Genomic DNA, 56,878 nt, shown 5'->3' on the forward strand with positions numbered 1-56,878 from the left:
CTTTTACGTTCTGCCGAAAATGAAGAAGCTGCTTCAGTTGATCCTTCTCGCGATGATTGCGCAATACGGCCTATTGGCGGCAGATGGAGACAATCCACCCAAGTCTTACGACGGTGGATCCAAGCATGTGATTGACCGGAATACTCCCCACCTTCATAGCACAGGCAAGCTTTGGGAATGGAGAATGTGGTATATCTCCAAAGGCACTAGGTCCGAAGGGCTTCATGGGGAGCTAGTGATCAACGGCAAGATCAGAACGGGAGCAAAGACCGGCGAAAAGTTTGAGTCGGACGGCAAAGCCTGGATTTGGCACGGCGCATGGGATGGCCGCAAGCAGCTTTTCTCCAAGTCTGGTTGGCTTCCAGAAGATCTCAGCACCGTCTACCCCAGTTGGAACCTAAAGGCAGAACAAGTCGGCGCAGCCAACCGCAATAACGCTGGCTCTTGTTCGCAAGACCACTAGACTTTCACAGTTGCCAGGCGCGGTTGTCTGGCCTTCGACGTTCGGCATAGAATGAAGAAACTAGCCATTCGCATCCTATCTGCACTGCTGGCGATTTCCTTGCTTAGTTGGATCACTTATACAATCGCGAGGGCTGGTGACCAGAATACTCCTAGTGGAATGTATTCGAGTTTCGAGTTTTTTGGACATGCACACGCGGATGTCATAGAGTTCGAAAACGGTAAAGTTATGTGGAGAAGCTGTTGCGGTGATGAATCGTATGGATCATACCACCAGGAGCCGGATGGAAGATGGATATGGATCTATCAGAAGGAGTTGCAGCCTGCAGATCAAAGCGAATGGCGTCTATCGGATCCCATCAGATTTGTGATTGCTCCGGAGAGATTCGCGATCACAATCGAAGCTGAAGACAAGAGTATCAGGCCGCTGAGAATGCCTCGACGAGTATTCGAGAAGATTCCTCTCTGAATAAAACCAATCCAGCCGAACAAGGCGCAGCACCCGACCGCCTGACCTCACTGATGTTGGATTTTGAATGACCACTAGAACCTTTAAACCAAAGTCTACGCGAGGCTGCCATCAGGCGGCTCGTGTGCTATGACGTTGTGCCAAGAAATGAGACGGACGACACAAGCAGAGATTGATGACATGCGAGCTCGCGGTTTCGACGCCGAAACGATCCGACAAGCGGAGTTCAGCGAGAAGCGCACTGCCGTAGCAGACAGCCTATGCGACAAAGTGGCGGAAGCCTTTGCCAACGTTAAACTTGGGGACGGAGTGGGTCTGTTTGAAGGGCAAGCGATCGATAACTACGAGACAGCCGAAGTTCGACAGCAGATGCGAAAGAAGGACGAGAAGGAAGTCTGGAGCCAGATCGAATCGAAGCACTTGAACGCTTGCCATAGCAGCTTGAGCTTCTTCGATTCCCTTGGCATGAGGTTTCACCTTCCCGCGTTCATAGTTGCCGACCTAAAAGGCGATTATGGGATGGGGATGGAGTTCACACTGACACATCTCGATGACTACAACCGCAAGAAATTCGGTCTTCTCAGCCCTCAGCAGCGTCAAGTAGTGAGAGAGTACCTTCAATTCCTTAGGCAAGATCCCGATTCGGAATTTTACTACGATGATATCGACCGAGCGTTAAACGAATATTGGAAGGAGCTAGAGTGAATAGGAATCAACAACGGGCACAACAAGTCGGCGCAGCCAACCGCGATAACGCTGGATGTTGTTCGCAAGATCACTAGACTTTCACAGTTGCCAGGCGCGATTGTCTGGCCTTTTACGTTGTGCAGAAAATGCCCCGGAAATTCCATTACCTAGCCGCAGTACTGGCGATATTTACGACTCAAGCACCGGCAGAAGAAATCACTCTTCATAAGTTCACATCGAAAGGTTGTGACATTGCTTGGGGAGCAGAAGATGACTTTGAGGAAACATCATCAATTGGCTTCTACAAGATTGGCGAGGAAATCACAAAGATCGATGACGAAGAACTACGGAGCTTAGAGAAACTGCACGCAAAAGCTATAATCCACGATGAATCGATGGATCCACTTTACGGTCCAGGGTTCAGTTACTTGGCGAAGGATTCTAAGGGCGATGTTTACCACATCTATTTGGAATACGTGGAGGGGCACCAGTCTTTGAATGGGTTTCGGTGTAGGATCTGCAGACTTCAACCGATCGGGAATGTTCCTGGTGTTTATGTCAATCCGGCATCGACCAATACCCCTTCAGGTGGGAGTTGTTTTGATAAGACACTTCTTAATCACCTGATAGCGACAATGAAATCGCGGGCACAACAAGACGGCGCTGGCAACCGCGATAGGGCTGGTGATTGTTCGCAGGATCTGTAGCCTATTCTCCAGTTGCCTGGCGCGGTTGCCAGGCCATTTACGTTAGCCATGAAAATACTCATTGGAATTTTCTGCGTATCCGCCCTTAGTTTGTTGATCTTGGCGTGTTCCGATCCCCCTCGCGCGAGAATTCTTGAAGTACGAACAGAATTAGACTCTGCTCTCAAACTAACTGCTCGACCTTCAGGAGCAGCTTTCGGAGGAACGATTGGTGACGATACTATCGAAACTGACCGGGAGTATGCAATGTGGACGATTCCCAGTGCGGAGAGCGACCCCGAAAGCCTATTCGAGCGACTCAAATCAGAGCTTCCTGATATTCTGAGCGAGGAAGGCGCCGAGGTCGTTTCATCAAGCCACGGTGTAGGTGGAGGCTTTATTCCTGAATCACAGGAAGAAGGTGCATACACAAGTACTCATTCAATCGTCTATTTTTACGGAGGAGGCACAGGCTTCATCGACTGCTTTTTCGTTCGTTGTCAGTCCACTAAGGAATCAGCAAGAATCGGTATGAATCACATTTTCATCCCCAAGCTGAGTCGTTAAAACATGAGGCTAACAAGTCAGCGCAGCCAACCGCGATGACGCTGGATCTTGTTCGCAAGATCACTAGACTTTCACAGTTGTCAGGCGCGGTTGTCTGGCCTTTTACGGTTCTGCAGAGAAATCATGACCGGTCCATACCACTTCGAACTCAACGCGAATGGTCGATGCGGCACGATTAAATGCACGAAGGGCAATCTGGTTCTGGAACTGGATTGGGAGATGTCTGGAGTTCCAGGCAAGGACATCCTCCTCACGCCAATGGATCTCACTCACTGGGTATCGGGAGAGGCCGTCGCGAAGGCGGAGCAAAGAATCCTTTTGGAACACCTTCGGACTTGGCTTGCTGCGAAGAAGACTCGCGCGGACATTGATCGCCCTACGATGGAGATTGAGCACTCAGCGAAGTGCGCCTGGAGTGATTGCGAGGAGCCGTCGCTGAAGGGCTTCGCGTATTGCGGCACCCACTACGACGACACGCTCCTAAGGAAATGAAGATGCAGAACAAGTCGGCGCAGCCAACCGCGATAACGCTGGATCTTGTTCGCAAGATCATTAGACTTTCACAGTTGCCGGGCGCGGTTGTCTGGCCTTTTACGTTCTACCAAAAATGAGGATCTCCATACCAATCATCTTGCTCTTGGTTGGAACCACCCCGCTCTATTCGGATGATATCTGCGATCCGTTCAAGGCGCACGATCCTCAAATGGTGTCCGACTGCCAAGCCTCCGATAAACTCACCTCGATCTTTACCTGCATATCCAGTGGGACGCTCCAAGGCAGCGAGATCAGTTCTCGATCCACCGCGATCATCAGCACGATTTCGAAGTTCCACGAAAAGAACCACCGCGTACCGCATACGCTTGCCGAACTACGATCATTCGCCAAGTTGCATGGGTTTGACCTACTCGATCTGCAGCGACTTAGTCAGGTCGTGTTCGATGACGGCATGTTCCACTATTCGGCGACCTACGCGCGCGGGACATTAACACTCTCACATCTTCCGGATCGCCTTTGGTCCTCGGCACCTTTGGATATTCCTGAGGTAGAACAAGTCGGCGCAGCCAACCGCGATAACGCTGGATGTTGTCCGCAAGATCTGTAGGCTTTCATCGTTGCCAGGCGCGGTTGTCTGGCCTTCGACGTTCGGCAATGATATGAAACTACCTGAAATCAACGCTACCCTCGAGAAACTGGTAGACCCGTTGAAACAATGCATAGAAATCGCGAGGACAGGATCAAAGGGTGAGGAAGTTGCTATATTCGCTAATCGCGAGGGATTGATTCAGATTGCCGCATATTGTCTGGACCTTGCTGAGCGCGAGTCAGAAGGAGCGCATTACCATTTCGACGAGACTTCTGTAGACGCAGCGGAAGTGCCGATGGTCATCACCTATAAGAAAAGGCCGAACAAGGCGGTGGACTGAACTGCTATGAGCGAGGAGCGGCGATCGCATGGGCCGTTGGAGCATTTATTGTGATAGTGTCGCACCTCACGGCCAATCAAAGGAATCCAAGTGGCCGAACAAGTCGGCGCAGCCAACCGCGATAACGCTGGTGATTGTTCGCAGGATCTGTAGCCTATCCACAGTTGCCAGGCGCGGTTGTCTGGCCTTTAACGTTCGCTAAAGAAATGAAGTCTCTCCTGCTGACATTATTCGTCGTCCAGATTAGTACGGCGGATTGCCATGCCGAAGACGCGCAGTTTCGATTTCACCGGGCAGTCGGAGTCACGGGGTTGGCATGTGAAGTTTCTGATGGTGCCGGCAACAGAACTACGATCAAGTTTGCAGACGAATCGAACCCCAAGGCTCAATTCCTACTGGATTCACTATTGAGCAATGAAGGCGTTTGGGGGGCGATCAGTCCTAAGGTCGACCCCAGAGGAATAATCTGGGATCAAGGCATAATCCTGAAAGGCGAATTCTCCTCTGAAGAGAAGATTACTCCATACATCGAGAACGGAGCCGCGCAGGAGCCCTACAGAGAGTTCAAGCTCTCAGGTATCAAAGTGCAGATGCCGTTCGCACAATGGATTCAGACTGATAAGGAAGATCCTATCTCATCGCCTTATGTTGTGATTTATCACCTGTCCCTTGAGTCGCTATTTCCGAAGGGGCTATCATACGAAGGAGTTCCATTGGATCTACGCGGCTACGAAACAAAATCGAAAAGCGAACAAGGCGCGGCTGGACAACCCGCTACTCGCCCCGAGTCGAAATGATCCTTTTTACTACAACCCTCAACCTTGTTCCGACGCAGCGCTGCCAGTAGCGGGTGCCAGCGCTCGGACGTTCTGCAATAAAAATGAGCCTTACCGAAGACATCGAGAAGCTAGTTACACTTCGAGATCGAGGTGACCTCACGGAAGAAGAGTTTCGTGAAGCGAAGGCACGGGTTCTATCAGACAAGTCGGCATCTGCCCCCGGGGATCCGCCGGAGAATCCAAGCTCTACCATTCCGACAATCACGTCGAATCAATGGTGGGTAGTCTTCGGGTCATTCGCGGGCAATGTTCTATATCACACCATTGTGAGAGGTGATGCGACTCGTGGTTTCCTGGTGGGCACAGTTGCAGCTGTCCTGATATTCTGTGCGTTTTGGGTGATCCAAGCTCTTAATAATACACAGCAGAACAAGTCGGAGATGGCGACGCCGAGAAAGCCGTCTGATTAAATTCGGGGCTTCCCACCGGCGCCGCCATTCCTATAACGTTGGGCAAGAAAATGAAACACGACTACCTTGCTATCATGGAGCTAATTCGCACAGCGGATTTCGAGGCGATGGCCGAACTCGCAGAGTGTTGGGACGATTTTCCGAGCGGCAAAGATGACTTGATCGGCAGGCATTGGATCACGAACGCCATCGACTGTGGCAGCTCGGAAGTCGTAGCGTGGATGCTTTCTCATGGGGCTTCTGTCCCGATTGAGGTCGATGATGGATACTCCGTGCTCCACAGCGTGATTGAGCGCAGCAATGAAGACAAATATGAGATGATGAGGATCTTGATTGATGCGGGCGCGGACGTGAACGAGATCGGAATTCATGGATATGCGCCAGCCCATCAGGCGGCAGTGAGGAACGACGTTGAAGCTCTCAAGATTCTTCACGAGATCGGCGCAGACTTCAGACTTCGGACGACCGTCGATGATTATGCGACGCCGCTAGAAGAAGCCCGCTCTATGAACCAACGAAATGCCTCTGAGGCTATCGACTTTCTCCAATCACTCGAAGAGGAACAAGAAGCCCAACAAGCCGTGGGTGGCAACGGCGGACAAGCTCACTAGTTCGCTTCGCTCTGGACGCTCGACGTCGCCGTGTCACCACTCAGACGTTGTGCCAAAATACCTCACCGCTAATACCTGATGACTACTTTGCAGATAGCGCTCATTACGGCTGGCTGTGCATTTGCGGCAATCGGCGCTCTTTGCATGATGATTCGTCAGAGCACATCCGATGATTCTTCGGCCGCTGCAGACATTGATTTCATAGCTTTCGGGGGCTTCTTCTCGATCATTACAGATATTTTACGAGCACTCCGAAATTGCTTCAGACGACCATCTCGAAAGAATGCGGCCGAACTATTGCTCTTTTTCGGAGTTGGATTGCTAGCTTTGGCATTTGTCGTTGCTTAGATCGCGGGCTTACTCGCGTCTGAGAATCGAGTTGCACAACAAGCCGGCGCAGCCAACCGCGATAACGCTGGATGTTGTTCGCAAGATCTGTAGGCTTTCATCGTTGCCAGTCGCGGTTGTCTGGCCTTTTACGTTCGCTACAGAAATGAAGATTCCCACGGAAGTTTTACTAGCGATGAGCGTTCTGGGAACGATCAAGACGAAAGATATTGTCGACTGGGCCGTTGAGTCAATGGTTGCCGGTCTTGATTCAGACTCTTTGCGGATCTTGGCAGGGTTCGACGAAGCCGACTCGATTTTTGAACTGGGAGAATACTTTTCGAAAGTGAAGTCCGAATTGGACCTTCGGGAGCCGCAGAAAGATGAGGCGATCCGTATTTTCTCGGTACACCTCGCCAAAGCGATCTTGGAGGAGGACAGCGACTACGTGCGGCTTGTCTCCCAAATTTCTGAACTCTGCTCCGCGAATGATTACCCCGAATGCCTAATGGAATGGTATTGGCTGGATGATGGCCTTTTGGACGTTCGCGCCGGAAGCTATCCCTTTGGGTTCCAAGAACTCTACGAGGCCGATGCAAGAGAGATCACTAATCGAGTCGCGAAGGTTTTCATCGAAAAGCAAAGCGAACAAGTCGGCGCAGCCAACCGCGATAACGCTGGTGATTGTTCGCAAGATCTGTAGGCTTTCATCGTTGCCAGGCGCGGTTGTCTGGCCTTTTACGTTCTCCTAAAATGAAACACTTCTCGCTACTCTTCCTGTTAAGCATCTTAAGTTCATTATTTCTTACTGCCGAAGTAATTAATCCTAGAGTCAGACAATACTTCGACACAATGAAGGATCACTGCATCAATAGAAGAATCAATCAATCAGTCAACCTAATGACCGATCCATTCAAGATTCATTTTACTAGACCTGATGGACAAGTAGAACAACTCGTGCAAAGTCGAAAGGATCACAAAAACTATTTACTACAATTCTTATCTGCAAGACCAGACTACAAGTACGAGCATGAGATATTAGAAGGTTATGTACGTGAAGATGGATCAGCATTCGGAAAAATCAAAGTGACTCAAAGCTACACAGAGAATGGGAAGTTTATAGTAACTGAAGCGATTGAAACCCTAGAACTGAAAGCTGTCGGCGACGACTTTCAAGCCACTAAGATGACAGTAGTTGTCAAAGTGTTACAAAATGAGCCAGTACAGGATGAAGTTAATCCATCAAATCCATAAATTGTCTCTGGTCGGCTTCAAGAGTGAAGCGCAACACTAGCGCTTTATTAACAATTCGTGAACTACTCAGACTCCGGGTATGCTGTGCAAATCTGCTTACGCTGAAGAACTATGGCAACTCGAACAGAGAGCGATCTACCGGCTGGTTGATGGCTAGGTTTTCGATCGTGCGCTCATGACCGCTGCCGGTGGCTTTTGTGCCGATTGTCACGGTGTCGAAGGTCTTGAAGTCAGTCATCTCGAACTGTTGTTTGCCGTCTGGTGCGTCGATGACGACGCGACGGATCCTATACTGAGTTGGATCGACGAACATCCGGAGTTTGCTCTCCCCTGTTTGTGCGACCACCACGTGACAGTGCGCTCCATTCACGTTTTGCAGGCCGGGCTCCAGCACGACTAAATCGAACTGATCATGCGAAATCAACCCTAGCGCGGCGAAGAAGGTTTGCCTTGCTTCCGCCAATTCGCGCGGGGTCGATCGATCTGAAATGAGGTTCCCCTGCTCTTGTTCCCAATGGCTCTCACTGTCGATGTATTTGCGGTAGCGATGGAGGGTTTCACCGGATGGCTGCTCGACTGATTCAAGCTCCAAATAGAACCGGTCCGGCATCACGTAGACGAACTTCTGGCGTGTTTCCTAGAACACGGGACTCCCAGGGGTGCTCTGCACCACCTTGATCGTGAAGGTCACGCTTTCTGCATTCTCGATCCGGTTCTCAGGATCGGTGGCGTGGGCGACACTCTCTAGCAGGGTCTCCGCCGTCATTGGCGGAGCTGCATCATCCGCGGCGTGGGCTTGGTTGCCTAGTGCAATGACACAGACTGAGGCAACGAAAGTCGATGTAGATAGGAACTGAAACACTCGACTCCGGGCACTTCTGCCGAATGTGCGGCATGTTGAGCCGACCGAAAAAATACCATCCGTGTTGATCATCACGCATAGTTTAGTTCGGATCGAATTCGACTAACAAGAAGACTCCCACAGCTCCAGCATCACAACGCTCCCCTTTCACCCACCGAGTGTGGAATCGGCACAAAAAAATGCGCCCATCCGGCTAGTGCTGGATGGGCGCATTGGAAAAAGCAGAGCGTCTTAGTTACCGACGGTTGCGACGACCTCGGTGGTCGCTGCTGGTGCGGCTTCTTTGCCGCCACCTTCGAACTCAGCCACAAACTTTTCGTTCGGCACGACGGTGAGGATACCGGCCATTGCGGCGTGACCTGATCCGCAGAGCTGGCCACAGACGATGTCGAAGTCACCCTCTTTGATCGGGGTGAACCACATTGGAACCTCCATGCCTGGGATGGCGTCCTGAGCGATACGCATCGATTTGATAGCGAAGTTGTGGATCACGTCCTTGGAGGTGACGTAGACGATCGCCGGGCGTCCTTTTGGAAGGGTCAGCTGACCGCGGATGATGTCATCGGCACCGTGGCCTTCACGGCTGAGGCCGATCTGGGCTTCAGGCGATGCTCCGGAGACTTTGTTGAAGTCGAACTCCCCGAACTTACCGTCCGGACCTGGGTAGTGAAGCGCCCAGCCGAACTGGTAACCAATGGCACGCACGCGGACGGTGTCATCACCGGTTGGGTAGTTGTCGACACGCTCGCCCCAGAGACGGAATGCGAATCCGAGAAGGAGGATGGCTTCGACGAGGACCACACCGATTTCCAAGTGCGACGACGCATGCGAGCGCACGCCGATGTAGCTGGCTTTCGGGTTGGCTTTGCGGTTGAAGCGGAACAAGCAGAAGACGAAGAACGTCGACCATCCGACGAGGAGGATGGCGATGAACCAGTTGAGGAGCTCCATCATCTGGTCGACAAGCTGACCGTGTTCGGAGGCAAGTTCCGGGAGACCAAGGGCTTCGTTAATCACAGTGATTCGAGGTGAATGGTTTGAGTAGAGAGATGCGCAAGCCCGCGATTAGAGGGCGTCGTGCTGGTCGCCGTACTTTTTGGCACGACGGACGAGGTTGAAGATCATTGCGAAGAGTCCCGCCATGACCACACCGACGATTCCGACCATGAACAAAATGGCATTGCCAGCGGCGATATTCAGCTGGTGGCCTGGGGCACCCATGCAGGTGAAGCAGGCGAGCAGATCCGGAAGCAGAGTAAGGTTCATCATAGGAATGTGGGTCTGGGTTTGGAGAATGAGGCGGGACGTTCGGCTTAGTCGGCAAAGCGGCGCATTTTGAGCGCGAATACGATGCCGTAGGCGACCAGCAGGCCACCGGCGATGGCACCGATCCAACCGCTTGCGGTCATCCACTCGGCAGCATCCGGGCCGTAGCCGCCGCTGAACACGAACGCCGCGTACAGGAAGGCGCAAAGGGCTACGAAAATGATAAAGCAGAGATGGAATTGACGAAGGGACATGGGATCGGTGGGTTCGATGTGGGTCTTACGGGTTCAGACTGGTCCAAGGGATGTCAAAGAAGTGCCAGTTGGTAAGCGCCATCACCGCGGCGAAGAAGACCGCCGAAATCACGAGGAAGAAATAAATCAGCTTCTTCTCATGATTGAGGTGCATGAAGATCGCCGCCACGCAGGTGGCCTTGACCGACGCAATCACCAGACCGACGAAGATGTTCATCGCGTGGCTACCAAAGTGGTACTTGGAAACCGCAACGGTCAGCACGGTGAGCACCATCAGAATGCCGCCCACGATCATGTAGGCTTTGACGTGCTTCTTAACTGCTTCTGGACTTTCTGCCATAGGAGTAGATGTGAAGATTAAAGATACGAGGGACGGGCCCAAATTGGATTACAGGAGGTAAAGAACTGGGAAGAGGAAGATCCACACCAAGTCCACGAAGTGCCAGAACAGACCGCCGACTTCGACTCGGTTGGCGAGGTGGTCCGGATCCCGCTCGTACATCTTCTTGCCGGTGAAGAGGAAGTAAGCGAGAACGATGGCGCCGCCGATCACGTGCAGAGCGTGGAGACCGGTAAGCAGGAAGTAGGTGGCGTAGTATGTGTTCAAGCGCGGGGTGAAGTAGGACGAGAAGATGACGTCCTTGCGCTCGAGCTCGACGACTGGGAGGCCGTGGTCATCGAACTGCTGGTCGCCGTGGGCTTCCGCGTGGTCGTGACCGAGCTTGAGGTAGTAGAGCTGCTTGGCGACGAGGTGTGCGCCATTGGCTTCCTTCTCAAGAGCAGCATCGTACTGCTTTTTCCACTGCTCATAGAGGAATGGCTGCTCCTGGGCAAATCCGGACGCTTCGATCTTGGCGAGCATTTCGTCGCGATCGTACTCGTTGGCAACTGGCGAGAGACCACGCAGGTCGACACCGTCCACGCTGAGGATCAGCTCACTTTCGTCGGCGACGAACTCACCTTCGACGGTGGTACCATCGCTGAAGACGAAGCCTTTCTCGGTCCAGCCGGTGTCGCGGTTACGCACGGTGGCGAGATCCACGGAGAGGTTCGGGTTGGCAGGGTCGAGCACGAGCGTGGTGCGCTCGGCGAAGAACAAACCGAGGACCTGAGCTTCGGCCTTTGCCTTCTCCAGAGCGTCGACCAGTTCGCGGTCGATGTTGGTCACGCCCTCTTCTTCGAGGCGGGTGATGGTTCCGGCCAATGCGCGGCGGTCATTCTCAGCGCGGAGGTGGCGTTCACGCACATCGCGCTGGGCGTCGAGCAACTGCTCCAACTGCTTCCAGTCGGTGAACTCGAGTTCGACTTCCTGGGCGTCCAGGGATTCGCCATTGAGCACATTGGCGACGAGAGGATCGGTCACCTTGTCACCCGCATTGGCAACGACCTTGCCGTCTTTGACCGTGATGCCGACATCGCCCACAGTTTTGACGGTGAGCTTGAGCTTCGAGCCTTCGCCGAGGCTGTCGGTGAGGTAGCTCACGTCGCCGCCGTCGAGAGGCAGCACAGCTTTGGTGCCCTTGTAAACGATATCGGTGTGATCTTCGTCCTTGGCATTCGGGTCGTGGAATGCGTGCCCCTCGTAGACCACGCCGGTGGTGGTCTCAGCCGAGATGTGACCGAACTTGGCCTTGTACTCGACAGTCTTGATGCAGCAGAACGCCAGCGCGCAGAGGATGGTGATCGCCATGTACAACTTGAAGCGACCGAACTGGCGGAGCTTCAGCGAGGCGTGCGCCATCACGACGGTGATCGACGAGAAGATCAGGACGAACGTGTTGGTAAGACCCAAGCCGATGTCGAGCATCTGGTCAGGCCACGGGTAATCCGCGCCGAGACGCAGGAAGATGTAACCGGAGAACAGACCACCGAAGAGCATGACCTCCGAGGCGAGGAACAACCAGATACCGATCTTCGAGTTGTAGAGACCGGTGTCAGGACGAGGTTTTACGTTGAACGGAATTTCCATGATGGAAGTGAGGGAGGAACCAGAACCTGGTCGGGTTGATAGGCGTTGTCGGCGGTTATCTGGCAATCATGCCGGTGATTGGCTGCGTCGAACGCGAAATGGAATTAGGGAGTTGGGACTTACTTCTTGTTCGATTTAGGCTCTTCCCACTGAGGTGAGTAGTCCTTGTCTTCTCCTGGCACGGAGTACTCGTATGGTCCGCGATAGACGACCGGCTCGAACTCGAAGTTGCCGTGGCCCGGAGGCGTTGGGGTGGCCCACTCGAGGGTGGTGGCGTTCCACGGGTTGTCGGACTTCACCTTTTTACCCACGAAGGCACTCGAGAAGAAGTTGATGATGAATGGGAGCTGGAAGATTGCCAGTGCCCAGACCGCCCATGAGATCACCTCGTTGAGCCAGAGGTAGTCAGCGGTGTGCTCGTAGGAGATACCACCGTTGTACCAGCGGCGGTGGAAACCTGCGATGCCCTGAATCATCATCGGCATGAACACGACGTTGATCGCGATAAGCGATGGCCAGAAGTGCAAGTGACCGAGGAATGTGTTCATGTGACGGCCAGTCGCCTTAGGGTACCAGTAGTAGATACCGGCGAAGAGACCGAAGATCACACCAGGAGCCACCACGTAGTGGAAGTGGCCGATCACGTAGTAGGTGTCGTGAAGGTAGAGGTCGGTCAGGTTGAATGCGAGTGGCAGACCGGTGAGACCACCGAATCCGAACATCGGAAGGAACGCGCACGCCCAGAGCATTGGGACGGTGAAGCGGATCGATCCACCCCACAGCGAGATGAGGAGCGAGGTCAAAAGGATGACCGACGGCACCGAGATCAGCACGGTAGTGGTTTGGAAGAAGGTCGAGATCGCGCTGCCCATACCGGTGAGGTACATGTGGTGCGCCCAAACGATGAACGAGAGGAACCCGAGGACGAGAGCACCGTAGACCATGCTCTTGTAGCCCCAGAGCGGCTTACGGGTGTTGTTCGGAATGATCTCCGCCACGATCGAGATCGCAGGAAGGAGGAGAACGTACACCTCAGGGTGACCGAGGAACCAGAAGAGGTGCTGGTAAAGCAATGGAGAACCACCGCCGGAGATGTTCATCACTTCGTTGTTCACCGAGAGGCCGGATGGCAGGAAGAACGACGAGCCGAAGACGCGGTCCGAGAGCTGCATCAGACCAGCCACTTCAAGTGGTGGGAAGGCGAGCAGGAGAAGGAATGCGGTGACGAGCATGCCCCACACGAAGAATGGGAGGCGGAACCAGGTCATGCCCTTGGCGCGCAGGTTGATGATGGTGGTGATCACGTTCACCGATCCGAGGAGCGACGAAGAGATGAGCAACACCATACCGAGGAGCCACCAGGTCTGACCAGTCATCCACTGGTTGGCGACGTGGTATTCCTGAACGGTGCCAAGCGGCGGGTAGAAGGTCCAACCGGTCGAGGCAGCGCCCGATGGAAGGAAGAACGATGCGAACATGAGCAGACCACCAGCGAGGTAGATCCAGTAGCTCATCATGTTGAGTTTCGGGAATGCCATGTCCGGCGCACCGATCTGGAGCGGTGTCACGTAGTTACCGAAGGCACCGAAGCCGAGAGGCACCACGGCGAGGAAGACCATGATCGTTCCGTGCATGGCACCGAACATATTGTAGAGCTGGCCGTCAACGACGCGTCCGCCGGTCGATTCACCGACAGGGATCCAGCGGTTGAGCCAGTCTTCACCGAATACGAAGGTGAGCCATTCTGGCAGTGCCTGGTCGGGATAAGCGATGCTCCAGCGCATCACCATCATGAGGAAGAATCCGACCAACATGAAGAGCATCGCGGTGATGCCATATTGGATCCCGATCCACTTGTGGTCGGTGGAGAAAATGTATTTTCGCACAAACCCGACGTGGTGGTCGTCATGGTGGTGATCCGCGGCGTCAGCCGTTTTGTGATGAGTCGAATCGGACATGGTAGTTTCTCGTCGTGACTAAGTAAATCTAGGAATCGAACTATGCAGAATATCAAGCGCGACGCAAGGTACGCTCTCGGGAAAGTTTACCCGTTTTGATGCGCAGGCAGCATGGCCTGTGATGCATCGAACTCGAAATCGAGCTCAGCGGAGCCCCCGGTGATGCGCAGGCTCTTGCGCAATGGCTCAGCAAACTGGCTGTGCCAAGCGATCACTTCGTAGTCGCCATCAGGCAACTCTCCGTGGATCGCAAAGGTTCCGTCCTCCTGGGAGACGGCGTAAAATCCGGAGTCGTGGACATAGACCCAGCTCCTCATCCAGCGGTGCAGGTCGCACTCGACGCGGTACACACCCGCGGCCGGAAATTTGTGCAGATTCGTCGAATCAGCGGGCTGGCCGTAATTCTTGATGCTCGCACCTTTATCGAAAGTTCCCATCTTGTGCGCATCGATGCGCACGTTGTGGAAGGTTTGGTCGGAGTTTTTAAAGACGACTCCCTCGCCAGCAGCGACGGCGACCACGTGTGGGTCGTAGCAGCAACCCGCCTGGTCCATGAAGGCAGGACGTGGGTCGACCGATCCGCCGGACTGCCCGACAATTGCGATCACCACGTCGGCGAGCGCCTTGTTCTCCCCTACCGACCAGTTCTGAGTCTTGATCGGCTGGTACTTGCTGCAATAGCGGTCATTGCGCACGTCCCACTCCGAGTCCGGAGTTGGAACCTCACCGGCGAGGGTTACGCGTCCGGTGAGAACCACAGGTGCCGTGGCGATGACGTCGGCGGAACGCAAATCGTTGCCGAGATCGACATCGGCGATGGCGACGGTCTCGCCACTCCCTCCCCCGCAGGATGCGGCGAGCATCACAGCGCAAAGCGCGCCCCCGAGACGGGAAACCCGACTCGAGAATGCGCGCTGAGTGATGGATGCGAGGGTTGTCATCGTGCCGGGGCGAACAATCGGAAATTTCATGCGGGGGTGAGTCATTCACCCCCGGAATTATTTCATGACTAAGCAGCCGGAGCTTCCTCGGCGGCTGGTGCCGCACCGAGAGGCTGACCGGTTTGTGGGTCAACCGCAGCGCCAGGAAGCATCTTGTCGTGGTTTGCGTTGAGCTCCTCGGCGGTCATCTGGGCACCGGCACGCTCTGCGGAGATGTCCATGGCAGCTTGTGCCATTTCTTCCGAGACCCAGTCATCGGTCTCATTACCGAAGCTCTTACGGACGTAGTTCATGACAGCAGCGAGGCGCTCGGCATCAGGCACGGCGCTGGCCTGGGAGGCCATGTTGTTGCCGGACCACACTTTGCCGTGCACTTCGATCGGGCCCTTCACACCGTTGAGGATGATCATGGCGAGACGTTCGGTGCTTCCGGTCACCCACTCCGAGTTGGCGAGTGGTGGAATGTTCTGACCCGCGTCCCCTTCACCACCGGATTTGTGGCAACCACCGCAGCTGACGTAGACCTTTTTACCAAGGTCCATCTGCTCGACGCTCCATGGCTTGACCACGGTCTTACCACCCAGACGTGGGTCCGGAGCAGGCACATAACCAACCGCAGTGTACTTAGTGAAGTCGAAGCCGCCGGTCATTTGACCGTAGTAGGCACCGCCGAAAAGCAGGATCAATGCGCACAGGAGGAAGAGCGCGAGCGAGACCGGATGGGTGCCGCTGATTGGCTCCTCTTTCTCACGAGCGGTGATCGAGTGCTGCTTCTGGATGTCTTGGCCCTCGCGGTAATCCGCTTCGGTCTGGCGATCTTTGTTGGATGAGTCTCCCATCATTGGATGTAGGTGATCGAGATTCTAGAAATAGGTGGGAATTGGCGCGGAGCCGGAATTACTTGGCTTCCTCTTCTTCGGCGGCAGGAGCCACTGGCGCGTCCTTGCGCAAGTTGACGAGGTAGCTCACGAGAGCTTCTGCGCGGTCGGTTGGGACCACTTCGTAGCCTTCCTCGACTTCAACAGGCAGCGCGTCGGCCGACTGCTGGCCCTGGATGCGACGCTTCTCGAACAAGTGCTTGTACGATGGCATGTTCGACCATTCGGCAACCGAGCGTGGGTTGTAAAGGTGAAGCATGAGCTGCTGCTTTGCATCTTCGCCGTTGTAACGGATGTAGAGGTTCGAGAGGTCTGGACCGATGCGCTGCACACCGAGAGCGGCGTACTTTTCACCGTGATAGTCCTGAGGCACGGTCTCGCGTTCTTCGCCTGGGATGACCCAGCCATCACGCCAACGGTCAGGACCGGCGTACGTTGGGCGGATCATTTGCGAGTGACACTGGACGCAGCCCTCCTGGGCGTAGACACGGGCACCAGCGGCCACCATGCCGGCACGGACTTCCGGATAAACGGATCCGTCAACGTCATCGACGAGTGTGGTGTCGAGTTTACCAATCTCACCGTATGGCAGCGCCACGAAGAATACCCATGGCAGTGCGAAAGCGGCGATCAATCCGAGATAGAATGTGCGGACGGACATAGTGGATCAGGTCTGGAAAGTAGAAGTTGAGGAGGAAAAGGGAATGAATCAGATCGGGCTTATGCCTGGCTGGAGCTCTCTTTGGCGCGGTCGTCGAACATAGGCTGGTCGAGCTCGTGCACTTCGTGGAGAAGGGTTGGCGAACCGGCGCGGCGTCCTTGACCGAACACCATGACCCAGAGGTTGAGAACGAACGAGAAGTTCGCCATCAGCAACATGGTCCAACCGATGAGCTGGCCGATGTAGAATGGCTCGGCAGCGTCGACGATCTTCTTCCAGGATCCGTAGAGCATGAACTCTGCATTGCCCTGCCAGAAGCCGCCCACTGCAAGTGTCACCACCAGGATCAGGATCGAGTAAACGGTGAACCAGAAGTGGAAGCGGATCGAGCGACCCGATGGCCATTCGCAACCGCAAAGACGTGGCACGATGAAGTAGATGGCACCGAAGCCGGCCATGGTGAACACGCCGAGCAGCACTGCCACGTGGGTGGAAAGCACCGCCTGGGTGAGACCAGCGTACTTCGAAAGGGTTGGGATTCCGCCAAGTGCGTTGAGCACGGCAGCAAGGAAGAGCGCCACGATCGAGGCGTAGGCGAAGCGCAGGGTGGCGCTGTAGTTCACCATGCGGAAGCGGGCACCGAGGGTGGCGTGCACGTTGACCAGAATCATCAACGCAGGGATGAGGATCACGATGCCAGCCGCACCGGAAACCGCAGGCATCCAGGCAGGAAGCGGAGCACCGAGCAGACGGTGGAGACCGGTCCAGCCACCGAGAAGGATCAGCGCCCAGAACGAGGCGAGCGCCAAGCTGTACGAGAAGATCGGGCGACCGCTCACCTTAGGGATGAGGTAGAATGCCGCAGCTGCTGCGATTGGCAGGAAGAAGAGGAACTGCACACCACCGATGTACCAGTAGTTCACTGCGGTCGAAACCACGGCAGCACTTGGTGCCATGTGGATGAACACATTGGCAGTGAGGAACAAGGCTGGGAATGCGAAGAGCGCAGCCACCAGGAACCAGAGCGACACGAAGGTCTGCGGTTGGTCACGCTGGGTGAATGGAACAAATGCCCACAGAGCGATCACAATGTACGCTACGAGCAACGCAGGGCCGACCTGTTTAGGGAACTCAAGCCATTCAACACCGCTGCCAATGCCGCCGAAAACGCAGAAGATGCCGATGGTCAGAGCGATGTTCCAGAGGTGACCTGCAATGTTCGGGACCAACGAGTGCTTCATTGGCATACGGCACAAGCGGTGCATCATCCAAAGGATCACACCGAAGGCCAGGTTGAACCCGAGACCGTAAACCATGGCCAGCGTGTGGGCCGACTGGAGACGTCCGTATTTGAATGCAGGGCAATCACCGAAGGCATCCGGAGACAGCAAGGTCCAGGTCGACATCAACCCGAGGATGATGGTCGCCAGGAACCAGAACCCGGCGCTGGTGAAGAACAACAGAACCGGCCAGCGCACCGAGCGGTCGATTTGGGCTCGGAGGTTGGTCAGATCTTGATCGGATGCGATGGACGAACTCATGGTGAATGGAGAATCGAATGAAAGTCGGGGAAGGAAAATGGGGCGGGCTTACTGGTCGGCAGCTGGGGCTTCTTCAGCGCTCTCAACAGCGGCTTCTTCGGTAGCGGCAGGCTCGTCGGTCTGATCCGCTGCAGGGGCGGCTGCTTCATCAGCAACTGCTTCTTCTTCGGCAGGCTGCTCGTCAGTGGCAGGCTCGGCATCGACAGGAGCCACTGGCTCGGCAACCGGAGCTTCTTCCACGGTTGCGGCTTCGCTGGCCGGGGTGTGAACCGATGGCTTGCTGGTGAGCAACTGCTGACCGAACACTGGGAGGTAATCCCCCATTGCCGGCTGGACCAACCCCTTGCCTTCGTCGAGCCACTTGGTGGTACCGATCACCTGGGCGGCATTGGCCTCGATGGCCTCGCGCTCGGCGATACGCACCGCCGACTGCTCGCTGAGGTAGTCGTCGACCGTGCTACCACGGAAGAAGAAGTACGCAACGATGGCGAGGGCGGCGAAGGACAGGAATCCGGCGATGCCCAAAACGAAGGCGGCGATCGGATGGATCGGCTTGCTGGCGGATGATTCGGTCATTGGATCGGGTGAGAAAGAATTGGAGTCGAAACGATGAAGGGACAGAGAGTCGAAGCTGGCTTAGTTGTGCAGGTTGATCGACTCGAGGAGGCGTGGGTCGCGGCATGGGAACAAGCTGTCCTTGCGCAACGAGAAGAGGAACGCGCCAACCACAAGGCAACCGACGGTCACCACAGCGAGCAGGTCGTAAAGCACCCCACCCTGGTAGAAGTAATTGTGAGCGACCAGTGGCCCACGCATTGGGATGATCATCAGGTAGACGTCGAGCAGGTGGACGAGGAGGATGTACACCGCCATCGACGAGAGCCATGCCGGCTTACGCTTGAGCCACGACTGGAGGAGGATCACGAATGGCACGATGAAGTGAAGCACCACGAGCGCGATCGAGAAGTAGTTCCAGAACTCCGTGTTACGGATGAGGAAGTACTTGGTTTCCTCGGTGATGTTTGCGTACCAGATCAGGAAGAACTGGGAGAAAGTGATGTAGGCCCAGAAGACCACGAACGCGAACATGAGCTTGCCCATCACATGGTAGTGCTCGCTGGAAACGACACCCTTCATGTAGCCTTTGCTACGGATGTAGGTGGTGGCCAGGATGATGGTTGCCATGCCCGACAATGCGGAGCCAGCGAACACATACACACCCCACATGGTGGAGAACCAGTGGTGGTCGATCGCCATCACCATGTCGAGAGCGACGAAGGTCATCGCGAGGGCGAAGATGATCATGAAACCACAGGCGGCGCGGCGCATACGGAAGGTCAGCTTGACGCCACCTTCGCTGTCCTGACGAACCGACCACTTGCGCATCTGGCGGATGACGTAGGTGAGCAGCACGAAGAACGCGACGTAGCGGATGTACCAGAAGGTCTGGTTGAGGTAGCCCTTCTTGCCGTAGAGGATTGGGTCCTCTTTTTTGATGAGCTTACCTTTGATCTTCGAGGCATCGAAATCACCGAGGTTCTCGATCTCTTTCTGTGCGAGCTCGGCTTCCGCGGTGTTGCCAGCGGCTTCAGCAGATGCCTTGATGGCGGCGAACTCGGCAACGTGCGCGTTGTGCTTGGCTTCGAATTCCGCGATCACCTCAGGCTGCTCGGCCTTGGCTCCCAAACGGTCTTCGATTTCAGTCCAGTGCCACAGGGTGTGCTTTACCGGGGTGATGGTGAACAATGGGATCATCAGGATACCCACGACCGGGATCACGAGACCGACCTTTTCGAACACGCGGCGGACAGCAATCCCCCACCCCGAGTTGGTGGCGTGGTGGAGCAGCGTCCAGAAAACACCTCCCACCGCGATGGTGAAGAAGAAGAACGTGCCGAGCAACCACGAGAAGGAGAATGCCTTCTGCGTGCCTTCGTTGAACAAGAAGAACAAGCTGGCGACCAAACCGATGCCGCCAACTGCCAGCAATCCGGTCGCCAAACGCGAAACCTTGCTGAAGTCGAAGCGCTCACCGTTGAGCGGAAGTTCTTTCAGATTGATGTGACCTGCCATTGGAGTGGAGAGATTGAGAGACGTTGGAGAGTGAGGACTTACTCGGCTGCGGCAGCCGAGGTGGCGAGGTCGGCTTCGACGGCCGACTTGAGGCCCGGTGTGTCGATCGAGACACCGGCGTTGACGTTCTGGAGGGCGCGGACGTAAGCGACGACGGCCCAGCGCTCACGGATGGTGAGCTTGTCGGCGTAGGACTTCATGAGGCCCTTGCCATTGGTGATGGTTTCGTAAACGCGACCATCGGCATATTCGTCAGCGGAGAATGCAACCTGGTGCAGGTTGGCAATCGCGGCCCAGCCACGCTTGGCAATCATGCCCTGGCCGTCGCCGGTTGGGCTGTGGCAGATGGCGCAGTAGATACCGTACTGCTCTTCACCGAGGCGAAGGAAGGCGTCCACGTTCTCAGCGGTGAGCCCGAGTTCCTCTGGCATGCCGGTTCCGTAGTCAGTACCGATCTTACCGGTGGTGTAGTAGTTCTTCTCGGTGGTCGAGAACGCGCGCTGCTGGATGGCACCGTCTGCGGCGAGTTCGTCCGGAAGGTGGTAGCCCATTGGCACTGTGGCGTCGACTGGAAGACGGGCACCGCGGCCGTCAGCGAAGAACTTGTTGTCCTTCTGGGCCTTCACTTTGGCCTGCTGGTCCATGTCGTTGAACACCTGGATCGGCGAGTACTCCATGATCTGACCGCGGAATCCGAGGACACCGACAGCCGACAGAGCGACGAGGATGAATGCTAGAAAAATGTAGCGCATGAATCGTTGCGTGAGTTGTGGAAAATCGTGTGAAAGGAGGCGTCTGCGCCGGGTGGATTAGGAAAGCTGCTCTTCGACGAGCTCGATATCGGAGCCACCGATCTCAGAGAGGAACTCGCGGGTTTGCTCGCGGTTGAATCGCGGGTCACGCGCTTCGATAGCGATGAAGAAGCCGTCGTCGGTCACGCGCTTGAACTGCTCCGACTCAAAGAGTGGGTGGTTCATTCGTGGCAGCTGGCTGAGTGCCAACATTCCGAACAACGTGGTGAAAGCGGAGAATAGAACGGTCAACTCGAAGGTCACCGGGAAATACGCCGGAATCGTGAACAAGTTGGTCGGCTTGGCCTGCACGATGGTCGGGTAAAGCGCCACCTGGGTGCCGAACTGGAGTGCCAGAGCGGTAAGCGTTCCGGTCATACCACCGAAGAACACGAAGAATGGCAGCTTCGAGCGGCCGAGTCCCATCGCGGCATCCATGCCGTGGATTGGGAAGGACGAGTAGGCGTCCCACTTTTTGAAGCCCTTGTCGCGCACTTTGGCAGCCGCCTTGTAGAGGTCGGTCGGAGTTTCGAAGCGGGCGAGGTAGCCGTAGACTTTTTTGATTCCTGTCTTCACGAGATCTGTGTGTTTGAATCGAGATTGATGGGTTCCGTGTCCGCTTGGGATTAGCAGTTACCTCCAGTGCGCTTGCCGGTGATGACTTCGCCATCGGCCTCGTAGCACTTGGCGCCTGCGGCTTTCTTGGCTTCTTCCATTTCGTCGTGGTGGACGTTCGACGAGAGGAGTGTCCACTTCACTTCCGCGATGTTCACACATGGGAGGAAGCGGAGGAAAAGCATGAACAAGGCGAGGAACATACCGATGGTTCCGACGAAGGTCATGACGTCGACCGGCGATGCCGAGTAGTACTGCCAGTCACCTGGGAACCACATGCGGGCCAGGGTGGTCACGATGATCACGAAACGCTCGAACCACATGCCGATGTTGACGAGCATTGCCACGCCCATGACGACCCAGAGGTTCTTACGGCACTTCTCGAACCAGAAGAACTGAGGCGAGACCACGTTGCAGAACATCATCACGAAGTAGGACCATGCGTATGGGCTGTCTTCGTCGGCACCGATACGCTTGGCGAATGCGGCCCACTCGAACTTGTTCTGACCGTACCAGGCGATGAAGAGCTCCATCAGGTAGGCGTAACCAACCAAGCATCCGGTGAAGGCGATGATCTTGGCCATGTTGTCGATGTGCTTCATCGTGATCAGGTCCTCAAGACCGAAGATCTTACGAGCTGGCACCATCATGGTAAGCACCATGGCGAATCCACCGAAGATCGCACCCGCCACGAAGTATGGTGGGAAGATGGTGGTGTGCCAGCCCGGCACAACCGACGTTGCGAAGTCGAAGGAAACGATGGTGTGCACCGAAAGCACGAGTGGGGTCGAGAGAGCTGCGAGGAGCAGGTAGCACATCTCGTAGTGGCGCCACTGGCGGTTGCCACCGCGCCATCCCAGAGCGAGCACGCCGTAGGCGAACTTGCGGAACTTGTTCTTCGCACGGTCACGGATCGACGCCAGGTCAGGCACCATGCCGATGTACCAGAAGATCAAGGATACGGTGAAGTAAGTCGAAACCGCGAACACGTCCCAAAGAAGCGGCGACTTGAAGTTCTGCCAGATGGCGTTCGCGTTTGGAATCGGAGCCAGGAACCAAGCCATCCAGACACGGCCCACGTGGAATGCCGGGAAGATACCCGCGCAGCACACCGCGAAAATGGTCATCGCTTCCGCAGCACGGTTAATCGAGGTTCGCCAGTTCTGACGCGTTAGGAAAAGAATCGCTGAAATCAGCGTTCCCGCGTGACCGATACCAATCCAGAACACGAAGTTCACGATCGGCCATCCCCACATCAGCGAGTTGTTGTTGCCCCAGACACCGACACCGGTGGAAACGAGGTAGGTCAGACCACCGCCCACGCCGAGAAGCGCGATGATTGCGGATGGAATGAAGATGATCCACCACAGCAGTGGCATGCGGTTTTCAACGATGCCGCAGATGCGGTCGGTGATCCATGCGTAGCTGCGGTTGTTGAGGATCAGTTCCTCGCGTTCGAGCACCTCGAGCTGAGGTTGCCCGGCGCTTGCGGTAGCTGAAGATTTGGCGGTGGTTGCGTCTGCCATGATCTGACTGGCTGTAAGGGATGGGATGATTGGCCGGTGCTTTGGGACACCGGCCGGTCAAGGGTGGGAATCTGACGGATTAGTGAATGCTGACCGTTGCGTTGCCGATGAACTTGGCGTCAGGCATGAGCTTGTTCGGGTTGCGGACACGCGCCAGGTAGTTGGTGCGTGGACGGGTGCCGATGTAGCGCAGCAGGTCGTACGAACGTGGGTGCTTGAGGATGATCTCACCACCTGGCTCGTCGTTCTCGAGCTGCTTGAACTGGTGCAAGCGGGACTTTGGATCAAGCAGGTTGCCGAAGACGATTGCCTCCGATGGGCAGGCCTGCTGACACGCGGTCTTGAGTTTGTTCGAGTCGACGCGCAGGTCGTCGGCGCTGACACTGAGTGTGTCCGACGGCTTGCCGGTGACCAGTGCCTTGTCGCGGCGGATCGAGGTCTTCTCGATCTTGGCGAGCTGGGTGCGCTGGATGCAGTAGGTGCACTTCTCAATCACACCACGCATGCGGACCGACACGTTCGGGTTCTTACCAAGCTTCTCGGACTCTGGCTTGCCGGTGCGATCCTTGTCGGAAAGCGGGCCGCTGTAGAGCTGGTCGAGTGGGCGCTTGTTGTAGTCGAAGTAGTTGAAGCGACGTGCCTTGTATGGGCAGTTGTTCGCGCAGTAACGGGTACCGATGCAGCGGTTGTACGCCATCAGGTTCATCCCCTCTTCCGAGTGGACGGTCGCGTTCACCGGGCAAACGGTCTCACATGGAGCGGACTCACAGTGGACACATGCAACCGGCTGGACAAGCATCGCCGGGTTGTCTTCGTCCGCCATCTCACCGTGGTTGGTGGCGCGGTCAACGAAGTAACGGTCCATGCGGATCCAGTGCATCTCACGGCCGCGGCGGACTTGCTCCTTACCGACGATCGGGATGTTGTTTTCCGACTGGCATGCAACCAAGCACGCGGTACATCCGGTGCAGCTGTTGAGGTCGATGACCATGCCCCACTGGTGGAGCTCATCGTTCAAGAGCGGCTTGCCGCTGGCGTCGTTCGGCTTGTAAAGAGAGATGTTCTCAGGGATGTGACCGTCCATCCCGTGGTTGTAAGCAAAGCCAACCTTGTTGGTTGGGTGCTTCTCAAATTCTTTCTGGTTGTCGAGCGTGCCCTCACGGACCAAGGCACGACCAGACATGGTGCTGTGCTCCTGGGTGAGAGCGACGGTGTAGGTGTCTTCCAGCTTGGTGAGATTGGCACCACCGAGGATGAACGACTCACCGGAACGGAGTGGGTTGACGTTGAAGCCAGTCCCCTCACCCACGCGCATTGGAAGCGCCGGGGTCTCACCCTTGGCTGCCTCTGGGCACTGGCCGTAGCCGAGCTTGAGCGTGACAACGTTTTCAGCGTGACCCGATGCGATCAAAAGGGCGGTCGTGATCTTGGCACCGCTTGGAGTGGTGATTTCCACCATTGGCACCTGCTGCTTTGAATCATCGTAGTCATCGGCGATTCCGAGAGCAGCTGCGGTCTTAGGAGCGATCAACGCAGCGTTGTCCCACGTAAGCTTGCTCACTGGATCCGGAGCTTCCTGAAGCCATCCGTTGTTGATGAAACGGCCGTCCCACACGCTGTAGTCAGCGGTGAATGCCAACTCGAGGGACTCAGGTGACGCCGCTGGCAGCATTGCAGCCTTGAGCTCGTCATCCTTCACGTTGCCCATCGCCGTACCGGTTGCTGCCGGGAACTTCGAGCCCTTGAGGAAACCATCGCGGAGGATCTTCGCCCAGGTGTTGTCTAGATCCGCGGCTGGGACACCCATTTCAACGAGCGTCTTGCGGACGGCATCGAGCGCAGGATCTGCGTCCGGGTTCTCTGCGGAGAACTCACCAGCGAGTTCCAAAAGTAGGTTCAGCTCGCTGACCGCCGCATCGTAAAGCGGAAGGATCATCGGCTGGACGACCGAGTAAACACCGCGGTTGTCGTAAACATCACCCCAGTTCTCCAAGTAATGGGTGCCAGGGATGTGGAAGTTCGCGCTGACAGCCGTCGCGTTAACGCGGGTGCCATTGTGAACGAAGAGCGAAAGCTTGTTGCGGAGGCCAGCCCAGTCGAAGTCACCAGCAGTGTCGTAAGCAGGGTCTGCAGGGGTGGTTGCGAGAAGTGTGGTCACTTCACCGCCTTCCACAGCGGCCTTGAGGTCGGCAAGTGTGCCGTACTCGTTGGCAGGAGTCTGAACGAGCTGGACCACTGCATTCTCGTCGGAACCAACCGACCCGAGGAAGCGATTGATAGCGTCGGCGAGGACGTGCACCACCTTTGGTTGGCGCTCACCCACGAGAACGACCGACTTGGAGCCGTTTTTCTTGAGGTCAGCTGCGGCTTCCTTGATCCAGCGTGGATCGAACTCACCGGCAGGAACGTCGACCGTGATGTTAAGTCCGAGCTCCTTGGCGACCGCAGCAGCGAACGCAGGGATGCGGCCGGCAGCCACACGCACACGGTGATCAGCCATTCCGCCGGTCACGCTGTAAGCAGGCTCGGCGAGGTAGAGACGAAGCGTGTCGTCCTTGGTCTTGGCTGTGTTGTCATCGCCTTGCTCCGGCTTGCGGGCTGCGGCGAAATCGCTTTCGGTGCGGTTGTCCGGGCAATCGACTCCGAGGAAATCGCTATCGAGGGAAAGAACGCGCTTGGCGTTGCGCAGGTTCACCACCTGACGGACCCCAGCACCGCTGAGCTCATCGGCGGCTTCGCGGTTGGTACGAGCGAGTGCTTCGTATTCGAAAACTTGAAGTCCACCGAACTTCGACTGGAGCGCCTCGATCGCACGAGCGCGGGTCGGCGAGGAATTCTGACCGACCAAGAGAGCAACACCCTTACCGGCATTTGCTTCGAGAGCCGCGGTCAATGCGGCCTTGGCCTGATCGGCTGCGTCCTTACCAGCAGGCTGACCATCGACGAGCACTGCGGACGAACGGTCCGGATCGTACATGTCGAGGATCGACGCCTGATCGAACGAGTTGGTCGCACCAACGGAGTTCGGGTGAAGTGGGTTACCTTCCACTTTGGTCGGACGACCTTCGTGGGTGGTGATCACCATTGGTACCGCACCATTGCCCACTGGGCGTGCGGTCGAATAAAGCAACGGACGGCCAGGAACCACCCACTCCACACTGTCGGTGTAAGGAACGAGGAAGCTCTTCGGCTTGCGGCACGATGCCATACCGAATCCAGCCAGAGCGGTCGATGCGCCCATGAACTTGAGGAACCCACGACGCGAAAGCTCGGCGTCTTCCTGGGAGTCCATCTCCGCCGCACCTGCAGGGAACTCGCGTTCCAGCCACTCACGAAACTCAGGGGTGTCCTTGAGTTGCCCCTGGCTGCGCCACGCACGTGCCGTGCCTTCAGGGTTCTGATCGACGGGATGTTCAAACTTGCGCTTCATTCTGGTGGATAATGAGGAAATTGGGAAGCCCCCGGATCGCTAGAAGCGGGAGCTGGCGGCGGGACGTGCCCGCCAGTGAGTTAAAAGTATGTGAGTCGTTCGTTTGTGGTGCCCGATCAGCCTCGGGCAACGAGCTTATCGGTGACAGCCGCCGCAGGTCTCAGGTGGGTCAATGCGCCACTGGTCCTTCAGCATAAGGCCAAGCTCTTCCTGGGTGAGCTGCTTGAGCTCACCGTCAACCATGACCGGCGGGTGATCCGCAGCGGTCCAGGCAAGATTGGTAACCTGCTCGATCGGACGCAGGTGCTTCTCTGGCTCGCGGTGACACTCCAAGCACCAGCCCATGCTGTGGTTCTCGGCGTGGAACACCTTCTCCATCTGGTCGATGCGACCGTGGCAGGAAACACAGCCAATACCGCTGTTCACGTGAGCGGAGTGATCAAAGAACACATAGTCAGCAGTCTCGTGGATCTGCACCCACTCAAGCGACTTGCCGGTTTCAGCTGCATCGCGGACCACGGCGAGCGCATCGCTCTGGGTCTTCACACCAGCTTCGTGGCAGTTCATGCAGGTCGACACTGGCGGAATGTTCGAGTGGTTCGACTCGGTCACATTGCTGTGGCAGTAGCGGCAGTCGAGGCCGAGCTCACCCGCGTGCAACTTGTGCGAGAAAGGCACAGGCTGATCAGGAGCATAACCTACACGCGTATACTTGGGCGTTCCGTAGTAGGTAAAACCCAGTGCCAGCGTAATTCCGACTACGCCTACGAAGAGGCCAATTTTAATCGGCAGAAAGTTGGAGGATCGAGGAAAGAGGTTGGCCATCGCAGCGGCTTATTTAAGAGCTTGTGAAATCTTTCACAAGCGGATTTTTGCTCAAGTTTTTGATCAATGTTCCGAGAATCGGGACAAATCACCCGCTCCGGTCAAAATTCACGAGACAAGCCCATGAACCCACTTCGAAAACGGGACGTGCAAGGAAGCGTGGATCGCCACTGCTTCAAGCGCTTATTTCGGATTTCTGAACATCAACGAACCGAGAACCTACAAGCAACTAAGAATCAATCAACTACGAGACTGCAAACATTGTTCCAAAGTGGCGAAAAATCACCATTCCGAGCCCCTCACGAACCAAATTCCGTCGCAACGCAGCTAGAAAATCAGACAAATCCTGGAATACGACTCAATTCCAAGCGGGAGAACAAAATACAGCAAAGCGATGACCACCCCACCCCGGCGCAATCCTAAATAAAGGCGCATTGCTAACAGCTGACCCCCAACCACAAACCAACACCCCCAAGGCAAAAGAAAATCCGCCACCTCCAGATGGAAGTGGCGGATCGCAAATTGAACTCACACGGCCGGCACCGAAGCCCGCCGCGAGTTGGCTGTCTTATTTCGGCATGTGCTCCTCGTAAGTTGGAGCCTCGTAAACCTCGCGCAGACGGTTGTACTCGTCCTTCAGAGCATTCTGCACCTTGGCATAAGCAGGCTCACCGTAGACGCTGCGCAGCTCGTTCGGATCCTTCTCCAGGTCGAACATCTGCCACTCGTCGGTGCCCGGCAAGTAGAACAACTTGTAGCGCGATGTACGCACGCCGTAGTGCTGCGGCACCGCGTGCTCACCGATTTCGTAGTAGGCGTAGTAGAGCGACTTGCGCCAGTCCACATCGCCACCCTTCAGAATCGGGACGATCGACTCCCCCTGAATGCCCTCAGGCGCGGCAAGCCCGGCCATTTCAAGGAAGGTCGGAGCATAGTCGATGTTCTGTATCATCTCCTGCGGACGCGAGCCCGGCTTGATGACGCCCGGCCAGCGGATGACAAACGGCATCTTGAACGACTCCTCGAACATCCAACGCTTGTCGTACCAGCCGTGCTCACCAAGGAAAAACCCCTGGTCCGACGAGTAAATGACGATGGTGTTTTCATCGAGACCATTCTTCTCCAGATACTCGAGCATGCGCCCCACCCCCTCATCCACCGCCTTGACGGTGCCGAGGTAGTTTTTCATGTAGCGCTGGTACTGCCAACGGATGACGTCTTCACGAGTCATCTCGCCCGCCTTGAAGGAATCGAGCATCTTGCGGTTGAGCGGCTTGTAATGCGCATCCCACTGCTTCTTCTGCTCTGCGGTCATGCGATGGTACTCAGGCGCATGGTTGTCGCGATAGCCCGGCAGCTTGATGTCACCTCGCTCATCGGCACGGACCTTGGCGTCGTAGGACCAGCGGAAGTGGTTGGCGATCGACATTTCGTTCTTCTTCAAGACCTCGCTGCGGTTGGCGTAGTCATCGAACAACGTCTCCGGCTCAGGGATCTCCACACCATCGAATGCGGCCAAGTGACGCAATGGCGGGCAGAACGTGCGGTGCGGCGCCTTGTGCTGGCACATCAGGAAGAACGGCTTGTCCTTGTCACGCTGGTCGAGCCACGCAATCGCCTTGTCTGTGGTGAGATCGGTCGCGTAGCCCTCGAAGCGCTTGCGCGATCCATCCATCTGAATGAAGTCCGGGTTGTAGTAGTTCCCCTGCCCCGGCAGGATCTCCCAGTGATCGAAGCCAGTCGGCGTGCTGTGCAGGTGCCACTTGCCGATCACCGCGGTGGAGTAGCCATTCTTCTGGAGCTCTTTGGCAACCGTCCACTGACTGCCATCGAACCCACGCCCCGTGTTGCGCATGAAACCATTCTTATGGCTGTGCTTTCCAGTGAGGATGCAGGCGCGGGATGGCCCACAAATCGAGTTCGCGCAGAACGAATTGACGAACAACGCCCCCTCGTTGGCGATGCGGTCGATCTGAGGTGTCGGCGCCACATCCTTGAGTGGCCCGCCGTACGACGAGATCGCATTCAGTGCGTGGTCATCCGAGAAGATGAATAGAATGTTCGGGCGGTCTGCAGCGAATGCAGAGCTCACCGCCAGAACGGATGCAGAAAGCAATGAGATTCCTAGTTTCATATTTTTGTTGTTTTCGACGAAGGAAACGAAGTGCGCGGCCTACGTCAAGCTGCCGCCCACTCTTTCGTGTTGACGCAAACTCTACACCGCTTTAGCGGGCGAAGTCCGGCGCCTTGCGGGCAAACTGACGGTACATCGCCGAATAGTCCAATTCGGCATCCCCTTCTTCGCAACGCTCAGTCATGACCCGGTTGGCCACCGTAATTCCCGGCAACTCCAGCCCGACCTGGGCCGCCAACTCAAGCGCGAACGCACTATCCTTGCGCATGTTGTCGACGCTGAAGTGCGTGTCGTAGTCGCCGGCAGCCATTGCCGGCATCTTCATCTTGGCCAACACAGAACCGCAGGCATTCGATGCCACCGCATCAATCAGCACTTGAGAATCCACACCGCTGGCCTCGGTCAGCGCCATCGCCTCGCTGAGCGCCTGCACCACTTGAGCAGAGATCAGATTGGTCGCGATCTTGATCACCGTCGCACTCCCCACCCCGCCAATCACCTTCAACTCTTTCGATGTCGCGTCGAGCACTGGCTTCATCCGCTCGATCAACGCGGGATCGCCCCCAACGTAGTAAACAAGCTGCCCCGCAGCCGACGCGTCCTTGCTGCCAGTGAATGGACAATCCAGGAACCCACAGCCGATCTCGGCACATGCCACCGCAATCGCATGGGTCGTCTCAAGATCGACGGTCGAGTGGTTCATCACCACATGTTCTGGAGTGAGCTGATCGCGGATCAGATCGAAGGTATCGCGCAGTGCCACCCCATCTTTGAGGTAGAACGCGAGCACCTTCGCCTTGGCGGCAGCTTCCTTAGGTGTTGCCACGTCTGTCTCGCCCCCTTTTGGAGTTCTGTTCCACGTCACCACCTCATAACCAGCCTTGGCCAGATTCGCCGCGCAGCGCGACCCGATAATGCCCAGTCCGAAGACTGCAACCGCTTGATTTGTCATGCACACAACCGACCAGATCCTCCAGCAAGGATCAAGCGGGAATCCACGCGCACACAAGGATCGCGCCGCATTTCCAGCACCCGCAACCCATCCAAAAAATCACATTTCACCCCAAATTCTTCATTGACGATGACCCAGAAGTGAATATATGTGCAGTCCCGACGCTGGTAGGCGCTTCAAGCAACCACCGGACGTCAAAAATGGCAGGGTAGCTCAGTGGTAGAGCAGAGGACTCATAAGCCTTTGGTCGGGTGTTCAAATCACCTCCCTGCTACCATTTTCAATATAAAAGCCCGCATCCTTACTTTGAGGATGCGGGCTTTTTTGTGCCTGCCGAGAATCAGGTGATCCGCAGCACAGCGTAGGTCCGCTCTTCAGCGAGCACATAGTTGGCAGTTCCTACCACAGGCAGGGCCATACACAGGGTGACGAACACGCTCATCGCCACGCCGGATTGCCCCCGCCCCAATCGCCAGCCCAACCAACCGGCGACCGCAAGCACAATCCCACACAGCACCAATCCGACCAAGAGAAGAGCCCCGACGAGCGGATCATGCCGCAAAGCCATCACAACGAGAAAGAGCCAGGCCGCCAACACGGCAATCGCCAGCACCAACAGGCCGGTAACCGCCGCTCTTGCGACGCCCCAACAAAACTGAAGCCGCCGCAGCCATGAGGACCGGGCTCCCAACTCAAAAGACAGCGCCTCTCCGCCCTCAAGGTCGACTCGATCAACCAATGAGACGCCGCCACGCAACGTACTCACCGATTCATCCAGCACGACCACATCGTCGCCGCGCTCGCGGCACGCATCCGCGTAGCGCAAGGCGGCATCGAGGGAAAAGAAGCGCGCGATCACAGCGGCAACTCTACTTGATCAACCGAATGGTGAACGGGTAGCGATACGCCGTGCCGTTGTTGGCAGCCACGGCCGCGAGAATGATGAACACGATCGAGCCCACCGTGACGATCGGAAGCAAAATAAAGCCGATCCCAACGATACAAAGGAATCCAGAGACAATCGAATAGATCCAGACGCTGATCTGGAAGTTGAGCGCCTCCTTCCCCTGGTCGTCCACGAATGGCATCGTGTCCTTCTTGAGCAACCAGAGAACCAACGTTCCAATCGGAGCGAAGGCAAATGCCAGCAAGTGACACAGCATCCCCATCGTTCGATCGTCCTGAGTCAGCGCAGCCAACGAACCAGCGGCCGGCGGCGGACTCTGAGGTGCGTGGTACGGCGACGATGGATCGTGCTGCTGCCCACCTGGATTTTGTGGCGGGTTTTCATCGGATGGAAATTGAGGAGGCTCATTGTTCATAACAAGCCTGCTCATACCACCTGACCACTCCCGGCCGCGAGGTTAAAATGCGGTGTATCGCGAATCGAGCCAAACGCCGCGGACCTGACCGCGCAGAGTTTCACCGACAAATGGCGAGTTCAGCCCCAGCGAACGGAAGCCGTCGCGAGTGACGTGCTGATCCGCATTCGGATCAAACCACACCAAGTTGGCACGCTGACCCACCTCGATCGCCGGCACCTCCAACCCGAGGATCTCGCGCGGCTTTTGCACGTATGCGCGCAAAATCACGTCCCACCCCATCGCTCCGGATTCCACCAAGCGGTCGTTCACCACCGGCAGCACCCAATCGAGCGCACTCACTCCGAATGGAGCCGAGCTGAAGTCCACTGTCTTTTCGAAGTCTGTGTGCGGCGCATGGTCCGACACAATCACATCGATTGTCCCGTCGACCACGGCAGCCACCAGCGCGGCGCGATCTGACTCCGAGCGCAATGGCGGGTCCACTTTGTAGCAAGTGCCATAGCCGATCACCGCCTCATCAGTGAAAATCATGTGGTGCAACGATGCCTCACACGTGACATCCAACCCTTCGCTCTTGGCGCGGCGGATCAACTGCACACTGCGCGCGGTCGACACGTGCTGGATATGCAACTTACAGCCAGTCATGCGCGCCAACTCGATATCGCGAAATACGCAGAGCTCTTCGGCCAGCGCCGGCATACCAGGCAGACCCAGCGAGTACGCCACGGGTCCTTCGTTCATCGCTCCGTCTTTGACCAATGCAGGAGTCGAGCAATGCGATGTCACCCGCACCCCGAACTCACGCGCATATTCCATGCAGCGACGCAGCAACTGTGCATCCTCGAGCGGCGATGGATCGTCCGTGAGCATCCGCACGCCCTCGGCAGCCATTGCGGCAATCGCGGACATTTCCTTGCCCTCGCGCCCTTTGGTCAACGTTCCAGCTGTCAGCAAATCAACCGACGACTTGCGTGCGGCGAGGTCTTTGACCGATTGCACCATTCCCCCAGTGTCGATTGGCGGGTCTGTGTTCGGCATTGCCAGCATCCCGGTGACGCCACCATGCAATGCGGCCGCAGATCCTGTCGTGATGCTCTCCTTGTCCTCGCGCCCCGGCTCGCGCAGGTGCACGTTCATATCGAACAAACCAGGCATCAACAATCCACCTTCAGCGTCCACCACTGTCGCACCCTCGGCGACCGGCAGCGATCCACCGACAGCGGTGATCACACCGTCGCGAATCTCCACATCCGCAACCTCACCGGTTGCCACCAACTTGGCGTTTTTAATCAACGTCGTGTCCATGAGGTTATGCGCTTGGGAATTCGTCGGTTTGAGGTTTGAGCCAATAAAGTGCGGCCATCCGGGTGGCGATACCATTTTCCACCTGCTGGTTGATGAGCGATCGCTCGTAATCCATCACGCCGTCGACCAGCTCCACTCCGCGGTTCACCGGCCCCGGGTGCATGATATAGATCCCTTCGTTGCGCACGCGTTCGAAGCGCTGCGCAGTGATGCCGAAGAACTTGTGGTACTCCTGAACCGACGGGAAAAACTGGTCGTTCTGCCGCTCACGCTGAACGCGCAGCAGGTAAATCGCATCCGGCTTCCATTCAAACCCCTCGTCCCAGCTGCTGACCGACTCAAGCCAATCCGGACGGTTGCCGGGCACCAATGTTCCGGGACCGAACACGCGCACGTCCGCGCCGAGCATCTTCAGAATCCGACTGGTCGAGCGCGCCACGCGGCTGTGCAGGATATCCCCCACGATCAGGATCCGCTTACCCGCAAACCCACCAAAGGTCTCGCGCACCGTGAAGGCATCGAGCAACGCCTGAGTCGGGTGCGCATGGTAGCCGTCGCCCGCATTGAGAACCGATGCCCCCGTGTGCTTGGCAATCATTTCCGGGACGCCGGACATCTGATGGCGCACGATCACGTAATCAGTGCGCATCGCCTGCAAGGTGTCGATCGTGTCCAAAACCGACTCCCCTTTCACGACCGATGAGGTCGAAACCGCGAAGTTGGTCACGTCCGCCGACAACCGCTTGGCGGCAATCTCAAACGAAGAACGCGTCCGCGTCGATGGCTCGTAGAACAAAGTCAGAACCTGTTTTCCCTTGAGCGTCGGCACCTTCTTCACCGAACGCTTGAACAGATCTTTAAACGGAATCGCGGCATCCAGAATCTCAGTCACCTCCTCGGCACTGAGCGAGTGGATATCCAACAGGTCTTTGCGGCGCGGAATATCAGTCATGGTCGGTTGAAAAGATCAATCTAGCTTCGCTTCAATAGGAACACCCCTTCTTCACCGTCACTCTCCTCCAGATGGACGGCGACATAATCTTCGCGCTGGGTGGCAAACGATTCGCCCACGTAGTCCGCCTGGATTGGCAGCTCGCGGTTGCCGCGGTCTACCAGCACGGCGAGTTCGATCCGGCGCGGACGCCCGAAATCAGTGATCCCATCGATGGCCGCCTTCACTGTACGGCCGGTAAAGAGCACATCATCGACCAGCACCACGTCCAGCCCTTCGACATGCTGTGGCAGGTCGGAGCCCTTCAGCGACGGCATTGTCCCGAGGTTATCCAGGTCGTCGCGGTAGAGAGAAATATCCAGCGTGCCAAAGCCCACCTCACAGCCACGCTCGTGCAGCAGTGCCTTCAGGCGCTTGGCGACATCCACGCCGCGCGTGTGCACGCCCACCAAAAGTGGCGCATCGCCACCGGCATAACGGGCGGCCAGTTCGTCCGCAATGCCCACCAGAGCACGGGAAATATCAGCATCTGTCATCAGCGAGGTGCGGCCAAGATCAGCCGTCAAAGCCCCGCGACGCGGCATGGAAGAGGAAGAGTCACCGGAATGAGCCATAAGCAAGTGACGTTACCTTGCCCCGTGGATCCACGATGCGCAAGCCCGCTCAGCGCCTCAGATTCCAATTGTCACAATCATAACGCTGCGTGCGCAATTCCGCCCAGCTCTCGCCAAAGCCATCAGGCAGCCAATCATCGCCAAGCACGCGCACGTCACGGGCGAGCGCTGCAGCCAACGCCCGGCCTAACGCATCGCGATCGACTCCCGCCCCAACGACGACACTCCCCTGGTGGATCAAGCCATCACGGGTGCGCCGCTGACCGGCACCCGCCACTTTATCACCACTCTCTTGGACCAAGTCCGCTTCCACCGGCGACTGAAAGCATGGCACGCCGACCTGCTGGCCACCAGAGGCCGCCAATCCGACACCAGCCACCCCGACCACAGCCAACGCGGCTCCGAGCGCGGAATGGATCACTTCGTAAGATTCCGTGCGCGCGCGCAGGAACCCATCGGTCGCCTCGCCCTTGGGAACGATCAATGTGTACGGAAAATCGTCCCCGTGCAGCACGGAGCCGCCACCGGTAAAACGCCGCACCACCGGCACGTCGTAGGCGTCGAGCTTCTGCCGCGCCTCCGCTACCGACTCAAAATACCCGAGCGTGATCGCAGGCCCGGACCACTGGTAAACGCGCAACAACGGCACGTCGCGCTGCATCTGCAGCAGCACTTCATCCACCGCCATCTGCCCAGCCGCATCGCGGTCTCCGCGATCAAACCACAAATCGAGCCTCTCAAACATCTTCAGACCAATCAATCACTGCCCCGACAACGCACCACGCACACCGCGCCCGAATGAGCGGAAGCTGTTACCGATATCGCGACCGACACTACGCGTGGTCTCACCGACCTTGTTCCAATCGATGCGGTTCAGCGGGTTCTTATAAGCGGCCTGGGCGCCTTTTGGGTTCCAATTGGCGGCGAGCACACGGCCCGAGGCACCATCGACCACCAGGTTACCGACCACCCGTCCCTGGGAGTCACGCAACTCGACCGCGTAAATCGGCGCCTGGCCCACACCGCGGCCATTGATCTCATAGCTAATGGAATCGAAGCCCACCTTGGCATTGCGGGCCGCCACGTCGGCGATGGTGAACACATCCGTCGAGTTCTTGCGCAAGTTGTCGAGCGAGAAGCTCACCCCTCGACGCGCCGCACTCTGCTTCTCACTCAGCACGGTCGCCGCGGCGATCCGACCATTGGTCACTTTGAAATACGCCACCCTGCGGGCATCCTTCAAATCATAAGCCATCACGTGCCAATGCTGGGGCTGGGTTGCTCCCTTCTGACCGACGACAGCGACCAATCGATTGCGGTAAGCCGCACCGTACTCCTTCAGCACCACTGAGATGGCTTGCTTAGCAGGGACATTCTGAGGTGCTTGAGCCTGTGCCCGCGCAGCGATTCCTCCAATAAAAAAGAACGCGAAAACGAATGTAAAAACCACATTCAACGAGCGGCGACGCTCTCGGGCAAAAACACGGGATTGAGGGATGATTTGCTCTGACATGACGTTATGATGCGTTGGCGCAGCGCCACCATGCGCAGTCCAAGCGTCGGATGCAAGCGGCATCCACCTCGTGTCCCGCCTCGAAAATTCCCGAGTCCCGCCCAAAAGCCTGCACCTCACCATGCACGACCCCGCATCTTCCTCTCACTCGCCCGCTTATCCAGCCCAGTGGAAAAACGCCGCACTCCTGGTCATCGGCCACGGATCGACCGAAAACCCGGACTCATCCGCGCCGACCCACGCAATGGTCGACGCCCTGCGCGAGCGCAACCTCTTCGCCGAAGTTCACGCCGCCTTCTGGAAAGAAGAAGCCAGCATGCGTGAAGCCCTCGCTATGATCAATGCCGACACGGTCTACGTTGTGCCAGGCTTCATCAGCGAAGGCTACTTCACCAAGGAAATCATTCCGCGTGAGCTCGGCATCCCACAAGGTGAGTCGGAAGCCACCGTTCAAGGCAAGCGCCTCATCTACTCGCGCCCGGTTGGCGTCCATCCATCGATGACCCCGCTCCTGCTCAAGCGCGCACGCGAGGTCGCCGGCGACATCTCACCAGCCGATTGCACATTGCTCATCGTCGGCCACGGCACCGGACTCAACACGGAGTCCCGCCTCATCGTGGAACAACGCGCAGAGGAAATCCGTTCGAGCGAGGCCTCGTTCGCCGAGGTCGTCGACACCTACATGGAGGAAAAGCCGCTGATCAGCGATTGGGCCGAAATCGCCACCAAGGACCATGTCGTCATCGTCCCCTTCTTCATCGCCGACGGCCTCCACAGCTATCAGGACATCCCTGTGATGCTCGGGATCGAAACCGAACCAACCGCCGCCGCCTCCCAGCGCGACGTCTTCCGCAACAACCCCTACTCGCTGCGCGGGAAAACACTCTACTACAGCTCGGCAATCGGCACCGACCCATCAATGGCCGATGTGATCCTCGACCTGGTGCGCGACGCCACCAACACCGACGAGTCCATCCCCGCTCCGAAATCTCCGCGAGCCAATCAGAAGTTCCTGGAAGCGAAGCTCGGCAGCGGCGAACTGACCATCGGACAGGTACTCGTCCGCAAGACTGCTGATGGCGAATTCTCCCTCACTCACGTGGACGATCGTGAAAGCGACAGCTTGCGCGCCATCAACGCCCACGACGAGCTGCGCCGCATGACTCTCTTCGACGCCACCGATGAATACCGACCACTGCGCTCGGCAAACAATCTGCAATCCGGCTGGGTCGTCACCGTTCCGTCCATCGATGCTGTGCTGGAAGCCCTCGACTTCCTTTACCCCGCCGCCGTCGGAGTGGCGCGCTCGCAAGAACAAGGCACCCTTCCGGTCTGTGAGATAAGCGATAAGTTCAACCGCCAAACCGGCATGTACCATATCACCGGACTGGCCAATGAGGAACAAACGGAAGAAGTCGTCGCAGCACGCTGCGCCGCCCATTGCCTCAAAACCCCACTGTGGGAGCAAAAGAGCAAACCATCCTCACCGGCCGCCGGCACCAATACGATCCCACTCCTTTGTCCAGAGGCCTGCAACATGCTCGTGGCAGACGCCCGCCGCGTGGTGAAACGCGACCGGTCCTAATACGACTCTCGCAAAAAGCGCGTGGACCGGATCATCGGTGCACGCGCTTTTTTGGGTCGACGACTAGCCTGCGGATAGCACAGCCAGCATGCGGCCGGTCTGCCCCAGATCGCGCCGGTAGGAATAGTAACGCTCAGGGTTCGACGCGGTACACAAGCCACAATCGTGAACCTGCTCCTCCGGCAAACCGGCGGCCTGCAGTTGCGCCACGATCTCGGTCGCGATATCGACTTCGTAATGAGGCTGTCTGATACACGGTGATAGCTGCGCCACCACATCCTCGGGCACGGTACCAAAATTGGTCGCCATCATCCGAAGTGCCTCACCCACGATATTGCCCTCGGTTCCCTTTTTCCCCGAGTGGCAAAGCCCGATCGCCCGCGTCCTTGTGTCCACCAGATAGACCGCACAGCAGTCGGCCACCACAATCCCCAAAACCGCCGCCTGATTGCGCGTGACGAGGGCATCCACCCCTGGCACTTGCCGATCCACTGGAAGCGGGTGCCCGTTGACCAATGCCACCGCGTTGCCATGCACCTGCTCCGCCGTGTAGAGCAATCTGTCGGGAACCTGCCGCTCCAATGCCGCGTTCCAGCCCGGCCACAACCTAGGCATCACCTCTTCCTTCGGCCCGCGCACATCCACCTCTGGCTGTCGGCAATAAAAGCCGTGCTCAATCCATGGCAGCTTATCCAATGCTGCGAATCGCTCGATTCTCATGAGTCGATCATACCAAACCCACTCCCAAGCGGAAGCGCGAACCGCAAGAGCCCCATCCCCACCTCAAAACCAACGCGGGCGGACGCCCAAAAAGACGCCCGCCCGCAAAAGTAAAATCGATCGCGCGATTAGCCGCGACCTCCGCCTTCACCAAATGGCAACGAGTCACGACCTTGCTCGTCCATTCCAGCCATCATCTCGGACAACCCGCGGACCAACCCTTCACGCAACCGCTGAATCAACTGACTCCCCTTCGGAGTGATCCGCACCAAAATCTTTCGCCGGTCATCCTCGGCATGCACGCGCTCCACGTACTTGAGCTTCTGCAAGCGGTCTACAAGCCCCGTTGCCGCAGCTGTCGAGTGGCCCATCTTACGAGCAATGTCCGTCATCGTCAGACTTTCCTGTTCGTCCAAATATCCGAGGAGGAAGAACTGAGCGTAAGAAACCTTGCCCTCGTTCAAGTCACTAGAGAGGTCGAGCAAACAAGAGCGCTGCGCCAGCATCATGAAGTCGGCAAGCTTGTCGATCTCGCCCCGGCTCACCGAGCTTGCTGGGGATTGCGCACGATCGTGCGCCACCGTCTTGTCTTGGGTCTCTGAGGATGTGGGCTTCATGGCTGGTGTCGTTGGAATCAATGAAGTGAGTACAAGGAGGAGTAGATACCCGTCGCCCCCATCGGACTCAGAAGCACACTCCCCCGGCCTAAGCCCACCAGACAGCACTTCCAACCCACCGACACAGTCGACGATCAATGCCCGATCTTGAACCGGCGTAAAAGTTATGGCAAGGCAAAAGTTTAAAACTTCTGAACAGTTTGAAGAATTTGATAAAAACTTTTTGAAGCCTGTGAAGGGTCAGCTTCTCAAGAGACAAAAAAATGCCGCACCGGAAGGCGACCGAAGTCCACCTCCCTATGCGGCAAAAAGCAACGTTCAGTTGTGCGCGAATCGCTATTCGGCAGGCACCTCAAGTCCTAGCACCGGATCCACATCCTCTTCACTGACCTCTTCGGCAACACCAGGCGTCTCGATACGGAATACACCGGAGCCCTTGGACGGGCTGCCGTAGACCTTGTCTGCGGTGACCAGTTGACCATCGCGCTGCGGAGCAACCTTCACCACTGCGGTTTCCGCACCGGCAAACATCACGCTCAACTTCTCACCGACCGTCACATCGCTGCCAGAGGCCAGTCGAATCACAACAAAATCTCCATTCGGCCCAACACCGGCAATCGCCCCCACTTGCTCGTATTCCGGCTCTACGATTTCTTCTGGAGTCTCAATTGGTGTCTGCTCCTCAGGCAACTCCACGGGCACATCCACCACCTGGCAACTCGTGCAAAGAGCCAGCATCGCAGCCGCACCAATGACAGCGGCGCGCCAATTTCCCGTCAACAAATCTCCGATCGACTTCATGGGCTGAACTTATGCACCGCCCACCTATCAGCTCAAGTCTCATTGTCCCAAAATTACGCATTCCTTTATCATTCGCATTCCCGACAATCCCCTCGCGCCCAAGCAGATGCCCTCACGCACGCTCCCTCAGCAGCCGAAAATCGCGACAAATTGTGAACGAATTACCGGAAAATCCATTGACCCAAGCCCATATCTGACTATTCATATGCCTCGCACCACGCGACACGGAGAGTTGGCTGAGTGGTCGAAAGCACATCTTTGCTAAAGATGCGTACTCCAAAAGGGTACCGAGGGTTCGAATCCCTCACTCTCCGCCACTTTTTCAAACGCGCTCATCAGCGCGTTTTTTTGTGCCCCGACCCCAAGACCTCCGGACACCTTCCTGAGGGATGAGAACCCTTTCTGCCACATCGGTTCGATTCGGAGTGTAGCGAGCCCGCGAGCGAAACGCAGAAGTCGTGAGCGCAGCGAACGACAATCCCTCACTCTCCGCCACTTTTTTCAAACGCGCACCTCAGCGCGTTTTTTTGTGCCCCGACCTCAAGACCTCCGGACACCTTCGTGAGGGATGAGAACCCTCTCTGCCACATCGGTTCGATTCGGAGTGTAGCGAGCCCGCGAGCGAAACGCAGAAGTCGTGAGCGCAGCGAACGACAATCCCTCACTCTCCGCCACTTTTCAAACGCGCACCTCAGCGCGTTTTCTTGTGCCCCGACCTCATGACCTCAAGACACCTTCGTGAGGGATGAGAACCCTTTCTGCCACATCGGTTCGATTCGGAGTGCAACGAGCCCGCGAGCGAAACCCACTTTGGGTGCCGGAGGCACCTTGCATACCAGCCTGAGCCCCCGTCCCAGGTAACCCACCTCCATAACTCCCCACGACGTCCCATCATCCCGCCCGCCGCCAAAAAAATCGGGCCAGATCCGACACTCGCCGGATCTGGCCCTAAAAACGTACGTCTTTGTCCTCTTGATTAACGAAGACGGAAAACAATGCGTGCTTTCGAGGTGTCGTATGGAGACATCTCCATCTTCACACGGTCGCCAGCCACAAGACGAATGAAGCGCTTGCGCATCTTTCCAGAGATGTGAGCCAGAACTTCATGACCGTTCTCCAAGTTCACCTTGAACATGGTGCCTGCGAGAACCTGGGCAATGGTGCCTTCAACCTCGATGTACTTTCCATCGTCGGACATCTTCGGCCCCTGTGGCTCCGATGGGCGGCCACGACCGCCCCCTGGACGACGACGTCCTCCTTGACCAGGACGTCCTCCTGGCCGGCGGTTTCCGCCTCGTCCACCTCCGCCTCCGCCACCCGGGCGTTTCCTTGCTACTTTCTTCTTAGCGATAACAGTCTCCTTGTTGGTTTATTTTCGACACGACCTGAAGCCCTTACAGAGCACGGCGCGTGCGTGTGCGGTGAGTGTCGATCGAATTGGAAAAATCGCAACTAATTAATTCGCAGAGCCTCGCGTTGCTTGGGTCTTGCGAACCACTAGCCTTCCGGTCAATGGTGGTCACATCCAAGACACACCGATTTCCTTCATGCGCATTCAAAAAATCCTTACGCTCGACGCCGCCCCTGCGGAGACAATTACTCTGAATGGTTGGATCCGAACCCGCCGCGATTCGAAGACATTCTCGTTCGTCGAACTCAATGACGGCAGCGGCATCACCGGCATCCAAGTCATTGTCGACCAATCCACACCGGGCTACGACCAAGTCGCCACGGCCACCACCGGCGCCAGCGCCACCATCACCGGCAAAGTCGTGGAGTCCCCGGGCAAAGGCCAGCGCTGGGAAATCCATGCCACCGAGTTCCAGCTCGTCGGCACCTGCCCAAGCGATTACCCATTGCAGAAAAAGGGCCACTCCCCCGAGTTCCTGCGCAGCATCTCCCACCTGCGCCCACGCACCAATCTCTTCGGTGCCGCCTTCCGCCTCCGCTCGAAGATCTCCTACGCAGTCAACCGCTTCTTCAACGAGCGCGACTTCGTTCAGGTCCACACCCCAATCATCACCGCCAGCGACTGCGAGGGCGCGGGTGAGCTCTTCCGCGTCACGACACTGGAAGGCGATATCGACAAACAACCAGCCAGCGAAGACTTCTTCGGCAAGAAGACCTACCTCACCGTGTCCGGTCAGCTCGAGGCGGAAACCTTCGCCTGCGCGCTGGGCAAGGTCTACACCTTCGGCCCGACCTTCCGCGCGGAAAACTCGAACACCACCCGCCATGCCGCGGAGTTCTGGATGATCGAGCCGGAAATGGCATTCACCGACCTCAAAGGCGACATGGATCTCGCCGAAGAATTTGTCCAGGCCATGGTGCGGGCCGCGCTCGACGAATGTGGCGATGACCTCGCGTTCTTCAACCGCTTCGTCGAGAAGGGCCTGATCGAACGACTCGAGAAAGTCGCCAGCACCCCATTCGAACGCCTCAGCTACGAGGAAGCGGTCAACCTGCTCATCAACTCCGGCCGTAAGTTCGACTACCCCGTCCACTTTGGTGCCAACCTTCAGGCCGAACACGAGCGCTTCCTCACCGAGGAGCTGCTCAAACGTCCGGTCACGGTCTACAACTACCCGAAGGAGATCAAGCCGTTCTACATGCGTCTCAACGACGACAACCGCACCGTCACCGCGATGGACCTCCTGGTACCTGGCATCGGTGAGTTGATCGGAGGTAGCCAGCGTGAGGAGCGACTCGACCAACTGATCGCCAACCTCAAACACCACAACCTCTCACCAGATGAGTATTCGTGGTACACCGACCTGCGCAAATACGGCAGCGTGCCGCATGCCGGCTTCGGGCTCGGTTTCGAACGACTCCTCATGTTCCTCAGCGGCATCCAGAACATCCGCGACGTGATCCCATTCGCCCGCACACCGGGCAATGCCGGATTCTAACAGCGGACACCGCTCCAAATTCCGGGCACCTGGTCGCGATCGACCTGGTGCCCTTTTTTTGTTTGGATCGCCGGGATTTGAGCCCGATCCCCCATCGGAGCCCTTGATCATTTGTTCTCGTCCGCCGTTGCGCTATGTTACTCGAATCCCCCGCCGGCCTCGCGTTTCGAGCGCACGGAGAACCCGGCAACTATCACCAGCTTCCATTGTGACAACTCAAACCCACGTCATTTGCCCCAACGGAAAGGATCCGTATCAGGAGTTCGTCACCCGCAAGGAGCTCAACGAGCCCACGCTCCACGCTCCCATTAATTTCCACGCCTACGCGGCCGCCACCAAGGGCTGCTTTGCCACTCACATCGGCGACCTAACCGGCAAGCAGGGCATCTTCATCGTCCTGCTGAGAGGGCGCCTCGTCAGCGCCCTGCGCACAATCAAGAAGCTCAAAAAGGAAGGCGCTACAGTCTGGGTGACGTGGAAAGAGACCGGCCGCCATCAGATCGCCAGATCCCTCACCCGCTTCGGAGCCGAGTCCCGTGCCCGCCGCTGTCTCGGGTTGGCCGACGCCGCTGTCACGCCCTCCGCTGCCGCGCGTGAGTTCTTCGCGCCGCTTTGTGAAAAGCTGGGCAAACCGATGATCTCACTCCCCACGCCCTACCCAATGGACGTGATCGCATGGCGCAGCAATCTGCCGCTCGACCAACGCAACGGCATCTTCATCGGCACGCGCGAGTTCAACGTACCAAGCCGCAACCACACAAAGGCACTGCAAATTGCCGCCAAAGCAGCTTCACGTAACCAGTGCCGTCTTTCAGTGATCAACCCGGACGGCCCGAAAGGCGCCGAGCGCATCCGCGCCACGGTGGCCGGACTCCCGGACGAGCACCTCCATATCATCGAAGGAAAACGCCCGTACCGCGACTACCTGCGCCTGATCGCCGCTCACCGGCTTGTGTTCCAACTCGACACCAGCGAAGTACCCGGCCAGGTCGCTGGAGACTGCCTCTTGACCAAAACCATGTGCATCGGCGGCAATGGCGAAGTGGAGACCATCGCCTTCCCCGAGACCTGTATCGACGGCATGAACGTCGGCGCCCGCGATTGGGACGCACTTCTCGACATCGCACTCACCAACGACGCGTTTGTAAACCGTCACGTCGCCATGTCACAGCAGCTGGGTGCCGCCGTGCTCTCGTTTACCGCCTACCGCAAAGAAATCGACCGCTTGACCAGCGAGCTGCCAGCCTAGCGGTCGTAATAAACTTTCTGTCGCCTGAGCCTACGCGCTGACGACTTGCTCTTTGCTGATACCGCGCAGTTCGAAGATCCGGACAATCGTATCCTCGATCAAATTGCTCGGGCAGGACGCACCAGCGGTGATTCCAATGGTCACCGGTTCATCAGACACAAACTTCGCCGAATAGCCCGTCGCGACCTGCTCCTCCTTGGCTTCCAAGTCGAAGTGGATCACCTCTTCCAGACTGCGCAAACACTCCGCCTTGCGGATGAAGAACGATGGCACCACTTCCTGCCCGATTTCCACAAGGTGAGTGGTGTTTGAGCTGTTGTAACCGCCCACAACCAAAAGCAGGTCGAGCGGACGCTTGAGCAGATCGAAAAGCGAATCCTGACGCTCCTGCGTGGCTCCGCAAATGGTATCGAACACCTGGAAGTTCGTGGCGTCGCCGCCATCGCGATCGACAATCGCAGCGCGCAGGCGGTTCTGCACTTCCTCGGTTTCGGACTTAAGCATGGTGGTCTGGTTAGCCACACCGATCTGCTTCAAGTGTTCATCGGGATCGAAGCCATCGGAATACGAGCCCTCGAAGTACTTCATGAACTCATCGCGTTGTCCATTGCCGCGGATATAATCGCAGACCTTTTCGGTATCGGCCAATGTCAGCACCACGAGGTAATGACCGGTCTTGTCCGGCCCGAGTGCGCGGGATGCGGTGGCACGGGTTTCTTCATGTCCCGCTTTCCCGTGGATGATAGAGGTTACTCCGGCCTTGGCGTAGCCGCGGACCCGACGCCAGACGCTCATCACGTCGCCACAGGTTGTGTCCACCACGATGACCCCCAACTCGTCAAGCTTCTCCATGAACGTCATCGGCGCACCGAACGCCGGCACAATCACCACGTCGTCTTCGGTCAAATCATCGTACTCCGCGGTGAGCTCGCGCCACTCGAGCGAGGTAATCCCCATCTCACGCAGCTGGCGGTTCACTTCCGGGTTATGAATGATCTCACCGATCAAAAAGATCCGGTTTTCCGGGAACACACGGCGCGAAGCATACGCCAGGTCGATCGCGCGCTCGACGCCATAACAAAAGCCAAACTGCTGAGCCAGATAGACCGTCGTGTTGTCGATGCTGATCTGACCGCCCCGCGAGCGCACTTTCTCGACAATCGAGCTGCGGTAATGCTCAGCAACCTCTGCCTGCACCATCTCCATCACATCGGGGCGACGGACATTGACGCGCTTGCGTTTCTTGGGCTTCGGCTGGGGTTTTGGAGTGCTGGCTGATTCGTCCATGGCAAACATTTACACCCTGTCTGGCGCTCGGCAAACAATTCTCACGACTGCGGAATCCGCGGTGCCGGACCGGATTCAAAAATCCGCCCCTTGTACAGGTGGAAGATCGCATTCGTGTTCAAAATATGCGGCGGATATTCGGGATCATCGTAATCCTGCGGCCGCTTCAAGTTGCGCCCAATCGTTCGATCCTCCGGAAAGCTGTTGCGCACGATCACCGGTGTTCCCACCCGCACCAACTCGAAGAACTTAGGTGCCACATTCTGATGCAACCTCACACAGCCTGCAGAGCGCGGCACGGGGTGGACCCAGCCCGCGTGAATGCCGTACGCCGGACTGTAAAACGAACACCAATAACCCATCGGATAGCCAGCTCCTGGGTTGCTGCGGCGGCGGCGGTATTTCTCTTTGCCTAAAATACGATGATTGCCCAGCGGCGTCGGTGTCTCGGGTTTGCCGATGGCCGCGGCGGTCACGAGCAATGCCTTGTCCCCTTCCACCACGTAGAGTGCTTGGTTTCTGATACTGATCTTAACCACCACATTCTGCGGATTGGTCGGACGGTAGGCCTTGGATTGGTAGGGAGCCCGCCCGCCGGTGGAGGCACATGATGCCAAACCGGCGAGCATTGCCGCCCCAATGATCAGTCGCAGAATCAGTTTCATCGGCGTCATTGATAACACAGCGGCAATTGGACAAAAGCCACAAAAGCATCAATCCCCACACTCAGGCATCGCTGGCGTCTTCGAAGAACGCTGCGGATCGCTCGGCAAACCCACGCATCGCCCGTGACCTCTCGGCCAATCGCTTACGCACCCGCGGGTACGGTGACAACCCACCCGCCGGCGCCGCGCACAACTCGGTGAGCAGCTTGACCAGGCCATGCACATCGGCAAACGACACCGCTTCCGGACCAATCTCATCGTCGCCGGCACAGTTGTGATAGTTCTCTAACGCGAGCGAGATCCCACCCGACTCGACGCCGAATGCCTGCATCGCCGTGGCTTCACACGCCCCGCCATCGAGCAGCGCGCGTTGCACGTCAATCTTATGCTCACCCGCCACCACCTCGAGCGCTGCCGTGATCTCATGGCTGAATACCGACAAGCGATCTCCCACACGCAGTACCGGACCTTTGCCTAACTCCACCCCGCCCCGCGGCGTACTTGTTTCCAAACTTACAAAACGCACCGACTTCGGCAGCGGCCACCGTTTGACCAACTCCACCGCGCCGAGAAACCCGACCTCTTCCGCACGCGTGAACACACCAAAAACATCCGCCTCCACTTCACGCTTCGCCAACTCCTTGAACGTCGCCAATATCGCCACACACCCGATCAAATCATCACAGGCCCGCGCCACCACCCGGTCACCGTCGAGCTCAAAATCCGTCACATCCCACACAGCAAACTCACCGTGCTCGATCTTGCGCGCGGCATTGCGGGTCACCGTTGATTCCGGCACCCCGCCGAGAAACTGCCACTCTCCCTTCTCGTTACGCACGAACGCAGGATGGTCCATATGCGCGCCAAAGGCATAGCGGGCCCGCTTGTTGCCTCGCCGGTAACGCGCAATCACATTACCAAACGCATCAATCGTCCAACTGACGTCGGGAATCGCCCGCAATTCCTTCAAAATCGCATCACGTACGTGGTACTCGTGGAAGGGTGCGGTAGGCTGGGAAAGGATCCGCTTGAGCAGCGACTGCAATTGACGTTTGTTCATGGGCACTGGTGCGATTGAAATTTGCTGCCAGTGCATATCACGGATTTTCCCACCGTACCATCTCCGCGTCCCCATGAGCCAACCATCCAACGCAGCCCCCCTCCCACCACAACCGTCGATGTGGAAACGCCTGCGCTACGTGATCGAGTGGCTCGCTGTGAAAACCGGCCAGGAAACCGTGGCAATGCTCGACCACCGCAGCATCCCAACGGTCGCCAATGCACTGGGGAGCATCGCCGCCCTCGTCGACCGCCGCGGACGCCACACCGCGCTGGAAAACCTGCGAGTCGTTTTCGGCGATCGCTTTTCAACAAAGGAACGAAACGCCATCGTCCGCGAAAGCTACAGTCAGTTCGCCCGCGCGTTCATCGACCTCTTCTGGTCGCACAACCTGAATTCCGACAACTTCCGCTGTTTCGCCACCTTCGAGCTCGAAGATGAAGAAGCCACGCTGGCCGCAGGCAAACAAGGCGCTGTCTGGCTCACCCCGCACTACAGCAATTTCGAATGGATGGCGCTGTGCTGGGCCTTCGTCGACGGGGATGAATTCACCATCATCGCCGAGGACTTCAAAAACGATCGGCTGACAGGGTTGTTCCGCAAGTTCCGCGAAGCCTCCGGCCACCGCGTGATCCCGCAGGAGCGCGCCATGATCCGCCTGCTCAAGGTGCTCAAGTCCGGGGGCAACACCGCATTCCTGCCCGACCTCAACGTACCCGCCGGCAACGCAGCCATCCCCGTCTCCTGCTTCGGCCTGAAAGTCTCCGCCACGCCACTGCACGCCCTGCTCGCCGCACGCACCGGCGCCCCCGTGGTGCCCGGCATCTGCCTTCCAAACGCCGACGGCAGCTATCAGATGAAGGTTTTCAAACCCATCACCTTCGCCAAAGACACACCGCTCGAAGAAATCGCCCAACAATGCTGGGATATCTTCGAACCATGGATCAAGGAACGCCCCGCTCCATGGCTCTGGATGTACAAGCATTGGCGCTACCGCTCACGCACCAACCCGGACAACTACCCCGCCTACGCAAACTTCTCCAAGAAGTTCGACAAAATGGAAGCGCTGTAGCCCTCCTGCGCGACGCTACAGCCCACAGCGGGGCTCAGCCATCACTTCTGGATTCCGTAGCGCACGCGCAGGAAGTCCGCGGCCGGACGGTATTGCGGGTTAATCTGCAACGCACGCTCGGCGGCACTGATCGCTTCGTTGGTCTTTTGCAGACGATAGTAAATCGTCGCCAACGCAAACGGATAATCCGGACTGTCCGGAGCCAGACGCTCGGCTTCTTTAAGGTGAGTCGCCGCCGTTTCGAGGTCGTTGGCTCCCGCGGCATGGAGGCCGTAGTTGTAATGATAGCGCGGGTTATCCGGCTCCAGCTCGACCGCCTTGAGGAAAGCTGCACCGGCTTTGTTTGCCTCCAGGGCTTCCGAATAACCGAGCCCGAGAAGGAATCTGAGATAGCCATTGTCCGGCTCCACATCGGTGGCTTTCTCCAGCAGCTTGAGCGCCTCGGCGCCGCGTCCCAGTCGGCTCAGATAAACAGCCTTTGCCTGATAACCCGCCACGGATGACGGGTCCCACGCAATCACTTTGTCGTACCACTCCTCCGCTGCGGAGAACTCACCGCGCGACACCAGGATCTCCGCACGCCTCAGCGCACCGGTCGGCTGATCCGCAACGTGATTCAGGTAGCTCATCAATTCTTTCATCAACGGGGAATCGTCCGGCAACGATTGAGTGAACGCCCAACCTGCTTCCATCCGCACGGAGCGCATCGGATCCTCGACCAGCTTGCGCACCACATCCAAAGCTCCCGCCGTGCGTGCCAATCGGGCACACGCCACCCTCACCAGGTAATCCTCGTCGTCCATCGCCGCCCGAACCCGCTCAAGCACGCGCTCGTCCCTCGCCCACGGTTCCATCAGTTCCAACAAGCTCGCGCGCCACAGCGGAATCTCCTCGCCATCATAGGCCACTAGCAGCTTTTCAATCGCCACAGGATCGCCATCATACGCAAGCTGCACCGCCCGCGTACGCTCACGCTCCGGTCGCTCCATCTTGTCGCCATACCATTTGTCCACCCACTCAATCGCCCAATCCACGGACTGATCATCGTGGCACTTGTTGCACGCATTCGGAATCCCGAGCTCTTTGGTCAACAACGGATCCGGTGAGTGAAACCCGTGATCGCGACGCGGGTCATTGCCCATGTACACCGTCGAGGGCATGTGACACTCCACACACATGTTCCCCGTGCTCCCGTCTTTATGGAACGAATGCGCAGTCGGATTAATCACCGTCGCCCCATCCACGCCACCACCATGGCATTGCAAACAAAGCGCGTTGTTCTCGATTGGATACTTGATCGCCGCGGTGTGAGGGTCGTGGCAGTCCAGGCACCCCACCCCGGCGTGCCCCATTTTACTCATCTTCAAGGACGCCCATACGTAGTCCTCGTTCAAAATCTGGCCGTCCGCATAATACAGTGTCGGATGGGTTGGCAAGGTCAGGTGGTAGTGATCTCCATACTTCTTGCCCGCTTTGAACTCATCATCAAATTCACCGCGACGCGAGTGACACGATGCACAGGCATCCATCACCACATCCTCCTCACCCAGCATCGGGTCCATTCCTGGGCGGATCAAACATCCCGTGTCCGCCACAGGCGTCGTAGTATAACCGCCGTGACATTGGGTGCAGCCGATGGACATCTCATCCCAGGTCGAATGGTAGGTATCCGTCGCTACATCATAGCCCTTGTGGAAATTGGTCATATGGCAGTAGGCGCAGTTGGCATTCCAATTCATGCCCCGCCCGAGCCAATGCCCCCACTCCCCCTCGCTACGGTCGTCCTGCGGCGTGGTATCGATCCAGGTCTTCGTCTCCGGAGCCCAGGCAGTGCGGGTGGTTTGCCACCGCCCTTTGTCCGACTGCGTGAGGTATTGGATCAGCGGAGTCTCGCCGATCGCCATGTCAAAGTGCCACGTTTTGCCATCCGGTCTCAGCGGTGAACTCACATCCGCCGACGGCCGCTCCCCGGCCTTCCACTGAAATTGCCACTTCTCTCCACCCGGCACCTTGATCCCAGCCGCGGCAAATGCCTCGGCATCACGCTCCTTGCTCACCAATCGGTTCGCCAATGCATGATGCGAGTGCTTCCACTTCTCCGCATAGTCCTGATGGCACGCCAGACATTGATGGGAGATCGCACGCACCGGCTGACGCGACGCCCCAGCTTCCTTGGTATAAACCTGCTCGACCGCCAGTGGATGGCCCACCGGCTTGACTTCCTGCCTCGCAGCCTTGCTTGCCTCCTGTGCCTCGCGCGTCCCGCAATATGCCAACACCAAAACCGAGGCCCCAATCGCCAACGGCTTCCACTTCAATTGCTGAATCCAACGCGCACTCATTTTCAAAAATCTCGGTCCAGGGCAGGTCGCTTTTCGCTGGCAGGTCCATATGGCGTCCAGAACCCATCCGGCACCACCTCCTCAAAACGCTCGTAGGAGGCATCCGGCACACCGGGCAGACTGCCAACCTCAAATAACCCGTACGCGTTACCCAGCGGATCGCGTCCCTCTTTCAGCATGCGCTTGAACTTTTTCCTGATCAGCGGACGCAAATCATCAAACTCCACCTCTTTACCAACCTGCCAGTTCTTCTCGTCTGCGCCCTCCAACAACGCCCGCTCGATCTCCTCCAACTCGGTCCGCGTCTGCTGCGCCTTTTTCATCATCGGCGCCCGCATTGCTCCCGTCACCAACACCACTCCAAATCCAAACACCAACCCCAGCAGCATCAACCACTCCAGAACCGTCACCCCCTGGCGACGACTCAGAACATTCCGCTTCGGAACCATCGCTAACGAACTTGTGGACTGCTTCATCATCTCCGCACTTTTCTGGTCATCGCCGGCACCTACGCCCGGCGCGACATCAAACTAGCACTAGATGACAATTCACCGCCACAAGCAACCGCTGATCGAGTCGAATCTCGCGGCCCCTGCAATCCCGCATCACCGCTGACGGCGGCGCATGATCCACGTAAACCCACCCAGTGCGAGCAATGCCTGCAACCCAGGCTCGGGAACTTGAGTCGCGGAGCCCGCGGCATTCAAACTCAAGAACGCCATCTGATCGGCGCTCAAAACCTCATCGAAAATCGCCACATCGTCGATGTCCGCAGTGATCGCCCGCACGCCATCGCCCCAACGTGATCCGAGCTGGAACGATGTCATCGTCCCAGTCGAAAAGTTGTTAGTAGAACCCACGAACGCGCCATTCACATAGTAACTCAGCGTCGCACCATCGCCCACCACTCCCAGATGATGCCATCCGCTGCTCACATCTGTGGGCGACTGTACATTCACTCCGTCCGCTCCACCCACTCCCCACAACGCCGTGGTATTGCCTCCTGTATGCTCCAGAAATGCGATCCCATCGGCATTTCCAAACGAGAGATAATCGCGCCATGCGTCCGCATCCCCCTGCACATGCATGGAGATCGTGAAACTCGTCATCGTCACTCCCAACACATCGAAATCCGCATCCCAGAATTGAGATGCCCCTGCAAAAAAGCCTCCCCCACCGCCAAACCGCCCCGGCACTGCGGCCACGTCGGACGACTGATTCCAATCCATCACACCGGTTCCGGTGTTCTCGCCCATATCAAGTTCGTTATCGAATGTGAAGTAGGCCACCATCGCGGCGGACGCATGACTCATGGCAAACATAGCCACTACACTGGAGCTGAGAAGGATTCGCATCATCACTGTGTCGTTGGGTTGTTTTGTGAAACGCACTCCTATCTTTTCGCGTCACCTCAGGTTCCGGATGCAACAATCCCAATCAACAAACAAAAAAAGGCCGCCGGAGAACGGGTGATTCCACCCATCTCCGACGACCTCAACCAAACGGTCTTTACAATTTCAGAGTCGCTGAAGACTACTTGCGGCGACGCAAAATCAGCGCCAATCCACCAAGCCCCAGCAACGCGGCCGAACTAGGTTCAGGCACAGCAACAGCGGAGGCCGCTGCGTTTGTGCTCAAGAACAGCATTTCGCCATCCGTTAGTGTGTTATCGAAGATCGCGACATCATCGATCTCGGTCGTGATCGCTCTATCGCCATCACCAAAGCGTGACGCCAGCTGGAAAGCACTCATGGCACCCGTTCCCGAGTACGCAGCGCTCCCTCGATTCTGACCATCGATGTACAAGGTCAAGGTTCCACCACCAACGGTCAGGCCAAGATGGTGCCACGCTCCATCATCCACATCAAACGTACCAGCACCGGGAGAATAAGCGACCTGCCCTTCATTCACCCCACCAACGCTGCCAATGTTGTAGTTAGCAACCCCCTCTGCTCCGGTGCGTTCCAGAACAAACACAACGTTGTTGCCGGTCCCAATCGATACAAAGTCCTTCCAGGAATTCGCCTGACTCGACTTCACATGCATAGAGAGAGAGAAGCTCTCCATATTGGCTACCGAGAAGTCGCCATCCCAGGCACTTGAGCTCCCCGCGACAAAACTACCCGCGCCGGCTCCGAAGCGGCCCGCCGTTTGAGTAACTTCGCTAAAGTTGTTCCAAGCTGTCGCCACGGTGCCCGTATTGGCACCGAGATCTCCAGCGTCGTCGAACGTGAAGTTCGCGACCATCGCCGCCGAAGCCGACGACACCGACAAGGCAAGAGCAGCAAACGCTCCTGCAGTTGTGCACAATTTGCGTGTAATCATTTTTTGTTTTCTTGTTAGTTTGCACGGAGACAACAGCTGGCGCCATCGACCCGCGCCCCCTCTATTTCGGCATCCCGTTCAGCGTTAACAGATTTCGCAAAAAAAGCCGCGTATCGGCATTCTCTCCCGATACGCGGCATTAGAATTAAGCTTCAGCCCGTCATTTCTTGCGGCGCATCACGAGCGCAGCGCCACCAAGAGCAAGCAATGCCGCCGCTCCTGGCTCAGGCACGGGATTAACCTGGAAACTGACACTATCCGTCTCCCCCCAGCCCCCGCCAACCGATCCAGGAAGCGACTGATCCTCGTGCTCGTAACGGAAAACCACAAACTTCCCGACATCCGCCGCCGTCGCGGTGTACGCGGTCTGAACCAAATCAGCAGCAGTTGCAATCTGCGCGTCTCCTGCCACCCAAGTGCGGGTGCCCGCATCCGCACCATCCCACAAAATCACCTGCAACGAATAGGCGTAGGTATTGCCTGCGACTCCTGGTGCCCCGGCATACTTGATCACCGCAGCATCCATCAAAATCTCATCGCCCTCTGCCAGCGCCACTCCGTGGTGGTACTCCGCCGATCCCGTCTGCGCCCAGACTAGACTGCCGCCTCCGTTCAAGTTCAGACCATTGTTCACCGTCCAGCCCCCATCCGAGACCAGATCACCGCCGTAGTCAAAGTCATCACTGAACACAACCGCGGCATCAACGTTGCATGCAGCCGCGATCGAAAAAGCGGTCAAGATAAGAGGAGTTCGAAGCTTCATAGAGGTTTGTATTTTGTTGGATCAAATGGCGAACTTCGCTTCAAACACGCGTTCGAAAAACGACCTCACCGCCCGCTTATGTCCGCACCTCGGTTGAGCGTTAACAACAAATACTCACTCAGTCTGCATTCGCGGGTCATTCTTCTCCATCAGCACACGAATCCCTTCCTCATCTAGAGCTCCATAGAAAAGGTAGACCTCGTCAATATCCCCGCGAAATACGATCGGCGGAGTGCCCGGCTGGTGAATACTCGATCCGATCGTCACAGGGGTAGAGTCAACGTCATGCGTTACGGTGTAGGTGTGCATCACCGACCCCTTCTTCTCTGCAGGAATGAACTCGCCCTGCTTTTCCCCATCGATATAAACGGTCACCAACATGCCTCCGGGGAAGTCCTGATTATCGATCGGCCGCGCCACACAGGCCACATGGTGCCACTCACCATCCGCCAAGTTCCTCCTGACAGGATAATACGATCCTCCACTGGTTACCAAATTGCCACCGTGTCCCATCGTCATTACCCACAATGAGTTCGAGCTGGAGGGGTCACCATCGTTCTGACACAAGCCCCAGCCAATCAAACCACCAATATCCTTCCCGGTAGGCGTAGACGGTGCGATATCCGTACGAATCCAGCACGCCGTGGTGCGCGCCCGAGCCCCCTCAATACCGTTCAACCGGGTTCGCAACTGCTGTCCCTTGGTGCCATCGAAGCGCACCGCATTGCCAAAACGTCCATCGACCAACTGCAGGCCTGTTCCCAGCCTCTCGGATCGCGCGTGAGCAAAATCCCCCCCCATGTGTACCCCTTCCGCGAGAAAACGCCCGTCCTCCACGCGATCAAAGCTCCAATGCACATACGGCAATGTATCCGGCAGCAGGCTCATGAATTGCCCCTCTTCGAACTCCGTAAGCACCCAGCCATCATCCCCTGAAACCACTGCCGCCTGCCCTTCCTCAAGCAAAACCTCGGAACTACCCAAACTATCAGTCTCGCCCCGCACCACTCCATCCATCACGTGAATCTCAGTCGGCCTCCCGGGCACAACCGCCACGCCAAAGGTAGTTCCCAAATCGACCGCACGGCAATCCGGAGCCTCAACCGAAAAACCTTCCGCCCCAACCGGCACATCGAACCACCCCAGCCCCTCCTGCAAGCGCACCTCACTCTCGGACACAGCCTCAACCACCGCAGGACCTACCACCACGGAACGAACGCCACTAGGGAAGCTCAATTCCACCACCCCTTGATCCACTACCAGACTGGATCCGACTGTCAGCATTGGCCCCTCTCCAACATGCCCTGCTCCACCACTGTGCTCGAGATGGAAAACGGTCGAAGGAGCCACCTCCAGACCAATCGCCAACTGACGGCTCCGCTCACTTCGCATCATGTGAAGCGCCACTCCTCCCAACAACAGCACCACTGCAGCAGCCACAGCAGAAATCTTCAACGCACGCGCATGCTGATGGCGTAGCACCTCTTTCATCGAGACCACGCCCCCTCCCTGCCCCGCACCTGGTGCCGCATTCAATCCAATCAAACTATGGACATCGATGAAGTCGAGATAGGCCTCACGCCACTCCGTCGACTCCCTCAACTTGTCCTCCAATTGAGCAAACTCCTCAGGCGACAACTCCCCTTCCACCATGCGGGAAAACCATTCATCGCGTTCCATATCCATCATCCTGCTTGCCCCTCCATTTGTAACCTGTCTGACACACACTTGCGCAACATGGCACGCACCCGGTGCAGGGTCACGCGCAATACAGGCGCCGAACGCCCCGTCTCCGCCGCCAGCGACTCGATCGATTGAGCGCCACCATACCGGGTCATCAACAAATCACGGTTCCCAGGACTGACCTTCTCCAGGCATTGCGCCAACGCACCGCGCTTCGCCTCAAAGAGCGCAGACTGCCTTTCACCTGATCCATCCGCCAGCAACTCCACCACATCATCGCTGAAAACCAACCACCCCTCGCGCTTCATCCGCTTGCGATAATTCATCACCTTGTAGCGGGCGACCGTCGCCGCCCACGCTCCGAAGTTACTCCCGATTTCAAAGCTCTCCCGCTTCTCCCAAAGCACCACATTCACCTCCTGCAGCACATCGCGGACATCGGACACATTCGGCACCAACGCCAGAATCAACGAACGCAAAGCCTCCTGATGCCCCGTCAACAAGCGGACAAATTCCCTAGAGTGTTCAGTCGATGATTCCATGTGTTGCCGCCCCTATTTCGACGCCTCTCAAACCGTTAACAAGAAAAACAAAAAAAACATCCCGCCACCGGATCATACCGATGACGGGACAACCTTCGACATAGGCTGAAGGTTACTCAAACACCAGGTATCCGATCTGCTCCGCACCATGACGACGCTCACCATCACGGATCTGATCCTCATCCACCGCCATGGTAAGCGTAGACGAATTGATCGCACCGGCACCATAAAGCACCGCCCAGCCTCCATTATTACCATCCATACCCGCCACACTCACGGCAGCTGCACTCGCGCTGGCCAATCCACTCAGGTTGTAGCTGTATCCTGGAGAGTCCCCAACCCCTTTGACGGAGTCAGCCCCCACCCCAGCCACCAGAGCCACGCCATCCAGGGAGCCGCTCCCACTCTCAACCACAATATAGCCAAGCACCTCATCAGCACGACCTGTGTTCACATCGTCTTCAGCTATCTGCTTACCTACATTCAGCACAGTGGCTGACGGATGACTCAAACGATCGCCCCCCATACAGAAGAATGTGGAGAAGTTTGAATCGTTCGCACTCATCACCTGCCCGACCACGACAGGCGAACTATAGCTATTGAGATAGGACCGCGACTCAGCAATCCAGCCAGGAGTGCGCCCTGCAGTAACCGTAGAGGTGAACTTGACCGCCTCCATGGTCACGCCATCGGAGGCCTGCGTATAGACCCCTTCCTCAACCGCGATCACCGACACGTCGACAGTCACTTCCCCAATCAGGCCATCGGCGCGGTCGATCTTCAGATCGAAGGTGCTACCACTGACATTCTGGATGCGGGTGACCACTGGTGGAGTCGCGGTGTCCGGATAAATCGGAGTCGCCACAATCACCGCCGAGTTATAGTTCTGGCCGAGGTCGACAGTCGTCCAACTCGTGCTACTGACCGCACTGACAGTGGTACGCACCAACTTCGGCGAGTTGCTCGCTTCGGTGGTGAACGATCCACTGCTGCCCCACACCGTACCCGCACTATTGCTGGCCTGCACGGTGAAGTAGTAGGTGGTGCCCGCGGTCAGACCACTAAGCGATGCGGTGTAGCCACCGGTCGCCTGGTTACCGTGGGCGGCACTGTTGGCCCAGTTACCAGCCACTTGGC

General features: G+C 57.2%; 58 protein-coding genes and 2 tRNA genes (1 of these 60 running past the window's edge). 18 read left to right on the forward strand and 42 right to left on the reverse strand.

Going from position 1 to position 56,878, the window contains the following annotated elements:
- Window positions 1–19 precede the first annotated feature (19 nt).
- The 12 genes from G3M56_RS12045 to G3M56_RS12095 all read left to right on the forward strand — a co-directional run bounded on the left by G3M56_RS12045 (window position 20) and on the right by G3M56_RS12095 (window position 7,736).
- Window positions 20–463: a hypothetical protein gene (locus G3M56_RS12045; protein ID WP_164365742.1), complete on the forward strand. Its 444-nt coding sequence runs from the start codon at window positions 20–22 to the stop codon at window positions 461–463.
- Window positions 464–1,078: 615 nt separating this feature from the next.
- Window positions 1,079–1,636: a DUF6714 family protein gene (locus G3M56_RS12050; protein ID WP_164365743.1), complete on the forward strand. Its 558-nt coding sequence runs from the start codon at window positions 1,079–1,081 to the stop codon at window positions 1,634–1,636.
- 128 nt (window positions 1,637–1,764) lie between these two features.
- The gene (locus G3M56_RS12055) at window positions 1,765–2,325 is read left to right on the forward strand and encodes a hypothetical protein (RefSeq protein WP_164365744.1); all 561 of its coding nucleotides are present in this window, start codon (window positions 1,765–1,767) and stop codon (window positions 2,323–2,325) included.
- A 48-nt stretch (window positions 2,326–2,373) separates the two neighbouring features.
- Window positions 2,374–2,871 (forward strand): hypothetical protein, encoded by a 498-nt coding sequence (locus tag G3M56_RS12060; protein ID WP_164365745.1) that lies wholly within the window; start codon window positions 2,374–2,376, stop codon window positions 2,869–2,871.
- A 123-nt stretch (window positions 2,872–2,994) separates the two neighbouring features.
- Entirely contained in the window at window positions 2,995–3,363 is a 369-nt protein-coding gene (locus G3M56_RS12065; RefSeq protein ID WP_235203425.1) for a hypothetical protein, read from the forward strand.
- Between the two features lie 115 nt (window positions 3,364–3,478).
- The gene (locus G3M56_RS12070; RefSeq protein ID WP_235203349.1) at window positions 3,479–3,973 is read left to right on the forward strand and encodes a hypothetical protein; all 495 of its coding nucleotides are present in this window, start codon (window positions 3,479–3,481) and stop codon (window positions 3,971–3,973) included.
- Between the two features lie 52 nt (window positions 3,974–4,025).
- Complete coding sequence (locus tag G3M56_RS12075) at window positions 4,026–4,295, forward strand: Imm32 family immunity protein (RefSeq protein WP_164364422.1); 270 nt, start codon at window positions 4,026–4,028, stop codon at window positions 4,293–4,295.
- A 206-nt stretch (window positions 4,296–4,501) separates the two neighbouring features.
- Window positions 4,502–5,092, forward strand: coding sequence for a hypothetical protein (locus tag G3M56_RS12080; protein ID WP_164364421.1), 591 nt, complete (start codon window positions 4,502–4,504; stop codon window positions 5,090–5,092).
- An 83-nt stretch (window positions 5,093–5,175) separates the two neighbouring features.
- Window positions 5,176–5,544 (forward strand): SHOCT domain-containing protein, encoded by a 369-nt coding sequence (locus G3M56_RS14280; protein ID WP_164364420.1) that lies wholly within the window; start codon window positions 5,176–5,178, stop codon window positions 5,542–5,544.
- 50 nt (window positions 5,545–5,594) lie between these two features.
- A complete protein-coding gene (locus G3M56_RS12085) occupies window positions 5,595–6,155 on the forward strand; it encodes an ankyrin repeat domain-containing protein (protein ID WP_235203435.1) in 561 nt (186 codons plus the stop codon).
- A 493-nt stretch (window positions 6,156–6,648) separates the two neighbouring features.
- Entirely contained in the window at window positions 6,649–7,185 is a 537-nt protein-coding gene (locus G3M56_RS12090) for a hypothetical protein (protein WP_164364414.1), read from the forward strand.
- A 197-nt stretch (window positions 7,186–7,382) separates the two neighbouring features.
- A complete protein-coding gene (locus tag G3M56_RS12095) occupies window positions 7,383–7,736 on the forward strand; it encodes a hypothetical protein (protein WP_164364412.1) in 354 nt (117 codons plus the stop codon).
- Window positions 7,737–7,845: 109 nt separating this feature from the next.
- On the opposite strand, the gene G3M56_RS12100 is transcribed toward G3M56_RS12095, so the two are convergent.
- From G3M56_RS12100 to G3M56_RS12195, 20 genes are all read right to left on the reverse strand, one after another.
- Window positions 7,846–8,346 carry a LolA-like protein gene (locus tag G3M56_RS12100; protein WP_164364410.1) on the reverse strand — a complete coding sequence of 167 codons (501 nt, stop codon included), beginning with the start codon at window positions 8,344–8,346 and terminating at the stop codon, window positions 7,846–7,848.
- A 483-nt stretch (window positions 8,347–8,829) separates the two neighbouring features.
- On the reverse strand, window positions 8,830–9,615 hold the full coding sequence (locus G3M56_RS12105; protein WP_164364408.1) for a cytochrome c oxidase subunit II: 786 nt from the start codon (window positions 9,613–9,615) through the stop codon (window positions 8,830–8,832).
- 48 nt (window positions 9,616–9,663) lie between these two features.
- Entirely contained in the window at window positions 9,664–9,867 is a 204-nt protein-coding gene (locus G3M56_RS12110) for a hypothetical protein (protein ID WP_164364406.1), read from the reverse strand.
- A 44-nt stretch (window positions 9,868–9,911) separates the two neighbouring features.
- The gene (locus G3M56_RS12115; protein ID WP_164364404.1) at window positions 9,912–10,118 is read right to left on the reverse strand and encodes a hypothetical protein; all 207 of its coding nucleotides are present in this window, start codon (window positions 10,116–10,118) and stop codon (window positions 9,912–9,914) included.
- A gap of 25 nt (window positions 10,119–10,143) precedes the next feature.
- Window positions 10,144–10,458 carry a cytochrome C oxidase subunit IV family protein gene (locus G3M56_RS12120; RefSeq protein ID WP_164364402.1) on the reverse strand — a complete coding sequence of 105 codons (315 nt, stop codon included), beginning with the start codon at window positions 10,456–10,458 and terminating at the stop codon, window positions 10,144–10,146.
- A gap of 48 nt (window positions 10,459–10,506) precedes the next feature.
- Window positions 10,507–12,087: a cytochrome c oxidase subunit 3 gene (locus tag G3M56_RS12125; protein ID WP_235203436.1), complete on the reverse strand. Its 1,581-nt coding sequence runs from the start codon at window positions 12,085–12,087 to the stop codon at window positions 10,507–10,509.
- Between the two features lie 119 nt (window positions 12,088–12,206).
- A complete protein-coding gene (locus G3M56_RS12130; protein WP_164364400.1) occupies window positions 12,207–14,045 on the reverse strand; it encodes a cytochrome c oxidase subunit I in 1,839 nt (612 codons plus the stop codon).
- Between the two features lie 86 nt (window positions 14,046–14,131).
- A complete protein-coding gene (locus G3M56_RS12135) occupies window positions 14,132–15,016 on the reverse strand; it encodes a cupredoxin domain-containing protein (protein WP_164364398.1) in 885 nt (294 codons plus the stop codon).
- A gap of 38 nt (window positions 15,017–15,054) precedes the next feature.
- Window positions 15,055–15,828: a c-type cytochrome gene (locus G3M56_RS12140; RefSeq protein ID WP_235203437.1), complete on the reverse strand. Its 774-nt coding sequence runs from the start codon at window positions 15,826–15,828 to the stop codon at window positions 15,055–15,057.
- Between the two features lie 55 nt (window positions 15,829–15,883).
- A complete protein-coding gene (locus G3M56_RS12145) occupies window positions 15,884–16,525 on the reverse strand; it encodes a cbb3-type cytochrome c oxidase subunit II (RefSeq protein WP_164364393.1) in 642 nt (213 codons plus the stop codon).
- Window positions 16,526–16,584: 59 nt separating this feature from the next.
- The gene (locus tag G3M56_RS12150) at window positions 16,585–18,066 is read right to left on the reverse strand and encodes a cbb3-type cytochrome c oxidase subunit I (protein WP_164364391.1); all 1,482 of its coding nucleotides are present in this window, start codon (window positions 18,064–18,066) and stop codon (window positions 16,585–16,587) included.
- A 48-nt stretch (window positions 18,067–18,114) separates the two neighbouring features.
- Window positions 18,115–18,642, reverse strand: coding sequence for a hypothetical protein (locus G3M56_RS12155; protein ID WP_164364389.1), 528 nt, complete (start codon window positions 18,640–18,642; stop codon window positions 18,115–18,117).
- 60 nt (window positions 18,643–18,702) lie between these two features.
- The gene (locus G3M56_RS12160) at window positions 18,703–20,139 is read right to left on the reverse strand and encodes a hypothetical protein (RefSeq protein WP_164364386.1); all 1,437 of its coding nucleotides are present in this window, start codon (window positions 20,137–20,139) and stop codon (window positions 18,703–18,705) included.
- Between the two features lie 38 nt (window positions 20,140–20,177).
- The gene (locus G3M56_RS12165; RefSeq protein ID WP_164364384.1) at window positions 20,178–20,891 is read right to left on the reverse strand and encodes a c-type cytochrome; all 714 of its coding nucleotides are present in this window, start codon (window positions 20,889–20,891) and stop codon (window positions 20,178–20,180) included.
- Between the two features lie 57 nt (window positions 20,892–20,948).
- Entirely contained in the window at window positions 20,949–21,506 is a 558-nt protein-coding gene (locus tag G3M56_RS12170) for a DUF3341 domain-containing protein (RefSeq protein WP_164364382.1), read from the reverse strand.
- A 50-nt stretch (window positions 21,507–21,556) separates the two neighbouring features.
- Window positions 21,557–23,071, reverse strand: a complete 1,515-nt coding sequence (nrfD, locus tag G3M56_RS12175) for an NrfD/PsrC family molybdoenzyme membrane anchor subunit (protein WP_164364380.1) — start codon at window positions 23,069–23,071, stop codon at window positions 21,557–21,559.
- A 79-nt stretch (window positions 23,072–23,150) separates the two neighbouring features.
- Window positions 23,151–26,501, reverse strand: a complete 3,351-nt coding sequence (locus G3M56_RS12180) for a TAT-variant-translocated molybdopterin oxidoreductase (protein ID WP_164364378.1) — start codon at window positions 26,499–26,501, stop codon at window positions 23,151–23,153.
- Between the two features lie 135 nt (window positions 26,502–26,636).
- Window positions 26,637–27,179, reverse strand: coding sequence for a cytochrome c3 family protein (locus G3M56_RS12185; RefSeq protein WP_235203438.1), 543 nt, complete (start codon window positions 27,177–27,179; stop codon window positions 26,637–26,639).
- Between the two features lie 715 nt (window positions 27,180–27,894).
- Window positions 27,895–29,460 (reverse strand): sulfatase family protein, encoded by a 1,566-nt coding sequence (locus tag G3M56_RS12190; protein ID WP_164364374.1) that lies wholly within the window; start codon window positions 29,458–29,460, stop codon window positions 27,895–27,897.
- A gap of 91 nt (window positions 29,461–29,551) precedes the next feature.
- Complete coding sequence (locus G3M56_RS12195; RefSeq protein WP_164364372.1) at window positions 29,552–30,412, reverse strand: NAD(P)-dependent oxidoreductase; 861 nt, start codon at window positions 30,410–30,412, stop codon at window positions 29,552–29,554.
- A 202-nt stretch (window positions 30,413–30,614) separates the two neighbouring features.
- Between G3M56_RS12195 and G3M56_RS12200 the strand changes: the two genes are divergently transcribed.
- Window positions 30,615–30,689 (forward strand) — tRNA-Met (locus tag G3M56_RS12200).
- Window positions 30,690–30,752: 63 nt separating this feature from the next.
- Here G3M56_RS12200 and G3M56_RS12205 read toward each other — a convergent pair.
- The 7 genes from G3M56_RS12205 to G3M56_RS12235 form a co-directional block, all read right to left on the reverse strand.
- Window positions 30,753–31,271 carry a hypothetical protein gene (locus G3M56_RS12205; RefSeq protein ID WP_164364370.1) on the reverse strand — a complete coding sequence of 173 codons (519 nt, stop codon included), beginning with the start codon at window positions 31,269–31,271 and terminating at the stop codon, window positions 30,753–30,755.
- A gap of 10 nt (window positions 31,272–31,281) precedes the next feature.
- Entirely contained in the window at window positions 31,282–31,734 is a 453-nt protein-coding gene (locus G3M56_RS12210) for a DUF4870 domain-containing protein (RefSeq protein ID WP_235203439.1), read from the reverse strand.
- A 42-nt stretch (window positions 31,735–31,776) separates the two neighbouring features.
- Window positions 31,777–33,042 carry a dihydroorotase gene (locus G3M56_RS12215; RefSeq protein WP_164364368.1) on the reverse strand — a complete coding sequence of 422 codons (1,266 nt, stop codon included), beginning with the start codon at window positions 33,040–33,042 and terminating at the stop codon, window positions 31,777–31,779.
- Window positions 33,043–33,046: 4 nt separating this feature from the next.
- Window positions 33,047–33,994, reverse strand: a complete 948-nt coding sequence (locus G3M56_RS12220) for an aspartate carbamoyltransferase catalytic subunit (protein WP_164364366.1) — start codon at window positions 33,992–33,994, stop codon at window positions 33,047–33,049.
- A 20-nt stretch (window positions 33,995–34,014) separates the two neighbouring features.
- Window positions 34,015–34,530 carry a bifunctional pyr operon transcriptional regulator/uracil phosphoribosyltransferase PyrR gene (pyrR, locus tag G3M56_RS12225; RefSeq protein WP_235203440.1) on the reverse strand — a complete coding sequence of 172 codons (516 nt, stop codon included), beginning with the start codon at window positions 34,528–34,530 and terminating at the stop codon, window positions 34,015–34,017.
- Between the two features lie 127 nt (window positions 34,531–34,657).
- On the reverse strand, window positions 34,658–35,353 hold the full coding sequence (locus G3M56_RS12230; protein WP_164364362.1) for a lipoyl protein ligase domain-containing protein: 696 nt from the start codon (window positions 35,351–35,353) through the stop codon (window positions 34,658–34,660).
- Between the two features lie 15 nt (window positions 35,354–35,368).
- Window positions 35,369–36,121 (reverse strand): hypothetical protein, encoded by a 753-nt coding sequence (locus G3M56_RS12235; protein ID WP_164364360.1) that lies wholly within the window; start codon window positions 36,119–36,121, stop codon window positions 35,369–35,371.
- Between the two features lie 121 nt (window positions 36,122–36,242).
- Between G3M56_RS12235 and G3M56_RS12240 the strand changes: the two genes are divergently transcribed.
- Window positions 36,243–37,706 carry a CbiX/SirB N-terminal domain-containing protein gene (locus G3M56_RS12240; RefSeq protein ID WP_164364359.1) on the forward strand — a complete coding sequence of 488 codons (1,464 nt, stop codon included), beginning with the start codon at window positions 36,243–36,245 and terminating at the stop codon, window positions 37,704–37,706.
- A 63-nt stretch (window positions 37,707–37,769) separates the two neighbouring features.
- On the opposite strand, the gene G3M56_RS12245 is transcribed toward G3M56_RS12240, so the two are convergent.
- The 3 genes from G3M56_RS12245 to G3M56_RS12255 form a co-directional block, all read right to left on the reverse strand.
- Window positions 37,770–38,426 carry a purine nucleoside phosphorylase YfiH/LACC1 family protein gene (locus G3M56_RS12245; RefSeq protein ID WP_164364357.1) on the reverse strand — a complete coding sequence of 219 codons (657 nt, stop codon included), beginning with the start codon at window positions 38,424–38,426 and terminating at the stop codon, window positions 37,770–37,772.
- 128 nt (window positions 38,427–38,554) lie between these two features.
- Complete coding sequence (locus tag G3M56_RS12250) at window positions 38,555–39,043, reverse strand: MarR family winged helix-turn-helix transcriptional regulator (RefSeq protein WP_164364355.1); 489 nt, start codon at window positions 39,041–39,043, stop codon at window positions 38,555–38,557.
- Between the two features lie 336 nt (window positions 39,044–39,379).
- Window positions 39,380–39,844, reverse strand: a complete 465-nt coding sequence (locus tag G3M56_RS12255) for a hypothetical protein (RefSeq protein ID WP_164364353.1) — start codon at window positions 39,842–39,844, stop codon at window positions 39,380–39,382.
- Between the two features lie 226 nt (window positions 39,845–40,070).
- Here G3M56_RS12255 and G3M56_RS12260 point away from each other — a divergent pair.
- Window positions 40,071–40,161 (forward strand) — tRNA-Ser (locus tag G3M56_RS12260).
- Between the two features lie 659 nt (window positions 40,162–40,820).
- Here the strand turns inward: G3M56_RS12260 and infA are convergent.
- A complete protein-coding gene (gene infA, locus G3M56_RS12265; RefSeq protein WP_164364351.1) occupies window positions 40,821–41,042 on the reverse strand; it encodes a translation initiation factor IF-1 in 222 nt (73 codons plus the stop codon).
- 349 nt (window positions 41,043–41,391) lie between these two features.
- Here infA and asnS point away from each other — a divergent pair, with 349 nt between their 5' ends.
- Window positions 41,392–42,753, forward strand: a complete 1,362-nt coding sequence (gene asnS, locus G3M56_RS12270) for an asparagine--tRNA ligase (protein WP_164364349.1) — start codon at window positions 41,392–41,394, stop codon at window positions 42,751–42,753.
- Between the two features lie 208 nt (window positions 42,754–42,961).
- Window positions 42,962–44,002: a glycosyltransferase family 4 protein gene (locus tag G3M56_RS12275; RefSeq protein WP_164364347.1), complete on the forward strand. Its 1,041-nt coding sequence runs from the start codon at window positions 42,962–42,964 to the stop codon at window positions 44,000–44,002.
- A 30-nt stretch (window positions 44,003–44,032) separates the two neighbouring features.
- Here the strand turns inward: G3M56_RS12275 and G3M56_RS12280 are convergent, their stop codons facing one another.
- The 3 genes from G3M56_RS12280 to G3M56_RS12290 all read right to left on the reverse strand — a co-directional run bounded on the left by G3M56_RS12280 (window position 44,033) and on the right by G3M56_RS12290 (window position 47,014).
- Entirely contained in the window at window positions 44,033–45,289 is a 1,257-nt protein-coding gene (locus tag G3M56_RS12280; protein WP_164364345.1) for a 4-hydroxy-3-methylbut-2-enyl diphosphate reductase, read from the reverse strand.
- Window positions 45,290–45,330: 41 nt separating this feature from the next.
- The gene (locus tag G3M56_RS12285; protein WP_164364343.1) at window positions 45,331–45,954 is read right to left on the reverse strand and encodes a L,D-transpeptidase; all 624 of its coding nucleotides are present in this window, start codon (window positions 45,952–45,954) and stop codon (window positions 45,331–45,333) included.
- 61 nt (window positions 45,955–46,015) lie between these two features.
- The gene (locus tag G3M56_RS12290; RefSeq protein WP_164364341.1) at window positions 46,016–47,014 is read right to left on the reverse strand and encodes a M28 family peptidase; all 999 of its coding nucleotides are present in this window, start codon (window positions 47,012–47,014) and stop codon (window positions 46,016–46,018) included.
- Window positions 47,015–47,087: 73 nt separating this feature from the next.
- Here G3M56_RS12290 and G3M56_RS12295 point away from each other — a divergent pair, with 73 nt between their 5' ends.
- Window positions 47,088–48,086: a lysophospholipid acyltransferase family protein gene (locus G3M56_RS12295; RefSeq protein WP_164364339.1), complete on the forward strand. Its 999-nt coding sequence runs from the start codon at window positions 47,088–47,090 to the stop codon at window positions 48,084–48,086.
- 41 nt (window positions 48,087–48,127) lie between these two features.
- On the opposite strand, the gene G3M56_RS12300 is transcribed toward G3M56_RS12295, so the two are convergent.
- From G3M56_RS12300 to G3M56_RS12335, 8 genes are all read right to left on the reverse strand, one after another.
- Window positions 48,128–50,428 (reverse strand): tetratricopeptide repeat protein, encoded by a 2,301-nt coding sequence (locus G3M56_RS12300; protein ID WP_164364337.1) that lies wholly within the window; start codon window positions 50,426–50,428, stop codon window positions 48,128–48,130.
- A gap of 2 nt (window positions 50,429–50,430) precedes the next feature.
- The gene (locus G3M56_RS12305; protein ID WP_235203441.1) at window positions 50,431–50,907 is read right to left on the reverse strand and encodes a hypothetical protein; all 477 of its coding nucleotides are present in this window, start codon (window positions 50,905–50,907) and stop codon (window positions 50,431–50,433) included.
- A 126-nt stretch (window positions 50,908–51,033) separates the two neighbouring features.
- Window positions 51,034–51,786, reverse strand: coding sequence for a LamG-like jellyroll fold domain-containing protein (locus G3M56_RS12310; protein WP_164364333.1), 753 nt, complete (start codon window positions 51,784–51,786; stop codon window positions 51,034–51,036).
- Window positions 51,787–51,961: 175 nt separating this feature from the next.
- Window positions 51,962–52,753, reverse strand: a complete 792-nt coding sequence (locus tag G3M56_RS12315; protein WP_235203443.1) for a LamG-like jellyroll fold domain-containing protein — start codon at window positions 52,751–52,753, stop codon at window positions 51,962–51,964.
- 160 nt (window positions 52,754–52,913) lie between these two features.
- The gene (locus G3M56_RS12320) at window positions 52,914–53,492 is read right to left on the reverse strand and encodes a PEP-CTERM sorting domain-containing protein (protein ID WP_164364332.1); all 579 of its coding nucleotides are present in this window, start codon (window positions 53,490–53,492) and stop codon (window positions 52,914–52,916) included.
- Window positions 53,493–53,630: 138 nt separating this feature from the next.
- Complete coding sequence (locus G3M56_RS12325) at window positions 53,631–55,196, reverse strand: LamG-like jellyroll fold domain-containing protein (RefSeq protein WP_164364330.1); 1,566 nt, start codon at window positions 55,194–55,196, stop codon at window positions 53,631–53,633.
- 5 nt (window positions 55,197–55,201) lie between these two features.
- On the reverse strand, window positions 55,202–55,741 hold the full coding sequence (locus G3M56_RS12330; protein ID WP_164364328.1) for a sigma-70 family RNA polymerase sigma factor: 540 nt from the start codon (window positions 55,739–55,741) through the stop codon (window positions 55,202–55,204).
- A gap of 112 nt (window positions 55,742–55,853) precedes the next feature.
- Window positions 55,854–56,878, reverse strand: the 3' end of a protein-coding gene (locus tag G3M56_RS12335; protein ID WP_164364326.1) for a cadherin domain-containing protein. The gene runs 2,935 nt beyond the window's last position; 1,025 of the gene's 3,960 nt are visible here — the last part of the coding sequence; the start codon falls outside the window, past its right edge — the gene reads right to left on this strand; it ends in the stop codon at window positions 55,854–55,856.

Origin of the sequence: Sulfuriroseicoccus oceanibius, from assembly GCF_010681825.2 — a bacterium.
GTDB classification, from domain to species: domain Bacteria; phylum Verrucomicrobiota; class Verrucomicrobiia; order Verrucomicrobiales; family SLCJ01; genus Sulfuriroseicoccus; species Sulfuriroseicoccus oceanibius.

Excerpts from the sequence above, each read along its gene's own strand:
- G3M56_RS12325 (WP_164364330.1), bottom strand. The coding sequence starts at position 55,196 with ATGGAACGCGATGAATGGTTTTCCCGCATGGTGGAAGGGGAGTTGTCG.
- G3M56_RS12110 (WP_164364406.1), bottom strand. The coding sequence starts at position 9,867 with ATGATGAACCTTACTCTGCTTCCGGATCTGCTCGCCTGCTTCACCTGC.
- G3M56_RS12330 (WP_164364328.1), bottom strand. The coding sequence starts at position 55,741 with ATGGAATCATCGACTGAACACTCTAGGGAATTTGTCCGCTTGTTGACG.
- G3M56_RS12210 (WP_235203439.1), bottom strand. The coding sequence starts at position 31,734 with ATGAACAATGAGCCTCCTCAATTTCCATCCGATGAAAACCCGCCACAA.
- G3M56_RS12070 (WP_235203349.1), top strand. The coding sequence starts at position 3,479 with ATGAGGATCTCCATACCAATCATCTTGCTCTTGGTTGGAACCACCCCG.
- G3M56_RS12145 (WP_164364393.1), bottom strand. The coding sequence starts at position 16,525 with ATGTCCGTCCGCACATTCTATCTCGGATTGATCGCCGCTTTCGCACTG.
- G3M56_RS12240 (WP_164364359.1), top strand. The coding sequence starts at position 36,243 with ATGCACGACCCCGCATCTTCCTCTCACTCGCCCGCTTATCCAGCCCAG.
- G3M56_RS12195 (WP_164364372.1), bottom strand. The coding sequence starts at position 30,412 with ATGACAAATCAAGCGGTTGCAGTCTTCGGACTGGGCATTATCGGGTCG.
- G3M56_RS12235 (WP_164364360.1), bottom strand. The coding sequence starts at position 36,121 with ATGTCAGAGCAAATCATCCCTCAATCCCGTGTTTTTGCCCGAGAGCGT.
- G3M56_RS12250 (WP_164364355.1), bottom strand. The coding sequence starts at position 39,043 with ATGAAGCCCACATCCTCAGAGACCCAAGACAAGACGGTGGCGCACGAT.
- G3M56_RS12090 (WP_164364414.1), top strand. The coding sequence starts at position 6,649 with ATGAAGATTCCCACGGAAGTTTTACTAGCGATGAGCGTTCTGGGAACG.
- G3M56_RS12075 (WP_164364422.1), top strand. The coding sequence starts at position 4,026 with ATGAAACTACCTGAAATCAACGCTACCCTCGAGAAACTGGTAGACCCG.
- G3M56_RS12150 (WP_164364391.1), bottom strand. The coding sequence starts at position 18,066 with ATGAGTTCGTCCATCGCATCCGATCAAGATCTGACCAACCTCCGAGCC.
- G3M56_RS12100 (WP_164364410.1), bottom strand. The coding sequence starts at position 8,346 with ATGCCGGACCGGTTCTATTTGGAGCTTGAATCAGTCGAGCAGCCATCC.
- G3M56_RS12290 (WP_164364341.1), bottom strand. The coding sequence starts at position 47,014 with ATGAACAAACGTCAATTGCAGTCGCTGCTCAAGCGGATCCTTTCCCAG.
- G3M56_RS12080 (WP_164364421.1), top strand. The coding sequence starts at position 4,502 with ATGAAGTCTCTCCTGCTGACATTATTCGTCGTCCAGATTAGTACGGCG.
- G3M56_RS12230 (WP_164364362.1), bottom strand. The coding sequence starts at position 35,353 with ATGTTTGAGAGGCTCGATTTGTGGTTTGATCGCGGAGACCGCGATGCG.
- G3M56_RS12045 (WP_164365742.1), top strand. The coding sequence starts at position 20 with ATGAAGAAGCTGCTTCAGTTGATCCTTCTCGCGATGATTGCGCAATAC.
- G3M56_RS12140 (WP_235203437.1), bottom strand. The coding sequence starts at position 15,828 with ATGATGGGAGACTCATCCAACAAAGATCGCCAGACCGAAGCGGATTAC.
- G3M56_RS12085 (WP_235203435.1), top strand. The coding sequence starts at position 5,595 with ATGAAACACGACTACCTTGCTATCATGGAGCTAATTCGCACAGCGGAT.
- G3M56_RS12215 (WP_164364368.1), bottom strand. The coding sequence starts at position 33,042 with ATGGACACGACGTTGATTAAAAACGCCAAGTTGGTGGCAACCGGTGAG.
- pyrR (WP_235203440.1), bottom strand. The coding sequence starts at position 34,530 with ATGACAGATGCTGATATTTCCCGTGCTCTGGTGGGCATTGCGGACGAA.
- G3M56_RS12295 (WP_164364339.1), top strand. The coding sequence starts at position 47,088 with ATGAGCCAACCATCCAACGCAGCCCCCCTCCCACCACAACCGTCGATG.
- G3M56_RS12055 (WP_164365744.1), top strand. The coding sequence starts at position 1,765 with ATGCCCCGGAAATTCCATTACCTAGCCGCAGTACTGGCGATATTTACG.
- G3M56_RS12060 (WP_164365745.1), top strand. The coding sequence starts at position 2,374 with ATGAAAATACTCATTGGAATTTTCTGCGTATCCGCCCTTAGTTTGTTG.
- G3M56_RS12285 (WP_164364343.1), bottom strand. The coding sequence starts at position 45,954 with ATGAAACTGATTCTGCGACTGATCATTGGGGCGGCAATGCTCGCCGGT.
- G3M56_RS12220 (WP_164364366.1), bottom strand. The coding sequence starts at position 33,994 with ATGACTGATATTCCGCGCCGCAAAGACCTGTTGGATATCCACTCGCTC.
- G3M56_RS12160 (WP_164364386.1), bottom strand. The coding sequence starts at position 20,139 with ATGGCAGGTCACATCAATCTGAAAGAACTTCCGCTCAACGGTGAGCGC.
- asnS (WP_164364349.1), top strand. The coding sequence starts at position 41,392 with ATGCGCATTCAAAAAATCCTTACGCTCGACGCCGCCCCTGCGGAGACA.
- G3M56_RS12050 (WP_164365743.1), top strand. The coding sequence starts at position 1,079 with ATGAGACGGACGACACAAGCAGAGATTGATGACATGCGAGCTCGCGGT.
- G3M56_RS12280 (WP_164364345.1), bottom strand. The coding sequence starts at position 45,289 with ATGGACGAATCAGCCAGCACTCCAAAACCCCAGCCGAAGCCCAAGAAA.
- G3M56_RS12190 (WP_164364374.1), bottom strand. The coding sequence starts at position 29,460 with ATGAAACTAGGAATCTCATTGCTTTCTGCATCCGTTCTGGCGGTGAGC.
- G3M56_RS12165 (WP_164364384.1), bottom strand. The coding sequence starts at position 20,891 with ATGCGCTACATTTTTCTAGCATTCATCCTCGTCGCTCTGTCGGCTGTC.
- G3M56_RS12310 (WP_164364333.1), bottom strand. The coding sequence starts at position 51,786 with ATGATGCGAATCCTTCTCAGCTCCAGTGTAGTGGCTATGTTTGCCATG.
- G3M56_RS14280 (WP_164364420.1), top strand. The coding sequence starts at position 5,176 with ATGAGCCTTACCGAAGACATCGAGAAGCTAGTTACACTTCGAGATCGA.
- G3M56_RS12125 (WP_235203436.1), bottom strand. The coding sequence starts at position 12,087 with ATGGAAATTCCGTTCAACGTAAAACCTCGTCCTGACACCGGTCTCTAC.
- G3M56_RS12255 (WP_164364353.1), bottom strand. The coding sequence starts at position 39,844 with ATGAAGTCGATCGGAGATTTGTTGACGGGAAATTGGCGCGCCGCTGTC.
- G3M56_RS12135 (WP_164364398.1), bottom strand. The coding sequence starts at position 15,016 with ATGAAATTTCCGATTGTTCGCCCCGGCACGATGACAACCCTCGCATCC.
- G3M56_RS12120 (WP_164364402.1), bottom strand. The coding sequence starts at position 10,458 with ATGGCAGAAAGTCCAGAAGCAGTTAAGAAGCACGTCAAAGCCTACATG.
- G3M56_RS12315 (WP_235203443.1), bottom strand. The coding sequence starts at position 52,753 with ATGATTACACGCAAATTGTGCACAACTGCAGGAGCGTTTGCTGCTCTT.
- G3M56_RS12155 (WP_164364389.1), bottom strand. The coding sequence starts at position 18,642 with ATGACCGAATCATCCGCCAGCAAGCCGATCCATCCGATCGCCGCCTTC.
- G3M56_RS12180 (WP_164364378.1), bottom strand. The coding sequence starts at position 26,501 with ATGAAGCGCAAGTTTGAACATCCCGTCGATCAGAACCCTGAAGGCACG.
- G3M56_RS12130 (WP_164364400.1), bottom strand. The coding sequence starts at position 14,045 with ATGTCCGATTCGACTCATCACAAAACGGCTGACGCCGCGGATCACCAC.
- infA (WP_164364351.1), bottom strand. The coding sequence starts at position 41,042 with ATGTCCGACGATGGAAAGTACATCGAGGTTGAAGGCACCATTGCCCAG.
- G3M56_RS12095 (WP_164364412.1), top strand. The coding sequence starts at position 7,383 with ATGACCGATCCATTCAAGATTCATTTTACTAGACCTGATGGACAAGTA.
- G3M56_RS12245 (WP_164364357.1), bottom strand. The coding sequence starts at position 38,426 with ATGAGAATCGAGCGATTCGCAGCATTGGATAAGCTGCCATGGATTGAG.
- G3M56_RS12065 (WP_235203425.1), top strand. The coding sequence starts at position 2,995 with ATGACCGGTCCATACCACTTCGAACTCAACGCGAATGGTCGATGCGGC.
- G3M56_RS12300 (WP_164364337.1), bottom strand. The coding sequence starts at position 50,428 with ATGAGTGCGCGTTGGATTCAGCAATTGAAGTGGAAGCCGTTGGCGATT.
- nrfD (WP_164364380.1), bottom strand. The coding sequence starts at position 23,071 with ATGGCAGACGCAACCACCGCCAAATCTTCAGCTACCGCAAGCGCCGGG.
- G3M56_RS12115 (WP_164364404.1), bottom strand. The coding sequence starts at position 10,118 with ATGTCCCTTCGTCAATTCCATCTCTGCTTTATCATTTTCGTAGCCCTT.
- G3M56_RS12305 (WP_235203441.1), bottom strand. The coding sequence starts at position 50,907 with ATGATGAAGCAGTCCACAAGTTCGTTAGCGATGGTTCCGAAGCGGAAT.